Here is a 57,671-nt window from a genome sequence, read left to right as displayed (position 1 = left end):
ACGCCGAGCTGCCCGTGTGGGGCTTCGACGGGTCCTCCACCAACCAGGCCGTGGGACACGCCTCCGACCGCGTCCTCAAGCCGGTCTTCTCCTGCCCGGACCCGATCCGGGGCGGCGACAACGTCCTCGTACTCTGCGAGGTCCTGGACATCGACGGCACGCCGCACGCGTCCAACACGCGCGCCCAGCTGCGTCCGATCGCCGAGCAGTTCGCCGCTCAGGAGCCGATCTTCGGCATCGAGCAGGAGTACACCTTCTTCGACGGCACCCGCCCGCTCGGCTTCCCGGTCGGCGGCTTCCCGGCCGCCCAGGGCGGCTACTACTGCGGTGTCGGCGCCGACGAGATCTTCGGCCGCGAGATCGTCGAGAAGCACCTCGACCACTGCCTCGCCGCCGGGCTCAGCATCTCCGGCATCAACGCCGAGGTCATGCCGGGCCAGTGGGAGTTCCAGGTCGGCCCGGTCGGGCCGCTGGAGGTCTCCGACCAGCTGTGGATCGCGCGCTGGCTGCTCTACCGCACGGCCGAGGAGTTCAACGTCTCGGCGACCCTCGACCCCAAGCCGGTCAAGGGCGACTGGAACGGCGCGGGCGCGCACACCAACTTCTCCACCAAAGCCATGCGCGAGGGCTACGACGCGATCATCACCGCGTGCGAGTCGCTCGGCGAGGGCTCCAAGCCGATGGACCACGTCAAGAACTACGGCGCGGGCATCGACGACCGTCTCACCGGGCTGCACGAGACGGCCCCGTGGAACGAGTACTCGTACGGCGTCTCCGACCGCGGCGCCTCGGTGCGCATCCCGTGGCAGGTCGAGGTGGACAAGAAGGGCTACATCGAGGACCGCCGCCCCAACGCCAACGTCGACCCGTACGTCGTGACGCGGCTCATCGTCGAGACCTGCTGCACCGGTCTGGAGAAGGCCGGACAGGTCTGAGTTCCGGCCACCGTTTTCCCGGAGGGCGTTCACCGCGTACGTGCGGTGGGCGCCCTTCCGGCGTTCCTCCCGCCTTGCCGGAGCCGGGATTTGGCCAACCCGCGCCAAGGATCCGTATCAGCACCTGGGCGGGTGCTGGGCGGGTCACAGCCGATCTGGTTGAATGGGCGCATGGCCAGCTTCCCGAACCCCGCTACAGGTCGCAGCGACCTTGAGCCGTTCTGGCCGTCCCGTCAGGACCACGACTTCGACCGGGTGTGTTGCCGCGCGACGAACGCGCCGGCCCTCTAAAGCCTCCTTCTGCGAAGGCCTTCGGCCCGCGCGCACGACGTACGTCCCTGACGACTCCGCGCGAAAGAGCTGACCTCTCATGGCGAACACCCGTACCCTCTCCGCCTCCGCTGCGACCGCCGCCCACCCCGGTCCCGTACCTCTGGGACGCCATCGACTCCGTGCCGTAGACCGTGACGAGGTGGCCGCGACCGGCACCGTCGTCGACTTCCTCCCGCCGGGCGCCACTTGGCTGCCCGCGCCCCAGCACACCGTGCCCGTCCTGCCCGGCCGTCCGCCGATGATCGGCTATCTGGTGCTCGTCCCGGCCGACCAGCAGCCGCCGCTCGCGGTCGCGCCCGAACCCCTCGTCCAGGTACCGGAGCCCGTGACCGGTGACGAGCTCGTACGGATCGACGCGGTGCGCCGCACCGCCGAGGTCGACGGACGCACACTGGACCTCACGTATCTCGAATTCGAGCTGCTGGCCCATCTGGTGGCACACCCGCAGCGGGTGCACACCCGGGACCAGCTGGTGACGACCGTCTGGGGGTACGGCCATGTCGGCGACGGCCGGACCGTGGACGTCCATGTCGCCCGGCTGCGCCGCAAGCTCGGCGCGGAGAACCGGCACGCCATTCAGACGGTCCGGCGGGTCGGGTACAAGTACGCGCCCTGATCCGCCCGTTGGCCCCTCGCACGGCGCCCCCGGCACGCTTCTCCCGTGCCGGGGGCGCCCCCGTGTGCGGACACACCGGCGAAAACGGGCAAGATACGAGGTCAGGGGGTGTTGCCAGGTACACCCCGGTTGGGGGGACCGGCCCCGTGACCGCACCCCTGCGACGCGGTGAAACTGGGGTCCGCAAGCTCGGCAGGGCCCATGAAGGGGGACGACGACGATGGTGAAGAAGATACGGGCGGGACTGCTCGCCGGTGGCCGGGGGTTCGGCCTGGCGACGAGCGGCATGGTCGTCGGGATCCTCCTGTTCACCCTGGCCGTCGTGTCGATCAGCCTGATCCCGATCGGCATCGGTGTGCTCACCACCCCGGCCGTGCTCGACGCGGTACGGGTGTACGCGAACCGGCGCCGCTCCCTCGCCCATGAGTGGCTCGGGATGGAGATCGCCGTTCCGTACCGGACACTCCCCCGCACGCAGCGGGCCGGTCTGCTCGGCACGGCCGAGCGGTGCGGGCTGCTGCTGAAGGACCCGGCGACCTGGCGCGACCTGGAGTGGCTGTTCGTCGACATGACAGCGGGCGCCGTCGTCGCCCTCCTGGCGCCCTGCCTGCTCCTCTACAGCGTGTGGGGCATCGTGCTCGCGGCGGGCGTCTGGAAGCCGATCGACAACGCGGGCGGCGGACTGTGGTTCACGTTCGTCCACATCACCTCGCAGTCGACGGCCAACCTGGCGGCCGTCGTCGGCGTCGTGTACACGTTCCTCGGTCTGTTCGTGAACCCGTACCTGGTGCGGGCCAACTTCGCCATGGCCAAGTCGCTGCTCTCCCCCACCCGTGAGCAGGCGCTCGCCCTGCGGGTGGAGCGGCTGACCGAGACACGCCACGACGCGGTGGACAGCTCGGCCGCCGAGCTGCGCCGGATCGAACGCGATCTGCACGACGGGGCGCAGGCCCGGCTCGTCGCCATGGGCATGAACCTCGGCACGATCGAGGCGCTGATCGAGAAGGACCCCGACAAGGCCAAGGCGCTGCTCGCCAAGGCACGTGAGTCCTCGGCGGAGGCGCTGACCGAACTGCGCGACCTGGTCCGGGGCATCCACCCGCCGGTCCTCGCCGAGCGCGGTCTGGGCGATGCGGTACGCGCCCTGGCGCTGCGTATGCCGGTGGCGGTGGACGTCGACGTGGAGCTGCCGCCCGGGCGGGCCGAGGCGCCGGTGGAGTCGGCCGCGTACTTCGCGGTCAGCGAGCTGCTCACCAACGCGGTCAAGCACGCCGAGGCCGACCGGATCTGGGTCGACCTCTCGTACGCGAGCGGGGCGTTGCGCCTCTCGGTCACCGACAACGGGCGCGGCGGGGCGAGCGTGGGCGGCGGGTCCGGGCTGAGCGGGGTCGAACGCCGACTGGGTACATTCGACGGCGTCCTGGCCGTCAGCAGTCCCGTCGGCGGCCCCACCATGGTGACCGTGGAGATTCCTTGCGCGTTGTCCTAGCCGAAGACCTCTTCCTGCTCCGCGACGGTCTGGTGCGGCTGCTTGAGGCGTACGACTTCGAGATCCTCGCGGCGGTCGAGACCGGGCCCGAACTGACGCGTGCGCTGGCCGAGTTGGAGCCGGAGGTGGCGATCGTGGACGTACGGCTGCCGCCCACGCACACCGACGAGGGGCTGCAGTGCGCGCTCGCCGCGCGGCGGGCGCGGCCGGGGTTGCCGGTGCTCGTCCTGTCGCAGCACGTCGAGCAGCTTTACGCCCGTGAGCTGCTGGCCGACGGGAACGGGGGTGTCGGGTATCTGTTGAAGGACCGGGTCTTCGATGCGGATCAGTTCGTGGATGCGGTGCGGCGGGTTGCGGGTGGGGGCACCGCGATGGATCCACAGGTGATCTCGCAGCTGCTGTCCCGCAAGGTGCGGGACGCTCCGATCGGGGGGCTCACCCCGCGTGAGCGGGAGGTTATGGAGCTGGTGGCTCAGGGGCGGTCCAATGCGGCGATCGCTTCGCAGCTGGTGGTTACCGAGCGGGCCGTTGCCAAGCACACGTCCAACATCTTCGCGAAGTTGGGGTTGCCCGTGTCTGACGATGACAATCGGCGGGTGTTGGCCGTTTTGGCCTATCTGGAGCAGGGCTAGGCGCGGGGCGCTTCGCGGGGGTGCGGTGTTTGGCTGCGGATCGTGGGGGCTGGTCGCGCAGTTCCCCGCGCCCCTGTAGGTGACCCCGAGACGCCCAGGTCCCGCACCCTGCGGCATCCCGGGACCGGCCGCGCGTCGTATTGGCGCGGGCACGCGGTCCGCGCGGGTTAGCCTGGCTGGACCATGAATCGCATGACCACGCCCTGGGGCGAGTACGAGCTGAACCGATTTCCTGAGGATCCGCGCGATCAGCTGCGGGCCTGGGATGCCGCTGATGAGTATCTGCTGCGGCATCTGGAGGACACGGGTGTGGACCTCTCGGGGGCCGTGGTCGCGCTCGGGGACCGGTGGGGGGCGTTGACCACCGTCCTCGCGGCCCGGGGTACCGGCTCCGTCACTCAGATCAGTGAGTCGTTCCTGGGGCAGGAGGCCACCCGGGCCAATCTGGCTCGGGCTGGGGTGCCGGTCGACTCCGTAACCCTGCTCTCCACTCACGACGCGCCGCCCGGCCGGGTCGACGTGCTGCTCGTACGGGTGCCGAAGAGCCTGGCGCTCCTGGAGGACCAGCTGCACCGGCTCGCCCCGGCCGTGCACGCGGGGACCGTGGTCGTCGGGACCGGCATGGTGAAGGACATCCACACCTCCACCCTGAAGCTGTTCGAGAAGCTGCTCGGGCCGACGAAGACCTCGCTCGCCGAGAAGAAGGCCCGGCTGATCTTCTGCGAGCCGGACCCTGAGTTGGTCCGGCCGGTGAACCCGTGGCCGCTGACGTACTCCCTGGAGATGGGCATCGGCCCGGCCTCCGGGCTCGCCGTCGTCAACTACGCGGGGGTGTTCTGCGCCGACCGCCTCGACATCGGCACCCGCTTCCTGCTCCAGCACATGCCGACGCGTACGGGCCCGGACCGGGTCGTCGACCTCGGCTGCGGCAACGGCATCGTGGGTACGGCGGCGGCGCTCGCCAACCCCGAGGCGTCGGTGGTGTTCACCGACGAGTCGCACCAGGCGATCGCCTCGGCGCGGGCCACCTTCCGGCTCTGCGCGGGCGCGGCCCGCGAGGGCGACGCCGAGTTCCGGGTGGGCGACGGGCTGAGCGGGTTCCCGCCGGGCACCGCCGACCTCGTACTCAACAACCCGCCGTTCCACACCCATCAGGCAACGACCGACCGTACGTCGACCCGGATGTTCACGGACGCGCGCGAGGCGCTGCGCGAGGGCGGCGAGCTGTGGGTGGTCGGCAACCGGCACCTGGGCTACCACCTCAAGCTCCAGCGGCTCTTCGGCAACAGTGAACTCGTCGCCAGCGACCCGAAGTTCGTGGTGCTGCGCGCGGTCAAGCGCTGACGAACAGTCACCGGGGCTGCCCGTGCGCCCCGGTGTTCCTGGAGATACCTACGAAATAGCCGGGGCGTTGAACGCCCCATGAGCCACATCCGTATGGAACGACGCGCTGCTTCAAGCGAAGGAGTTCCATGGGACGCTCATCACGAAAACGCTCGACACTGGCCGGCCGTATGGCGATTGCCTCGGTCGCCCTGATCCTGGGCGGGGGTGGGCTGGTCGCGGTCAATGTGTATGCCTCTGCCAATGAGGGACAGTCCGGCCCCGGACCGGGCCAGAATTCCGGGCAGTTGAATATCGGTCAGCAGATGTCGACCATCAGCTGCCCGGATGTGACCAACAGCCTGCCGGACGTACCCGATCAGGCCCGGCCGCAAGTCGACCGCGAACTGGCCGGCATTGATACGCAGATCACCGACGCGTACGAGAAGTTCGCCTCCAACAAGGACAAGGCCGCCCGCGATCCCGGCTGGGCGGACCAGTCCGTCCTGGCGCCGCTGAAGGACAGCCGGGCGGCGTCGCTGAACCGGATCGGCGCCGCCATCGGGCGCGTCGGCGGACAGCAGCCCCAGGGGCTGCAAGGGCTCGCGGCATGCAGCATGCGCGCCGACGACAACGGCGGCGCGGCCGCCGCCAATGGACAGGCCCAGGGCCAGTGGCAGGGCCAAACCCCAGGTCAGGGCCAGGGTCAGAACGTCGGGGGGCAGGGTCAGGCCCAGGGTGGTGGCCAAGGCCAGGGACAGAACGTCGGTGGCCAAGGGCAGGGCGCCCTCGGGAACGGGCCCTCCAAGAGCGACTTCGTCGACATCCGGTCCGTCCAGCCCAACGTCCGCACCCCCCGCACCCAGCGCGGCGGCTCGACCGGTCTGTTCACCAGTAATTGCGGCGTCAACCAGAATGCCAAACGCAACCCCGACAACGTCATCGTCGCGCCCGGCGTGAGCAATGGCGCCCACCATATGCACGACTACGTGGGAAATCAGGCCACCGACGCCTTCTCCAGCGACACCGATCTGGCCAACGGCGGGACGAGCTGCCAGAACCAGGGCGACAAGTCCACGTATTACTGGCCGGTGCTGCGGCTGCAGAACGGGCAGAACGAGAACGACGCCAACGCGGACGGCGGCGGCAAGGACCAGAACGTCGGCAAGATTCAGACACCGGTCCAGGTCACCATCAAGCTCGCCGGAAGTCCGGTCAGCAAGGTCACCGCGATGCCGCGTTTTCTGCGGATCATCACCGGTGACGCCAAGGCGTTCACCAACGGTAACGCCAATGCCAACGCGTCATGGAGCTGCACCGGATTCGAGAACCGCCAGCTCAAGGACAAATACCCGATCTGCCCGCAGGGCAGCAACGTGGTGCGCACCTTCAAATTCCAGAGCTGCTGGGACGGAAAGAACACGGACAGCGCGAACCACCGGACGCATGTCGCCTTCGCCCAGAAGAACGGTGCGTGCCCGGCCGGATTCAAGGCGATCCCGCAATTGCAGCAGCGGATCGTGTACGCCGTGCCGCCCGGTCCGGGATTCGCCGTCGACTCGTTCCCCGAGCAGCTCCACAAGCCTGTCACCGATCACGGTGATTTCATCGACGTCTTCAGCGATTCGCTGATGAGGAAGGTGGTGAACTGCATCAATACGGGGCGCAGTTGCGCCTGACACACAAGGCGCGCACGCGCCTGCAGAACCGCTCCCCCTGATGGCTCCCCCGGGCTTCCGGGCCCGGGGGAGCACCCCCTGCGCGGTCAGCTCATGTGGTGGTGTCCGGAATGGTTGGTCCCGGTCTCGACACTGCCACCGAGCCGACCGCGCAGCGCGTTGACCACGGTCTCGTCACCGACGGCGACCCATTTGCGGCCCACCAGATAGGCGCCGCCGTAGTCCTTGGCCTCGTTGATCCACTCCCGCTGGCCCCGGTCCGTGGCGAACGTCGCCAGGACGTAGCGCCCGTCCGAAGTGGTGCAGTTGGCCTGCCGCAGCTCCGTCGCATTCGTGGAGATCTTCGGCTTGCACGCGGCTTTCGCCGCGATTTCCTCAAGTGTTCCGCTTGTGGTCTTCGGCGCGTCATCACCGTGTGATCCGCAGCCCGCCGCCAAGGTCATCAATGCCGCCGCCAGGGCCGCTCGTACGAGTTTGCGCATTCTCTTATCGTGCCCTCAACCACCCCTCCCCCGTGGGTATTCGGCCATATCGGTGAACTCATTTAACGGTCACCCGCACCTTTTCGTTACCGTGCGCTCCGCACGCGCCTGTTGTCACCGCAACAACATGAGGAGCGCAGAGCCGATGACCGCCGAACCTTCGAGACGCGTATTCCTTGAGACCGCCGGGGCGGTGGGAGCCGGGGTCGCCATCGGGGCCGGGACCGCGACCCCCGCGTACACCGCGAGCCCCACCGACCCCACCCGAGCCGCCCTCACCCGTCTCCTCCCCCATCACGCCGACCAGATCGCCCTCGTCCCGCTCCCCGCCGATGGCCCCGACCGCTTCCGGGTCACGGGCGCCACCGGACGTATCGAGATCGCCGCCACCGGCCCGGCCACCGCCCTCACCGGCCTGCACTGGTACCTCAAGTACACCTGCAAGGCCCATCTGACCTGGGCGGGAAGCCAGGTGGACCTGCCGCGCAGGCTGCCGGCGCCCGCCCGGCCGGTGGAGCGTGCGGCCACCGTCCCGCACCGGTTCGTCTGCAACGACACCCATGACGGCTACACCGGCCCGTACGCCGACTGGCCGCGCTGGGAGCGGCTGATCGACGTCCTGGCGCTGCACGGCTGCAACGAGGTACTGGTGACTCCGGGCCAAGAGGCCGTCTACCACCGACTGTTGCTCGGCTTCGGGTACGCGGACGAGGAGGCGCGCGCGTGGCTGCCCGCGCCCTCGCACCAGCCATGGTGGCTGCTCCAGAACATGAGCGGGTACGGCGGTCCGCCCTCCCCCGCGCTCATCGAGCGCCGCGCCGCGCTGGGTGCGCGGATCACCGCACGGCTGCGGGAGCTGGGGATGCGGCCGGTGCTGCCCGGCTACTTCGGGACCGTCCCGGACGGCTTCGCGGAGCGCAATCCCGGCGCCCGCATCGTGCCGCAGGGCAGCTGGAACGGGTTGCGGCGCCCCGACTGGCTCGATCCGCGCACCGAGGCGTTCCCCCTGGTCGCGGCCGCCTTCTACCGCCACCAGGCCGAACTCCTCGGCGAGGCACGGCACTTCAAGATGGATCTGCTGCACGAGGGCGGCACCCCGGGCGATGTCCCGGTCGCCGACGCGGCCAGGGCCGTCGAGCGCGCACTGCACACCGCCCGCCCCGGCGCGACCTGGGTGATACTCGGCTGGCAGACCAACCCGCGCCGGGCCGTCCTCGACGCCGTCGACAAGTCCCGGGTCCTGATCGTCGACGGCCTCTCGGACCTCGCCACCGTCATCGACCGCGAGAGCGACTGGGACGGTACGCCGTACGCGTTCGGCACCATCCCGAATTTCGGCGGCCGCACCACCATCGGCGCCAACACCCACCACTGGGCGGCCAAGTTCACCCGGTGGCGCGACCAGCCGGGCAGCGCGCTGGTCGGCACCGCGTACATGCCGGAAGCCGCCGAGCGCGACCCGGCCGCGTTCGAGCTGTTCAGCGAGCTCGCCTGGCGGGCCGAGCCGGTGGACCGGGAGGCGTGGTTCCGTACGTACGCGGACATCCGGTACGGCGGCGAGGACGGCCACGCGCGCGAGGCGTTCGCCGCGCTCGCCGCCACGGCGTACCGCCTGACGACCGCCGACGGGCGCCCCGTCGACTCCCTGTTCACCCGCCGCCCGTCCCTCACGGCCTCCGCCGTGACCGCCTTCGACCCGTCGGCCTTTGACCGGGCGTTCGCTCAACTCCTCGACGTACGGCCTGAGTTGCGTGACTCGGACGCGTACGCCCACGACCTCACCGACCTCGCCCGCCAGGCGCTCGCGAACCGCTCCCGGCTGCTGCTGCCACGGCTGCGGCTCGCGTACGAGGGCAAGGACCGCGCCACTTTCCGTACCCTGAGCAGGCTCTGGCTCAGGCTGATGCGGCTCGCCGACGAGATGTCCGGCTGCCACCGGGCGTTCCTGCTGGGCCCCTGGATCGAGGACGCGAAACGGTTCGCGACGAGCGCGGAGGAGGCGGTGCGCCTGGAGTGGACGGCCCGCACCCTGATCACCACCTGGGCGGACCGCGCGGCGGCCGACAACCTGAGCGACTACGCCGACCGCGACTGGCAGGGTCTGCTCACGGATCTCCATCTCCCGCAGTGGCAGGCGTACTTGGACGAGATGGCGGACGCGCTGGCGGAGGGTCGTCCACCCCGGGCCTTCGACTGGTACCCGGGCGAGGAGGCGTGGACGCGGGAGCGTGGCGCGTATCCGGTACGGGCGACGGGCGACCCGTACCGTACGGCCCGGCGTGTGCACGACACCCTGGCGGGTGCTCCCCACCAGGGGACCGTCACCGTCACCGCCGACCCGGCGAGCTTCACCCCGGGCTCCATGGGCACGGTCACGGCCGTCTTCCGCAACCTCAACGGGCTGCGGGCGACGGGCCGTATCGACTTCGGGCTTACGGGGCTCGACGCCCGGCCGGAGGGCGACACGTTCCTGCGGCGGGTCCCGGCGGCGGGCGTGGGGGCGGTGCGCTGGCGGGTCACCGCGCCCGCCGAGCCACTGACCGTACCGCTGACGCCGATGCCGTACGAGCTGAGCACGCGGTACGGGCCGGACGGCGAGGACCGGGTGACCGCCGTCCAGCGCTCCGCCCTCTGCCTGGCCGCGCCGCTGAGCGCACGGTGGCGGACGTTCACCAGCAACGACGCGGTCTTCGGCGAGCTCGGCGACCGGCTCGCGATCAACGGCGGCGGCCAGGACCTGTGGAAGGGCGTGGCCCAGTTCGGGACGGCGTACCGGCCGGGGGCGACGGTGGCGGGCACAACGGTGACCGTGCGCGTCGACTCCCAGTCGGACACCGGGAGTTGGGCCCGCTGCGGAATCGTCGTACGCAACGGACTCGCGGTTCAGGGGGCCGCCGGTTTCGTCAATCTGGCGGTGACGCCGGGGCAGGGCGTGGTGCTGTCGTACGACGCGGACGGCGACGGGCTGCTCGACACCTACCGGCGCCTTACGGGTGTCCGGGCGCCGGTGCTGCTGCGGCTGAGCCGGGGCCCGGCCGGGTCGTTCACCGGCGCCTGCTCGACCGACGGCGGCGCGAACTGGCGGACCGTGGCCACCGCGAGCGTCCCGGCGACGTCCGCCGTCCAGGACGCCGGACTGTTCATGACGGCGGCGGACGGGGCCGACGGGGTGCGTGGGACGGCGGAGTTCAGCGGGTGGTCGGTGCGGTAGGGGGCGGATGATGTCGCCATGGATGTCCCTGTGCTCGCACCCGTGTACGTCGGCGGAGTCCAGCTCGGCGCGTACGCCTCCCGGAAGCTGCTCGACGCCCCCGCCGGTCAGGACCTGCTGCGCGCCTGCTCCACCAACGTCGACAACCTGAGCGCGGGCCGCTGGCAGACGCTCGGGCTGAGCGCGCTGGTGGTCGAGGAACCGATGGAACTCCCGTACGCCCTGCTGCTGCTCGCGGTCCTCGGATACGCCGAGTACGCGCGCGGTGCGTGGTGGACGGCCGGGGTGTTCCTGCTCGGCCACGTCGGCGCGACGCTGCTCGTGTACGGCGGGCTCGTCGCCTCCCGCCCGTCCCCGGCGACCCGGTCGGCGCTCGACGTCGGCACGAGTTACGGCTTCTACGGGGTGGCGGGCGCGCTGACGGGCACCCTGCCGCGCGGCCCGTGGCGCACGGGCGCCCGGCTCGCGCTCCTCGCGCTCGGCGCGCGCCCGCTGCTGCGCCGGCAGCGCACGTTCACGGACGCGGGGCACGCGGTGGCGGTGTGCCTGGGGATGGCGGCGTCCTGGAGTGGTCGGCGGTAAGGGCTCTGCGGTCTGGTTACGTTTCACTGCAAACCGGGGCACATATGGACGAGTCCACGCCATCGTCCGCCCAGGAGCCCGTTCACCCATGACCGCGATCCCCGCCACCACTGTCGCCAACCTCCGCGATCTGGGCGGCACGCCGCTCGCCGGGGGCCGTACGGTCCGGCCCGGCCTCATCTTCCGGGCCGGGGCACTCGACCGCTACGACCCCGGCGGCGACCCGGGTGTGGCCGCGCTCGGGATCCGTACGGTGGTCGACCTCCGTACGGACGCCGAGCGCGCCGAGCGGCCCGACCGGCTGCCCGACAGGGCGCGGCTGGTCGTCGCGGACGCGCTGGCGGACGCGGTGAGCGCGGACGGGGCTCCGGCGGTGGCCGCGCAGCTGCGGCACGTCCTGGCCGACCCCGTCACCGCCGAACAGCGCCTGGGCCGGGGGCGGGCCGAGGAACTGTTCGCCGAGACCTACCGCGGCCTGGTCTCCTTGCCCTCCGCCCGCACCGCGTACCGCACGCTGCTGCTCGAACTGGCCGCCGAGGACGCGGGTCCGCTGCTCTTCCACTGCACGGCGGGCAAGGACCGCACGGGCTGGGGCACGACGGTCGTCCTCTCGCTGCTCGGCGCGGACGCGTCGGCGATCGAGCGGGAGTACCTGTCGGTGAACGGCGCGGTCCGGCAGGCGTTCGCGCCCCTGATCGAGGGCTTCACGGCCCAGGGCGGCGACCCGGAGATCGCGTTGGCGGTGATCGGCGTGGTCCCGGAGTACCTGGCGGCTGCGCTGGACGAGGTGTCGCGGCGGTACGGGTCGATGGAGTCGTATGTGCGGGAGGGGCTCGGGGTGGGGGACGACGTGGTGGAGCGGGTCCGGGGGCGGGTGGTGGGGTGAGGGGCGCGGGGCAGGGGTGCGAGCCGTGAGGAGAGCGGTGCTCTCGGGCGCGCGCTGGGCGGGGTGCGAGCTTTGACGAGAGCGGTGCTCTCGGGCGCGCTTCGGCTCACGCGACACCCTCCGCCCCACGCCCCCCACCATGCGGCGACCGGGTGACCATCTCACCATTCGCTCGTTTTGCTGAACGTGGCCCCGCCCCAGGACATCCTCAACCGCCCTTCCCCCGTCGGTATCGAGCAGGCCGAAGCAGCCCTGGTCGAGCACTATCCGCGGCTCACCCGGCTCGCCTATCTCGTGCTGCCGCCCTCCCTCGGGCGCAACCGGCGCGTGGTGACGGCGCACGCGCTGGTGCAGAGGTCGCTGCCCCGGGGGCGTGGTGCCGCGGAGGGGCCGATTCCGGCGCCCCGGCGGGAGGATCCGGGGTACGGGTTCGTGCGGCGGCAAGTGGTGCGGCAGGCGTTGGAGGCCGGGCTGCCGTTGCGGCGGCGGGCGTGGCCGAAGCGCGCGCAGTTGCCGCCGGTGCTGCCGCAGGTGTGGGGGCTGCGCCTGTTCCCCCGGTCCGGCGGGGCCGATGAACTCGCCCTGGACCAGCGGCTTTCGGCGCTCAGCGGGCCCGGCCGGGCCGCGTACGTGCTGCGCGGGCTCGACGGGCTCGGGGACGCCGAGCTGCGCCGCGAGCTCGACGCCGTGGGGGTCGAGGACCCCGCCGCCGCCCTCGCGGAGGCCGGCGACCCGGACTCCTCGGCCGCGCTGCTCGCCTCCGCCGAGTTCGACCCCTGCTCGCTCCAGGCCCGCCCCACCGACCTGATGCGCCGCCGCCAGCACGCGCGCGCCGCCCTCGTCGCCACCGCCGCCGTCGTGGTCTGCGGCGCGCTCCTCGGGCTGCCCGGGGACGGCTGGGGCCCGGACGGCGCCGCCGCGCCCTCGTACGCACGTAATCCCGCGGCCGAAGCGGCCCTCGACCCGGCCCAGGTCACCCGGGTGCAGAGCGCGGCCTGGCGCACCTCGGCCCGTACCGACTTCTCCGTATGGCCCGCCCGGGGCGCGCTCACCGGCGACAGCGAGCTGCTGCGGCGGGCGCTCGCCGTCTGGGCGCGGCCCGGGAAGGCCGTGCACGTCTCGGCGACGCCCGGGACGCCGTCCGGACCCCCGATGGGCGCGCCCCAACTGCTGTACGCGGGGCGGGTGGACGGGGCCCGCATCGTGCTCTTCTACGACGGGATGCGCATCGCGCGCTACGCCGAGCCACTGGACGGCCAGTCCGGCGCGGCCCTCGACTTCGCGCGCGTGGACGGCGCCGACGCGGCGTCCGCCGAAGCCGTGGTCGTGGGCCGCACCGATGGCAACGTCCGCTATCTGACCGCCCCTTGGGTGCGCGAGGCGGCGGTACGGGACCTGCTCGACCCGTCGGCCGCGCCCCGCCCGCTGCACCGCGACGCGGACGGCCTGACCGGCCCGATCGTCTCGCCCGCCCAGGCCCGCGACTGCACCTCCTGGGATGTGCTCCAGCTCCACGACGACTCGGGGACGGCGCTGCTCACCGACCTCGGCGAGCTCGCGCCCGCCCGGCTGACCTGGGGGTCGCCCGACGCGCCCAAGGACGTCACGAGCGCGGCCGCGCGCGAGGGCTGGGCCAGGACCGCCTGTCTGCTCCCCACGGTCCGCTCGCACGGCGTGCGTACGGTGAACTCGTGGCAGTTCGCCAAGCAGACGCTCCCCGAGACGAGCGGCACGGCCGCCTGGCTCTGCACCCGGGCCGACACCTGGTCCGGCACGGACGGCCAGGTGCTCGCCCAGTTCCAGGCCCCGGCGCCCAAGCCGGGCACGGCGGGCGCGGTGGCCGCCCGCGCCGAGAACACGGCCGCCTGCGGCCCGCGCCAGCCGCATGTGCTGGCCGGGGTGCTCTGGAAGTCCCACGGCGGGCACTGGTACGTGCTCGCGGCCGGCAGCGAGGACCTGACCCGGGTCGGCGTCACCGGCGGTGTCGAGGCCGAGGAGCACGGCCATCTGCTCGCCGTGCGCACCCAGGAGGGCGCCCGCGCCCAGCTCACCGGCCGCCTCTCGGACGGAACGACGGTCAACGCCCTGCGCTGAGCGTGCGCGCCGGGCACCCGGCGCGCACCACCGGCTCCGGCCGGGCCGCTGACGCCCGTATGACCGGTTCCGTACGAACAACTCCTCGCACAACCCTGTTGCCAGACGTCTACCCGTCAGTACATTGACGCCATGTCTAATACGCCGCAGCCCGCTCCGGTGGTCTCGGAGCACATAGAGCTCAAGGCCCGGAACGTCTCGTTCGAGTGGGAGAAGACGCCCCTGCACTGGGTCCCCGGCGACCCGTTCACCGGGCACACCATCAATGTGCTGCATCTGCTGCTGCCCGCCGGTGAGCGCTGGTTCGTGCAGGTGTACAAGCAGGTCCTGCCATATATCCGCGACGAGCGGCTGCGCGAGGACGTCATCGGGTTCATCGGCCAGGAGGCCACGCACTCGGCGGCCCACGACGACGTGCTCCCCCACCTCAAGACGCTCGGCCTGGACCCCACCCCGTACACCGCGCAGGTCGACTGGCTCTTCGAGAAGCTGCTCGGGGACCGGACGCTGCCGCCGGGGCGGGCGCGCGAGTGGTGGCTGATGGAGCGGGTCGCGACCATCGCGGCGATCGAGCACTACACGGCGTTCCTCGGCGACTGGATCCTCAACGCCGACGCCCTGGACCGGCGCGGCGCCGATGCGACCATGCTGGATCTGCTGCGCTGGCACGGCGCCGAGGAGGTCGAGCACCGGTCGGTCGCGTTCGACCTGTTCATGCACGTCGACGGCGGCTACCGGCGCCGGGCGCGGACCTGGGCGACCGCGTTCACCGCGCTCGTCTTCCTCTGGCAGCGCGGCGCCCGCTTCTTCATGGCGAACGACCCGACGCTGCTCGACGGCAAGGCGACCTTCCGGGACTTCGCGCGCGCCGGACGCCAGGGCACGCTGCCCACGCCGACGGCGATGCTGCGCTCGATCCCGCGCTATCTGAGCCGTACGTACCACCCCTCGCAGGAGGGCTCGACGGAGCAGGCCGTGGCCTATCTGGCGAGCTCGCCCGGCGCCAACGGAGGCCGCTGACATGCCCCGTACCCGGTCCGTGGTCCTGCTCGCGGGGGCCGCGCTGCTCACCCGGCGGGCGCTGCGCCGCCGTATCGCCACGTCCCCGCTGTGGCCGCTGCCCGCCCTGGACGCGCCGATCTCGGGGCAGGGCACCCGCCGCGCCCCCTCGATGCGGCTCACCGTCGCCGAACGGACCGTCCCCGCCGAGGGCGTGGCGCTGCTGCGGCTCGAAGCGCCCACGGGCACCCCGCTGCCCGCCTGGGAGCCGGGCGCGCACCTCGATCTGGTGCTGCCGTCCGGCCTGATCCGCCAGTACTCGCTCTGCGGCGACCCGGCCGACCGCGCCGCGTACACGGTCGCGACCCGGCTGATCGAGGACGGCCGGGGCGGCTCCCGCGAGGTCCACGAGCAGTTGCGCGAAGGCGCCGAACTCGTGGTGCGCGGCCCGCGCAACCGGTTCGCGCTCATAGAAGCGCCCTCGTACGCGTTCGTGGCGGGCGGGATCGGGATCACGCCGATCCTGCCCATGCTGCGGGCGGTCGCGGCGGCCGGGGGCGAGTGGCGGCTGCTGTACGGCGGGCGTTCGCGCGCCACCATGCCGTTCCTGGACGAGATCGAGAAGCTGGGCGCGGAGGGCGCGCGGGTCACCGTGGTGCCCGAGGACGAGGCCGGACTGCCCGATGTGGCCGCCTACTTGGCAGGTACGGACGAGGATGCGGCGGTGTACTGCTGCGGGCCCGAGCCGTTGATGGACGCCGTGGGCGCGCGCGTGCCCGAAGGGCGCACGCTGCACCTGGAACGGTTCACGCCGGGCGCGAGCACCGCACAGCTCGGCACCTTCGACGTCGAACTGCGGCGTACCGGCCGTACGCTCACCGTCGAGGCGGGCACCTCCGTGCTCGCCACGGTCCGCGCGGAGCTGCCGGACCTCCCGTACTCCTGCGAGCAGGGCTTCTGCGGGACCTGTCAACAGCGGGTCCTGGAAGGGGAGATCGACCACCAGGACGAGCTCCTGACCGACGCCGAGCGCGAGGACTCCATGCTGATCTGCGTATCTCGCTGCCGGGGGGCGAAAATCGTCCTCGACCTGTAGGTACTCTGTTCGCATGACGACCGGGGTACGGCGCAGGATGGGCGTCGAAGAGCGCAGGCGGCAGCTGATCGGGGTCGCGCTGGAGCTGTTCAGCCACCGCTCCCCCGACGACGTCTCCATCGACGAGATAGCGGCGGCCGCCGGGATATCGCGGCCGCTCGTCTATCACTACTTCCCCGGCAAGCAGAGTCTGTACGAGGCCGCGCTGCGCAGGGCCGCCGACGATCTGGCCGGACGGTTCGTGGAGCCCCGCGAAGGGCCGCTCGGGGCGCGGCTGCTGCGGGTGATGGGACGGTTCTTCGACTTCGTCGAGGGGCACGGGCCCGGCTTCTCCGCGCTGATGCGGGGCGGCCCCGCGGCCTCGGCGGTCGGCTCGACCACCGCCAACGCGATGATCGACGAGGTGCGGCACGCGGCCTACCTCCAGATCCTCGCCCATCTGGACGTCCAGGACCCGCCCGCGCGGCTTGAGTTGGTCGTACGGTCCTGGGTCTCGCTCGCCGAGTCGACGGCGCTGATCTGGCTGGACGGCCGCAAGATCCCGCGCGCCGAGCTGGAGTTGCAGCTGGTGCACGACTTCGCGGCGCTCGCGGCCGTGAGTGCCGCGTACGACGCGGAGATGGCGGCGGTGGTGCTGCGGATCATCGAGAACGAGCCCACGGACGGGCCGTTCGGCGATCTGCTGGCGCGGCTGACGGCGCTGGCGCCCGGAGACTGACCGCCGGCCCCTCCCGTACCGTGATCACCATGACGACATCGCTCGACACGCTCTCCTTCCGCCTCGCCGACGAGGGCGATCTCGACGTCCTGGTGGGCCTGTACGACGGGGCCGCGCACCGGATGCGGGGCAGCGGGATCGACCAGTGGCGGCCCGGCGACAAGGACGCGGCGCACTTCAGGGCGCGGATCGCCGAGGGCGAGGTCTGGCTGGCGCTCCTCGACGGCCGGGTGGCCGGGGCGTACGAGCTGTGGTGGCGGGACGAGCCCGCCTGGGGAGTGCGACCGCCGGAGGCCGGTTACGTACACCGGCTGATGACCGACACCGCGGTCGCACCGGCGGGCACCGGCCGGGCCCTGCTCGCGCACGCCGAGCGGCGGATCGCGGCCGCCGGGCGCGCCCTGGCCCGGCTGGACTTCAAGGCGTCGAGCCCGGGGCTGCGGGCGTACTACGAGCGGGCCGGGTACGCGGTGGCGGGCGAGCAGCCGTTCAAGGAGGGCGGCGGTGGCAGCGACTACGCGGTGGTGCTGATGGAGAAGCGGCTCGGCTGATCACTCCATTCCCGTGAGCCGCAGCGCCAGCAGCGCCACATCGTCCTCGCGGCTGCCGAAGGCGCTCAGGAGGGTGTCGCAGAGGGCGGCCGTGCCGGGCGGGGCCAGGGCCGCGATGCGGCGCAGGCGCTCCATGGACTCCGCGAGATCGGTCCCGCGCGTCTCGATCAGTCCGTCCGTCACCATCAACAGGACGTCGGACGGGGCCAGTTGGAAAGGCGCCGCCTCCGGCCGTTCGAGGCCGAGGCCGAGCAGCGGGCCGTGTACGTCGAGGTAGGCCGCCTCGCCGTGGGCGGGGATCCGCACCGGCGGTATGTGCCCCGCGTTGGCGATCCGGGCGACGCCGCGCAGCGGGTCGATGAGGGCGAGGCACAAGGTGGCGGTGGCCTCGGGGTGGTAGAGCTGGAGCATGCGGTCGAGGCGGCGCGCGAGGACGGCCGGGTCGCGCTCGTCGGTCGCGTACGCCCGTAGCGCATGGCGCAGTTCGACCATGACGGTGGCCGCGTCCAGCGAGTGGCCGACGACGTCGCCGACGCCGACAAGGAGTCCGTCGGGGGTGGGCAGCGCGGTGTAGAAATCGCCGCCGATCTCGGCGCGGGGCGAGGCCGGGACATAGCGCACGGCGACATCCGCGCCGGGCAGCCGGGGCTGGTGCTGCGGCAGGAAGCTGCGCTGGAGGGTGAGCGCCACATGCCGTTCCTCGGCGGCGGTGCGCAGCGACTCGGCGGCCTGCGCGGTGGCCTCGGCGAGATGGCCGAGCAGGCTCCGGATGTCCTGGCCCTCGGCGGCGCGCACGGGCGCGGCCAGGCAGACCGGCGGCCGGTCGGCGCGGGTGCGGGCGAGCACCAGACGCACCTCGCCGCGACCGGGACCCGCCCACAGGATGCCGGGCGGCCACAACGGGTCGGGGGCGGCCAGTGAGCGGACGCCGGTGCGGCCCGCCATGGACCGCTGGAGCAGTACGGACAGGGCGGCGGTGGAGGTGCCGATCCGGCGGCGCGGCGGGCCGCCCGCGTACAGCGTGCCGTCGGTGCCGAAGACGAAGGCGGCGGCCGGGCAGCGCACCAGGGCGGCGGTCGCGGCGGCGGCCGTGTCGGCGAGCTCCTGCGGGCAACTGGCCGCGTGGAGTTCGGCGGTGGCGGTGGCGAGCCGGGCGAGCCGGCCCGCGCGGGCGTCGGCGTCGTGGCGGAACCGGGCGCCGCGCAGCGCGGCCCGTACGACGGCCTGGATCTCCTCGGGCTCCACGGGCACCGCGAGATACGCCTCGGCGCCCGCGTCCAGACCCCGGGTGCGGTCGCGCGGGGTGCTGGCGGCGGCCGAGAAGTGCACCACGGGCATCACGGCGATCTCGGGGTGCGCCTTGATACGGCGGCACAGCTCGATGCCGTCCATGTCGGGCAGGCCCACGTCGACCAGGGCCGCATCGGGCAGCGCGCCGTTCCTGACCCGCAGGTCGAGCTCGACCAGGGTCGCGGACGCGGTGGCCAGCGGCACCACCCGGTGGCCCGCCCGGCGCAGGACCGCGCCCATGGCGTAGCGGTTGGCGTCGATGTCGTCGACGACCAGCACGGTGGTGTCGTAGGACGGGTTCACTGCGAGTCCCCCGTGGGGCGGACGGCCCCGGTGGGCGGTGGTGCGGACGGATCGTTTCGACGGGTCGTTTGTACGGACGGTTCGGCGAGTACGCACTCACCGTAGCCGCGTGAACCGGCCACCGGGGAAGAACGTCAACTCCCTTGAGCGAAATCACCCTTGAGGGCGTAGCTGAGCCCCTGGTCGAGTCCGGTGCTCAGGCCCCGGCGGAACGCGAGGTCGTACGCGCGGTCCCCGAGCGTGGCCCGCGCCCGGCGCTCGCACTCCTCGCGCACGGCGGTCAGCCGCGGCGCGCCCATCTGCGCCTTTCCGACCGTACGCCAGCACTTCTGCCCTATGCCGAGCACCAGGGCGCCGTCCTCGCCCTCGCCCTGGGCGGCCAGCGCGCAGGCGAGCAGGTCGAGGCCGAGCGCGATGCCGAAGCTGTCGTGGAGCAGCCGCTTGCCGGCGAGCATCGCGCGCGCGTGCACGGCGGCCTCGCCGGGGCGGCCGAGCGCGAGGGCGGTGACGGCGATCATGTAGTCGGCGTAGGCCCGCATCCAGCGCTCGCCGCGTGCGGCGCACTGGTCGCGCAGCCAGGTCGCCTCGGCCGCGGCCTCGGCGTAGCGGGCGAGGTTGGTGAGGGCGTAGATCCGGGCGAGGACGCACAGGGCGAGGCCTGGCGAGTAGTCGACGTCGGCCGCGTCGATGGCCGGGGTGCACACGGCGAGCGCGCCCTCGGGGTCGCCCGGCATCAGGATGGCCCCGCCGAGCAGATAGGCGGCGCGCAGCCCGGACTCGGTGTCGGTGGCGGCCTCGGCGCAGCGGCGGGCGTGGTGCAGGGCGGTCTCCATGTCGCCCTGGAGGAACGCGGTCATGCCGAGCGCCCACAGCGCCCGGTCGCGGGCGGGGCCCGGTTCGGGGGCGAGCGCCAGGCCGCGCTCCAAGTGGTCGCGGCCCTCGCGCAGATGCCCGCAGCAGAACCAGAAGAACCAGAGCGAGGCCGCCATGTCGAGCGCGGCCGCCGGGTCAGTGACGAGCAGATACTCCAACGCGGTCCGCAGATCGGCGTGTTCGGCGGTGAGCCGCTCGTACCACTCCAGCTGGTCGGGACCCATCCAGCCCGCCTCGGCCTCATGGGCGAGGCGGCGGCAGCGCTCCGCGTGCCGCCGGGCGACCTCGTCCTCCTCGCCGAGCTCGCGCAGCCACTGGCGGCCGTACTCGCGGATGGTGTCGAGCATCCGGTAGCCGGAGCGCCCGCAGTGCGTTCTGGTGCGTACGACGGACTTGGCGGCGAGTCCCGCGAGGGCCGGGGCCACGCCCTCGGCGTCCAGCGGGCCACCCGCGGCGACATCCCGGGCCGCGTCCAGGTCGAAGCCCCCGGTGAACACGGAGAGCCGGGCCCACAGCAGGCGTTCGAGGGGTGCGCAGAGCTCGTGGCTCCAGCCGATGGTCGTACGCATGGTCTGGTGGCGCGGGAGCCGGGCGGCGCGGGTGTCGGCGAGGACCTCGAACCGTGAGTCGAGCCGTTCGGCCAGCTGCTCCACGGTCCACAACCGCAGCCGGGCGCCCGCGAGTTCGATGGCCAGCGGGATGCCGTCGAGTCTGCGGCAGACGGCGACGGCCGCCTCCGCGCGGGCCGGGGCGTCGAAGGAGGAGGGCGAGAGGTGCGGGACCGCCTCGGCGGCGCGCTGCTTGAAGAGGGTGAGCGCGGCGCCCTCCGGTGGCAGCGGGCTCAGCGAGAAAACACGTTCCTCCGGGCGCCCGAGCCGCTGTCTGCTGGTGACGAGGACGGTGAGCCCGGGCGAGGTCTGGAGCAGTTCGCCGATGAGGTGGCCGCTGGCGGAGACCAGGTGCTCACAGGTGTCCAGGACCAGCAGGAGCTGTTTGTCGCCGAGCCACCCGCACAGCGCCTCGGCGGCGGTGCGGGTGCTCTGCTCGGCGACGGGCAGATGGTCGGCGACGGTGGCGGCGAGCAGCGCGGGGTCGCACAGCGGGGACAGCTCGACCCACCACACCCCGTCGGGACAGAACTCCCGCCGCTCGCGCGCGGCCCGCAGCGCGAGCCGGGACTTGCCGACGCCGCCCGGTCCGGTGACCGTGACCAGCCGGTTGCGGCGCAACAGGCCGTCCAGGGTGGCCAGTTCCACCGACCGGCCGACGAAACTCGTGGTCTCCGCTGGCAGATTCCCCAACACGCGCACAGTCTGGACCAGACGACACCCGGGCCCCGACCCCATCGCGCGCTTCAGACGAAAACGACCAGAAAGCAGCCAAAGTAAGTCACTCAACAGCTCGTTACGATCGAACCATCGCCAGCAACGCAATCAACCCTGCTCACTTCCGTACGCGTGCGGTGGAGCCGCGCACCACCAGCTCCGGCTGGAACACGAACTCCGTGCGCTGGACCGGGTTTCCGTGGATCTCCTCCAGGAGCGCGCCCACCGCGGCCGTAGCCATCGCCTGGACGGGCTGGCGGACCGTGGTCAGCGGCGGATCGGTGAAAGCGATCAGCTGGGAGTCGTCGAAGCCCACCACCGACACGTCGCCGGGCACCGCGAACCCGCGCTCGCGCGCCGCGCGGATCACCCCGAGCGCCATCATGTCGCTGGCGCAGACCACCCCCGTACACCCCTGGTCGAGGAGCGCGCCCGCCGCCACCTGTCCGCCCTCGACGCTGAAGAGCGTGTGCCGGATGTACGCGGCGGCCTCCTCGGCGCGCAGCCCGAGCCGCTCCCCCAGCACCGCCGTGAACCCCTCGGCCTTGCGCCGCGAGGGCACATAGCGCAGCGGGCCCGCCGCGAGCCCGATCCGGGTGTGGCCGAGGTCCGCGAGATGGCGCACGGCCATCGCCATCGCCGCGTGGTCGTCCGGCGAGACGAAGGGTGCGGGGATGCGGTCGTTGTACCCGTTGACCAGGACGAACGGCACCTGGCGCTCGGCCAGCGCGAGATAGCGGCCGGGGTCGGTGGCGGTGTCGGCGTGCAGCCCCGAGAGGAACACGATGCCGTTGACCCCGCGCTCCTCCAACTGCTCGACCAGCTCGTCCTCGGTCGCCCCGCCGGGCAGCTGGGTGCAGAGCACCGGGGTGTAGCCGTGTCCGGCGAGCACCTGCTCCACGGCCTGCGCGAAGGCCGGGAAGATCGGATTCGTGAGCTCCGGGGTCACCAGGCCGATCAGCCCCGCACTGCGCTGCCGCAGCCGCGCGGGCCGCTCCCAGCCGAGCACGTCGAGCGCCGCGAGCACCCGCTGGCGGGTGGGGTCGGCGACGCCCGGGCGCCCGTTGAGCACCCGGCTGACGGTGGCCTCGCTGACGGCCGCCTGGGCGGCGATGTCGGCGAGGCGCGGACCGGCCTCGGTCACACCGTCCACCACACCGTGGTGTCCCCGGGAAGGTCGAACTCGGCCCCGTCCAGGATGACTTCACCACTGGCGAGCAGAGCGTCACCGCGCACGGGCATCCGTACGGCGTCCTTCGTCAGATTGACGGTGCAGACGAACCCGTCCCGGGCGAAGGCGAGCACACCCTCGGGCGCGTCCAGCCACTCGACGGCGGTGCCCCGGCCGAGCCCGGGGTGGGTGCGCCGGACGGCGAGGGCGGAGCGGTAGAGCTCCAAGGTGGAGGCGGAATCACCCTCCTGCGCCTCGACGCTGAGCTTCCCCCAGTCGTCGGGCTGCGGCAGCCAGCTTCCCCCGCTGCCGAAGCCGTACGAGGACCCGTCGACGGTCCACGGAATCGGCACGCGACACCCGTCCCGGAACCCGTCCTGACCCTCGGCGCGGAAGAAGGACGGATCCTGACGTACGTCGTCGGGCAGATCGGTGACGTCAGGGAGGCCGAGCTCCTCGCCCTGGTAGATGTACGCGGACCCGGGCAGCGCGAGCATCAGGAGCGTGGCGGCCCGGGCGCGGCGCAGCCCGAGGGCGCGGTCGCCGGGGGTACGCAACTGGGTGCCGAGCCCACTGGGGTTGGCGAACCGGGTGGCGTGCCGGGTGACGTCATGGTTGGACAGCACCCAGGTGGCGGGCGCGCCGACGGGCCGCATGGCGGCGAGCGAGTCGTCGATGACGGTCCGCAGCTCCTCGGCATCCCAAGGGGCCCCCAGATACTGGAAGTTGAAGGCCTGGTGGAGCTCGTCCGGACGTACGTACAGGGCCGTGCGGTCGGCCGACGGCGTCCAGGCCTCGGCGACCGCGATGCGCTCGCCCGGGTACTCGGCGAGGATGCGGCGCCAGGAGCGGTAGATCGCGTGGACGCCGTCCTGGTCGAAGAACGGCATGACATCGTTGCCCAGCAGCTTGAGCTGATCGGCACCGCCGATGTCGGGCAGCCCCTCGGCCTTGACGAGCCCGTGGGCGACGTCGACGCGGAACCCGTCCACACCCATGTCCAGCCAGAACCGCAGGATCGAGCGGAACTCGTCGGCGACGGCGGGGTGCTCCCAGTTGAAGTCGGGCTGCTCCGGGGCGAAGAGGTGGAGGTACCACTCGCCGTCGGGTTCGGCCGTACGGGTCCAGGCGGGGCCGCCGAAGATGGACTCCCAGTCGTTGGGCGGCAGTTCGCCGTTCTCGCCGCGGCCCGGCCGGAAGTGGTACCGGTCCCGCAGCGCCGAGCCCGGGCCCTCGCGCAGCGCCCGCTTGAACCACTCGTGCTGGTCGGAGGAGTGGTTGGGCACCAGGTCCACGATGATCCGCAGCCCGAGCGCGTGCGCGTCGCGGATGAGAGCGTCGGCGTCGTGCAGGGTGCCGAACATCGGGTCGATGGCGCGGTAGTCGGCGACGTCGTAGCCGGCGTCGGCCTGCGGGGAGGCGTAGAAGGGGGACAGCCAGACGGCGTCGACGCCGAGGTCCCGGAGGTACGGCAGGCGCGACCGCACGCCTTCGAGGTCGCCCATGCCGTCGCCGTTGGCGTCGGCGAAGCTGCGCGGATAGACCTGGTAGATCACGGCGTCCTGCCACCAGGTGGTACGGGTGTCGGCGGTCGCGGTGAGGTGCGGGGTCATGTCTTCCCTGGGTGGTCGTGGTTGGTGGCTGGTGGTGTACGCGGCGGGGCGCCTGCGGCGGGCGTTCCCCCACCCCGCCCGTTCCCTTAACCCTCCGGGGGCGGGTGGGGGTGAGGGTGGGTTTCCCGGGGGCCCCGGGGCCCCCGGGCGGGGCTGCGCCCCTGCACCCCCTCGGGGGCTCCGCCCCCAAACCCCCGCCGGGGCCTGCGGCCCCTGCACCCCGCTGAGGTGGACGGCTAAGCGGGCTGCGCCCCCGCTCGGGTGGCTGGGTCAGTGGGCTGCGGGCCCCCAGACCCCTCTGGGGTGGATGGGTCAGCGGGCTGCCGCCCCCGGACCCCTCTCGGGTGGGTGGGCTGCGGGGCTCCGCCCCGGACCCCGCTCCTCAAGCGCCGGAGGGGCTGAACATGCCCGCGCTCCTTCAGGGGCGCGGGGAACTGCGCGACCGACCCCCACCGGCCCGCAGACAAAGAACCAGGCCGCCCGCCCAGGACTTTCGGGAAGGGGTGGGGCGGGGGAAAAGGGCGCGCCCCCCACCGTCCCGCAGCCGAAGAACAGAGCCTCCGGGGGCGCAAGCCCCGCCGGGGAGCGGGGCGGAACCCCGGCGGGGAGTTTTTGGGGGCCGCAGGCCCCGCGAAGGGGGTCGAGGGCGCGGGCTCAACCCCCACCCGCCTCGGAGAGTCAAGGGAACGGGCGGGGTGGGGGTCATCCCTTTGTCGCCCCCGCCGTCATCCCCGCCACCAAATGCTTCTGCGCGAACAGGAAGAACACCGCCGCCGGGATCGCGATCAGCACGGACGCCGCAGTCATCGGACCCCAGTTCGCCGTGTACTGGGTCACGAACGTCTGGAGGCCACCCGCAAGCGTCAGGTGCTCGTCCCCCACCATGAACGCCGACGCGTACGCGACCTCGCCCCACGCGGTGATGAAGGAGTAGAAGGCGGTCACAGCGAGCCCCGGCTTCGCCAACGGCAGGATCAGCCGCCAGAACGTACCGAACGGGTTCAGCCCGTCCACCCGCCCCGACTCGTCGATCTCCACCGGGATCCCGTCGAAGAACCCCTTCATCATCCAGGCGCAGAACGGCACCGCGATCGTCAGATACGTGATGATCAGGCCCACCGGCTGGTTCAGCAGCCCCAGTTGACCCATCAGGTTGTAGAGCGGGACGATCAGGATCGCCATCGGGAACATCTGGGTGATCAGCAGCGTCCACATCAACGGCCGCATGCCGGGGAACTTGAAGCGGCTCACCGCGTAACCCGTCGTCGCCGAGATCAGTACGCCGAGCACCGTCGTCACGCCCGCGATCAGCGCCGAGTTCCCGAACCACGTGAAGAAGCTCGTCTTGTCCACCAGATAGCGGTAGTTGTCGAGCGTCGTGTCCTTGAAGAAGTCCGTGGTCATCGCGTACTTCGCCGGCTTCAGCGAGGTCAGCAGCACCCACAGCACCGGGAAGACCGCGATGATCGACGCCACGATCAGCGTCGCGTGCAGACCGAAGGACGCCAGCGGCGAGCGCTTGCCCCGCACCGCCCCATCACGTACAGAACGTTCAGACGTCATCGTCACCACACCTCTCCCTGCTTGCGCAGCGACCGCCGGTACACAAGCGCGAAGATCATCAGAACCGCCAGGATCAGCACGCCCCACGTCGCCGACCCCGCGAAGTCGCGCGGGCTCTCCACGAACGCCTGGCGGAACGCCTGCGTCACCAGGATCTCGGTGGAGTCGCCGGGACCGCCCCGGGTGAGCAGGAAGATCACCGGGAACATGTTGAACGTCCAGATCGTGGAGAGCAGGATCACCGTGGACGAGACGCCCCGCAGGCCCGGCACCGTGATGTGCAGGAACCGCTTCCAGGGCCCGGCCCCGTCCATCTCCGCGGCCTCGTACAGCTCGCCGGGGATCGACTGGAGGCCGCCCAGGAGCGCGACCATCATGAACGGCACGCCCAGCCAGACGTTGACCGCGATCACCGAGACCTTGGCCCAGGTCGGGTCGTCCAGCCACGGGACCGCCGAAATGCCGCCGCCGTCAAGGACCTTGTTGAGCAGGCCGTTGTCCCGGTTGAACAGGAACCGCCAGGCGAACACCGAGACGAAGCCCGGCACCGCCCACGGCAGGATCAGCATCATCCGGTAGGCCGCGCGGCCCCGGAACTGCCGGTTGAGCATGTTCGCCAGGCCCAGGCCAAGGAGGAACGTGATGGAGACACAGCACACCGTCCACACCACGGTCCACACGAGCCGCTGCAGGAACACGGGGTCCTGGAGCACGCTCGTGTAGTTGTCGAAGCCGACGAACTTGTACGTCGCCGCGATGTGGTTGGCACCGATCGTCCGGCCGACGTTGCGTTCGTTGGCGTCGGTCAGCGACAGGTAGACGCCCCGGCCGAGCGGCCAGCCGATGATCACGCCGAGGACGATCACCACGGGGGCGACCATCGTCCAGGCGTACCAGTGCGTCGAGAGCGCGCGCCGGAGCCGGCCCGGGCGCTCGCCGGTCGCGCGGGTCCGGCCGCGGGCGCTGTCGCCCGCGGCCTTCGCCGTCGACCGGTCGGTGTGGACAGTCATGTCAGGACTACCTATCTCCGTACCGTCTCGTACCTGCCGGACCGCTCGGCCCGTCCGTTACTTCCAGCCCTTGAGGATCTTGCGGAAGGCCTCGCCGGAGGCCTTGGCCGCGTCCTCGGGCGACGAGGAGCCGGTGACGGCCTTGGTGAACTGGAGCTTCAGCGGCTCGAAGAGGGAGCCGTTCTCCGGGATCCAGGCGCGCTCGACGGCCTTGTCGACGGCCGGCTTGAAGAACTGGACCATCTCGTTGGACTTGACGTCGGGCTGGTCGTACGCGGCGGTCCGGGTCGGCAGCAGGCTGAGCGCCTTGGTGGTCTGCACCTGGACGTTCTGCGAGGTCAGGTAGTCGACGAAGGCGTGCGAGGCCTCAAGGTTCTTGGAGCCCGCGTAGACCGCGAGGTCGTGGCCGCCCTGCGGGGCGCCCTGGGCGGCGGAGCCGGCCGGGACCGCGGCGACACCGAGGTTGGACTTGTCCTTGAACTGGTCACCGGCGTACACATCGGCGACGGCCCAGGGGCCGTTGACCATCATGGCGACCTTGCCCGACTTGAAGGCGGTCTCCATGTTGTTCCAGCCGTCGGTGGCGTTGGTGATCGCGGCACCGGAGGTGACCAGGTCACGGGCGGCCTTGAACGCCTTGACGCCGGCCGGGCCGTCGACGGTGACCTTCTTGTCCTTGGCGTCGACGAGGTCGCCGCCCTCGCCGTAGATGAACGGCAGGAACCAGTACGAGTCGTCGCCGCGCAGGTACATACCGGTGTTGCCAGTCTTGGACTTGATCGTGGCGGCCGCGGTCTTCAGCTCGTCGAGCGACTTCGGCGGCTGGACGCCCGCGTCCTTCAGCATCTTCTTGTTGTAGAAGAGGCCGAGGGTGTCGATGACCTGCGGTACGGCGTACATCGTGCCGTCGTACTTGCCGCTGGCGGCGGCCTGCTTGAGGAAGGCGGAGTCCACTTCCTTGGCCTTGGCGTCCGGGACCTTGTCCAGGTAGCCGAGCGAGGCGAAGTCGGCGACCCAGCCGACGTCGGAGCGGATGACGTCCGGCGCGTCCGAGCCGCTGCCGAAGGCGTTCTTGATCTTGTTCTGCGCGTCGCCGTACGGCACGTTGACGTACTTGACGGTGACCTTGGGGTGCAGCGTGTGGAAGTCCTCGGCGATCTTCTGGAACGTCGCCTTCTCGGTGTCGTTCGAGGTGTCCCACCAGGTCACGGTGCCGGAGAGCTCGCCCGAGCTCTTCTTGTCACCGCTGTCACTGCTGTCACTGCCGCCGCAAGCCGTCGCCGCGAGCGCCAGTGTCGCGACCAGCGCGGTGGCCGCTATGCCACGTCGCATGTGAACTCCTTCAACGGGTGCCGCGCCATCACGGCGCCGGATCGCCAGGAACGTAACAAGGATGAAAGAAGACCGAAAGACCTTGCGAAGAATTTCTGCAAGGCGGGTCGATCGTTACATCCGCGTGTCCACACGGTTGCCGTCGCGCGCCTTGTCAGCGGGGCTGTTGGTACTCCACGGGCACACCGGAGTAGGCGGCATCAGGCTTGCAAGACTTCCGCAAGACCTTGCAGGACTGTTACCTTCGGGGTGCAGCGGCGTTGATCCCGTAGGCGCAGGACACCGTTTCAGGCCACTGGAGAGGGACCCGTTTATGACGCAGGAGCTGACCACGCCCCCCGCCACCGCGGGCCGCACCCCCGACACCGACACCCCGGCCGCCGGCTGGTGGCGCGACGCCGTCATCTACCAGGTGTACGTCCGCTCCTTCGCGGACGGCGACGGCGACGGCATCGGCGACCTGCCCGGCATCCGGGCCCGCCTGCCGCACCTCGCGGCGCTCGGCGCGGACGCCGTCTGGCTCACCCCGTTCTACGCCTCCCCGCAGGCCGACGGCGGCTACGACGTGGCCGACTACCGGGCCGTCGACCCGCTCTTCGGCGACCTCCAGGACGCCGACGACCTGGTCCGCGAGGCCCATCGCCTCGGCCTGCGCGTCATCGTCGACATCGTCCCCAACCACACCTCCGACCAGCACGCCTGGTTCCGCGCGGCGCTCGCCGGCGGCCCCGAGCGCGAGCGCTACCACTTCCACCCGGGGAAGCGGTCGGCCGTGCCCGCCCAGGGCCCGGCCGCCCCGCCCAACGACTGGGAGTCGGTCTTCGGCGGCCCCGCCTGGACCCGTACCGAGGACGGGGACTGGTATCTGCACCTCTTCGCCCCCGAGCAGCCCGACCTCAACTGGGAACACCCGGACGTGCGGGCCGAGTTCGAGTCCGTGCTGCGCTTCTGGCTCGACCTCGGCGTCGACGGCTTCCGCATCGACGTGGCCCACGGCATGGTCAAGGCCGAGGGGCTGCCCGACATCGGCGCCCGCGAGCAGGCCAAGCTGATCGGCGCGCAGGAGCTGCCGTTCTTCGACCAGGACGGCGTCCACGAGATCCACCGCAGCTGGCGGCGCCTGCTCGACTCCTACGACGGCCGGCGCATCGCGGTCGCCGAAGCCTGGGCCCCCTCTCCCGAGCGCCTCGCCCTGTACGTACGTCCGGACGAACTGCACCAGGCGTTCAACTTCCAGTTCCTGAACTGCCCTTGGGACGCGGCCGAGATGCGCGAGGTCGTCGACGCCTCGCTCGCCGCGACCCGCTCGGTCGGCGCCCCCACCACCTGGGTGCTCTCCAACCACGACGTCGTGCGCCACCCCACCCGGTACGGCGGCGGCGAGCAGGGCCTGCGCCGGGCCCGGGCCGCGGCCCTGCTGATGCTGGCGCTGCCCGGGTCCGCGTACATCTACCAGGGCGAGGAGCTGGGCCTGCCCGAGGTGACGGACCTGCCCGACGAGGTGCGCCAGGACCCGTCGTTCTTCCGGGCCGAGGGTCAGGACGGCTTCCGGGACGGGTGCCGGGTGCCCATTCCGTGGACCGCCGACGGGCCCTCGTACGGATTCGGCGGTGGTGGCAGCTGGCTTCCGCAGCCCGCCGAATGGGCCGGGCTGAGCGTCGAGGCGCAGACCGGTGATCCGCGCTCCACCCTGGAGCTCTACCGCTCCGCGCTCGCGCTGCGGCGGGCGCTCCCGGGGCTCGGCGACGGGGATATGGAGTGGCTGGAGACGCCCGCCGACCTGCTGGCGTTCGCCCGGCCGGGGTTCGTGTGCACGGTCAACACGAGTGCGTCCCCGGCCGAACTGGCCGTCCCGGGGCGGCCGCTGATCGCCACGGCACCCCTGGAGTTCACCGGCGGTAATGTCACGATCCCCGCCGAATCCGCCGTCTGGTGGGCAATCTGACGTGCGACCGGTACAGTCCAACCCCGTGACCGCACGGCTTGCCGACATCGCAGCCCAGGCGGGGGTCAGCGAAGCCACAGTCAGCCGCGTGCTCAACGGCAAGCCCGGTGTGGCCGCGGGCACCCGCGAATCCGTGCTGGCCGCGCTCGACGTCCTCGGCTACGAACGGCCGGTGCGGCTGCGCCGCCGCAGCGCCGGTCTGGTCGGGTTGATAACGCCGGAGCTGGAGAACCCGATCTTCCCGGCGCTCGCCCAGGTCATCGGCCAGTCGCTCACCCGCCAGGGATACACCCCGGTGCTCGCCACCCAGACCCCCGGCGGTTCCACCGAGGACGAGCTCACCGAGATGCTGGTCGACCGGGGCGTCTCCGGCATCATCTTCGTCTCCGGGCTGCACGCCGACACCACGGCCGACATGGACCGCTACGAGCAACTGCGCGCCCAGGGCGTCCCGTACGTCCTGGTCGACGGCTTCTCGCCCAAGGTGCAGGCGCCGTTCATCTCTCCCGACGACCGGGCGGCGATGCGGCTCGCGGTCACGCATCTCGCGGCGCTCGGCCACACCCGGATCGGACTCGCGGTCGGGCCCAAGCGGTTCGTCCCCGTACTGCGCAAGATCGAGGGGTTCACGGCGGCGATGGAGGACCGGCTCGGGTTCTCGCCCGCCGAGGCCGAGTCGCTGGTGCAGCACTCGCTGTACACCCTGGAGGGCGGCCAGGCCGCGACCACCGCGCTGATCGCGCAGGGCTGCACCGCGATCGTCTGCGCCAGCGACATGATGGCGCTCGGCGCGATCCGCGCCGCCCGCCAGGCCGGACTCGACGTACCGAAGGACATCTCGGTCGTCGGGTTCGACGACTCGCCCCTGATAGCTTTCACCGATCCCCCGCTGACCACGATCCGCAAGCCGGTCACGGCGATGGGTCAGGCGGCGGTCCGCGCACTGCTCGAAGAGATCGGCGGCACCCCCGCTCCGCACAGCGAGTTCGTGTTCATGCCGGAGCTGGTGGTACGCGGTTCAACGGCCTCCGGTCCTCCTGCCAAGTAGGGCTCGACTGGGCCCGCACCGGGGTCCGGAATAAACTCGGTGTAAGGGTCGGTCCGTCGTCCGTAGGGAGTACGGATGCGGATCGAACCCGACCGGAGGATGATCGGCACGGGGTATGTCCGTCTGGCAGACTCTCTCGCTATGGGTGAAATGACCGTGAAGACACAGGAAGGTACGGCGGACACCCCGTCGACCGCCCCGTCGGCTGCGTCCACCCCATCCGTCCCGGACGAGCCGTCGCCGCCGGTCCCGGCACCGCCCCCCTCGCTGCTACGGCGCCTGCGCACCCCGCGCAGACCCCGTCTCTGGTTCGAAATCCTCTTGATCGCGGTGAGTTACTGGACGTACTCACTGATCCGCAACGCGGTCCCCGAACAGAAGTCGCAGGCGCTCGACAACGCCGACTGGATCTGGTCGGTCGAGCGCCACCTCGGCATCGCGGTGGAGCAGTCCGTCAACCACGCCGTCAACTCGGCGACATGGCTCATCGTAGGGATGAACTACTACTACGCGACGCTCCACTTCGTGGTGACGATCGGCGTCCTGGTGTGGCTCTTCCGCAGCCACCCCGGCCGCTACGCGGCGTCCCGGCTGATCCTCTTCGCCACCACCGGCGTCGCCCTCGTCGGCTACTACTTCTATCCGCTGGCGCCGCCCCGCCTGATGAACGGCGGCAACTTCATCGACACCGTCCTGGTCCACGAGACCTGGGGCTCGATGGCCTCGGGCGACCTGAAGAACATGTCGAACCAGTACGCGGCGATGCCGTCGATGCATATCGGCTGGTCCCTGTGGTGCGGCCTGACGATCTTCGCGCTCGCGAAGGCTCCCTGGGCGAAGATCCTCGGCCTGCTCTACCCTGCGGCGACCCTGCTGGTGATCGTCTCCACCGCCAACCACTTCTGGCTGGACGCGGTGGGCGGCATCCTGTGCCTCTCGTTCGGCTTCCTCGTCTCGTACGCCTGGTACGGCAAGCTCCCGCACCGCCTCTCCCGCCGCGTCCAGAACACGCCACGGGGACGCGTAGTGGCCGGTACCTCGCACGCGTAACCGGTTCTCACCAGGTCCCTCCCGGCCCGCTGCGGATAGGCTCGTCCTGAGCTTGATCCGGCGCGGAGCCGGGCGCGGTGGCAGTGGGAGGCGGCGGGATGACGGCGGTGCCGGGGCGCAGGAGCAGCACCTTCACCAGGCTGCTGCGGTACGGCTTCACCGACCCGTCGGCGGCCGAGCGGCGCCTGGACGCCCCGGAGCTCGCCTCCGTACGCACCGATCCGGTACTCCTGGACGCCCTGGGCGCCACCGCCGACCCCGATCTGGCGCTCGCGGGCCTCGTCCGGATCGTGGAAGCCCAGGATCCCGGCGAGCGGCGCACCCTGCTCGACACCCTGATCACCGCCAAGCCGCTGCGGGACCGCCTCCTCGGCGTCCTGGGGGCCTCCGAGGCCCTGGCCGACCATCTCGCCCGGCATCCGCACGACTGGCACGCCCTGGTCACCTATGAGGCGGCGGACCTGCACCCGGGCCTCGCCGAGTTCGAGCGGGGCCTGGCCGGGGCCGACGACCCGGTCACGCTGCGGATCGCCTACCGGCGGTGCCTGCTGGCCATAGCGGCCCGCGATGTGTGCGGGACCACCGATGTGGCCGAGACGGCGGCCGAGCTCGCCGACCTCGCCACCGCCACGTTGCGCGCCGCCCTCGCCATAGCCCGTACCGCCGCCCCCGAGGACGCGGCGATGTGCCGCCTCGCGGTGATCGCGATGGGCAAGTGCGGCGGCCATGAGCTGAACTACGTCTCCGACGTCGACGTGATCTTCGTCGGCGAGCCGGCCGAGGGCGCCGACGAGCGCAAGGCGATCCAGGCCGCCACCCGGCTCGCCTCGCATCTGATGCGGATCTGCTCGGAGACCACCGTCGAGGGCACCATCTGGCCCGTGGACGCCAATCTGCGCCCCGAGGGCCGCAACGGGCCGCTGGTGCGCACGCTCTCCTCGCACCTCGCGTACTACCAGCGCTGGGCCAAGACCTGGGAGTTCCAGGCGCTGCTGAAGGCGCGGCCGGTGGCCGGTGACCCGGAGCTGGGCGAGGCCTACATCGAGGCGGTCTCGCCGCTGGTGTGGCATGCCGCCGAGCGCGACAACTTCGTCAGCGACGTGCAGAAGATGCGCCGCCGGGTCGTCGACAACATCCCGGCCGCCCAGGTCGAGCGCGAGCTGAAACTGGGGCCCGGCGGGCTGCGGGACGTCGAGTTCGCCGTCCAGCTGCTCCAGCTGGTGCACGGGCGCAGCGACGCGACCCTGCACAGCGGCACCACCCTGGACGCGCTCGGCGCGCTCGCGGCGGGCGGCTATGTGGGCCGCGCGGACGCCGCCCAGCTCGACGAGGCGTACCGCTTCCTGCGCGCCATGGAGCACCGCATCCAGCTGCACCGGCTGCGCCGCACGCACCTGGTGCCCGAGGACGAGGCCGATCTGCGGCGCCTCGGCCGTTCGCTGGGGCTGCGCACCGAGCCCGTGACCACCCTCAACCGGGAGTGGAAGAAGCACGCGGCCGTGGTGCGCCGACTGCACGAGAAGCTGTTCTACCGGCCGCTGCTCGACGCCGTCGCCCAGCTCGCGCCGGGCGAGACCCGGCTCAGCCCGCGCGCGGCCGGACAGCGCCTGGAGGCCCTGGGCTACGCGGACCCGGCGGCGGCGCTGCGGCATCTGGAGGCACTGTCCTCGGGCGTCACGCGCAAGGCCGCCATCCAGCGCACCCTGCTGCCCGTGCTGCTCGGCTGGTTCGCCGACTCGGCCGACCCGGACGCGGGCCTGCTTGGCTTCCGCAAAGTCTCCGACGCGCTCGGCAAGACCCCGTGGTACCTGCGGCTGCTGCGCGACGAGGGCGCGGCCGCCGAGAACCTGGCCCGGGTGCTCTCGGCCGGCCGCCTCGCCCCCGACCTGCTGCTCCGCGCCCCGGAGGCGGTGTCGATCCTGGGCGACCCGGAGGGCCTGAAGCCGCGCGGCCGCGAGCATCTGGAGCAGGAGGTGCTGGCCGCCGTGGGCCGCGCCGAGACGGCCGAGGGCGCGGTCGCCGCGGCCCGTGGCGTACGGCGCAGAGAGCTGTTCCGCACCGCCGCCGCCGACCTCATCGGCTCCTACGGCACCGAGGACAGCCCCGCCGAGCCGGACCCGGGCGCCCTGGTCGACCGGGTCGGCAACGCGGTCACCGATCTGAACGCGGCGACGCTCGCGGGCGCGCTGCGGGCGGCCGTGCGGGCGGAGTGGGGCGAGACCCTGCCGACCCGGTTCGCGGTCATCGGCATGGGCCGCTTCGGCGGGCACGAGCTGGGCTACGGCTCGGACGCGGACGTGCTGTTCGTGCACGAGCCGCGCGAGTTCGTCGACGAGCAGGAGGCGTCGCGGACCGCCACCCGGGTCATCACCGAGATGCGCCGCCTGCTCCAACTGCCCACCGCCGACCCGCCGTTGCTCATAGACGCCGATCTGCGCCCGGAGGGCAAGAGCGGCCCGATGGCGCGCACGCTGGGCTCGTACGCCGCGTACTACCGCCGCTGGTCGCTGGTGTGGGAGAGCCAGGCGCTGCTGCGCGCCGAGCCGATGGCGGGCGACGCGGAGCTGGGGCGCCGGTTCATCGAGCTGATCGACCCGCTGCGCTATCCGGCGGAGGGTCTGGGCGAGGACGCGGTACGGGAGATACGGCGCCTCAAGGCCCGCATGGAGTCGGAGCGCATGCCGCGCGGCGCCGACCCGACGCTGCACACCAAGCTCGGCCGGGGCGGGCTCTCGGACGTGGAGTGGACGGTCCAGCTCTTCCAGATGCAGCACGGCTGGGCCGAGCCCGGTCTGCGCACCACCCGCACCCGCGACGCCCTCTCGGCCGCGCACGCGGCGGGCCTGATCGCGACCGAGGACGCGGAGATACTGGACGAGGCGTGGGTCCTGGCGACCCGGGTACGCAACGGGGTGATGCTGGTGCGCGGCCGCGCGGGCGACACCTTCCCCTCCGACGGCCGCGAGCTGGCGGCGGTCGGCCGCTATCTCGGCTACGAGCCGGGGCATGTCGGGGACATGCTGGACGACTACCGCCGGGTCACTCGGCGGGCTCGGGCTGTGGTGGAGCGGCTGTTCTACGGGGCGTAGCCTGCCGATAAGGGCGCATTTCGCCTGCGGACCGTGCTGGGTTGCTCGCGCAGTTCCCCGCGCCCCTGAAAGCCTGTGGCTGAGCCAGGTTCTCCGGCTGGCGGCGGACTACCTAAGGGGCGCGGGGAACTGCGCGAGCAACCCAAGACGGCCCGCAGCCGAACGACAACCCCCAACCGTTCTCACTACCTTCACCCGCACGGATCTTCCCGTCTTCAACAGCCCGCCCTAACCTCACGGTGCACCGCCCCCCACGTCCCCTCACCGGAGGTAACCGCCGTGTCCGGCTGGTCCATACCCCGCCGCCGTACCCGCACCGCCCTGTTCTCCGCCGTCGGCCTCGTGGCCGCGTCCGCCGGTCTGTGGGCCGGGCTCGGCGGTACGTCCTCCGCGCACGCGGCGGCGAGCGTCCCCACCCCCGACCACACGGTCGTCGTGGTCTTCGAGAACCACGCGTACAACCAGGTCATCGGAAGCTCCAGCGCCCCGTACATCAACTCGCTGAAGAGCGGCGGCGCCAACCTCTCGCAGTCGTTCGCCGAGACGCACCCGAGCCAGCCCAACTACTACGCGATGTTCTCCGGCTCCACCCAGGGCATCACGGACGACAGCTGCGTCCCCCCCGGCTTCTCCTCCGCGCCCAACCTCGCGTCCGAGGTGCTGGCCGCGGGCAAGACCTGGGCGAGCTACAACGAGTCGCTGCCGAGCCAGGGTTCGACCGTGTGCACCAGCGGCAAGTACGCGCAGAAGCACAACCCGTGGTTCGGCTTCTCCAACGTCCCGACGTCGAGCGCGAAGACCTTCACGCAGTTCCCGACGGACTACAGCACGCTGCCGACGGTCTCGTATGTCACGCCCAACCTGTGCAGCGACATGCACGACTGCTCGGTCTCGACCGGTGACACCTGGCTGAAGAAGAACCTGGGCGCGTACGCGACCTGGGCCAAGACCCACAACAGCCTGCTCGTCGTCACCTTCGACGAGGACAACCGGCTCGCGGGCAACAAGATCCCGACCGTCCTGTACGGCCAGCCGGTGACGCCGGGCTCGTCGTCCTCGACGACGTACAACCACTACAACATCCTCCGCACGATCGAGGACATGTACGGCACCACGCACGCCGGCCAGGCCGCCAACGCCTCGGACATCACGGGCATCTGGGCTTCCTGACGTGTACGTAGCAGACAGCCGCGGCACCCCTGCGGCGGCCGCCGCCCGGCTCACCCCCGGGCGGCGGTCCGCCGTGGCGCCCACGGTGCTGGCACTCGGCGCGGTCAGCCTGATCACCGATGTCTCGTCCGAGATGGTCACGGCCGTTTTGCCGCTCTATCTGGTCACGGGCCTCGGCCTGTCCCCGCTCGGCTTCGGCCTCCTGGACGGCGTCTACAACGGCTTCAGTGCGCTGGTGCGCCTGGTCGGCGGGCATCTGGCCGACCGGGGCGGGCGCCACAAGACGGTCGCGGTGCTCGGTTACGGCCTCTCGGCGGTGTGCAAACCCCTGCTCCTGGTGGCGAGTTCGCTGCCGGTGATCGGCGCGGTGCTCGCGGTCGACCGGACCGGGAAGGGGCTGCGCACGGCCCCGCGCGACGCGCTGATCTCGCTGGCGTCGGCGCCGGAGGCGCGCGGGCGTGCGTTCGGTGTGCACCGCGCGATGGACACGGCGGGCGCGCTGCTCGGCCCGCTGGTCGCCTTCCTGATTCTCCGTCAGGCCGTCGACGGCTACGACGCGGTGTTCACGGTGAGCTTCTGCGTGGCGGCGGTGGGCGTCCTCGTACTGCTCCTTTTCGTGCCCTCGCGCACGGCCCCCGAGCGGGCGCCGGACGCGCCGCGCCCGTCCCTGAAGGCGGCCCTCGCGCTGCTCGCCGCGCGGGACGTACGCCGACTGACCCTCTGCGCCCTGCTGTTGGGCCTGGCCACGGTCAGCGACTCGTTCGTCTATCTGCTGCTCCAGCGGCGCCTGGACGTGCCGGACCGCTGGTTCGCGCTGCTGCCGCTCGGCACGGCGGCCGCGTTCCTGCTGCTCGCGGTCCCGCTGGGCAGGTTCGCCGACCGGGTGGGCCGCTGGCGGGTCTTCCTCGGCGGCCACGCGGCCCTGCTGTGCGCGTACGGACTGCTGCTGCCGGGCTGGCAGGGCGCGGCGCTCCCGTACGTCGTCCTCGCCCTGCACGGCCTGTTCTACGCGGCGACCGACGGCGTCCTGATGGCCGCGGCGGCCGGTTCCGTACCGGCCGAACTGCGCTCCAGCGGGCTCGCGTTGATCCAGACCGGCCAGGCGTCGGCCCGCTTCGTCTGCTCGATCGCGTTCGGCGCGGCGTGGACGGCGTGGGGCGACCGCACCGCGCTCTCCACGGCGGCGCTCGCGCTGACGGCGTGCGCGGCGGGGGCGCTGCTGCTGCGGCCGACGGATTCGACGGAGGCGGCCGCGGCATGAGTCTGCGCAACAAGTTGCTGATCCTCGCGACGGCCCTGGTCGTCCTCGCGGGCGTGGGCGTCGCGTCCGTGCTGCACGCGTCGAGCCGGGCGGACCGCAAGAACCAGGTGCAGGCGGGCGGCCCGCCGGTGAGCGCCGGGCAGGTCTCGCTCGCCCCGGACGCCGGGCGCCGGATCGTCTTCCGCAACATGGCCTGGGGCCCGCACCGCGACGAGCTCGCCACGGTCCCGGCGAGCGATCCGGCCGGGCCGCGCACCGCCTCCGGCGTGAAGTGCCTGCGCTTCTACGCGGCGGGCGGGACCGGGGTGTGCCTGCGGGCCGAGCGGGGCGCGGTGCAGACGACCTACCGCGCGGTGATCCTGGACGCAGGCCTGAAGGAGCGCGCCCACTACGACATCCCCGGCATCCCGACCCGGGCCCGCGTCTCCCCGTCCGGCAAGCTGGCCGCCTGGACGGTCTTCGTCGGCGGCGACTCGTACGCGGGCACCAACTTCTCCACCAGAACGGCGATCCTGGACACGCACACCGGCCAACTCACCAAAACCCTGGAAGACTTCACGATCGAGCGCGACGGCAAGACATACCACGCCTCGGACGTGAACTTCTGGGGCGTCACCTTCGCATCCGACGACCGCCACTTCTACGCGACGATGGCGACGTCCGGCAAGACGTACCTGATCAGCGGCGATCTGGAGACCCGCCGGGTCACCACCTTGCGCACCAACCTGGAGTGCCCGTCCCTCTCCCCCGACGGCACCCGCCTGGCCTTCAAGAAGCGCGTGCCCGGCCTCCCGTCGGACGCGCCCTGGCGCCTGTACGTCCTGGACCTCACTACGATGCACGAGACACCGTTGGCGGAGCCGCGCAGCGTCGACGACCAGCTGGTCTGGCAGGACGACAAGACGGTCACGTACTCCCTGCCGGGCGACTACGGCGCTGACCTCTACACCCTCCCGGCCAACGGCACAGGCAAGCCCCACCGCTTGCTGACGGCGGGGCTGGCTCCGGCGTATCTGGGCTGAGGCCGATCCTTAGTCCTTAGTCCTTGTGGAACCGGTACGACGCCCGCTCCATCTCCCGGACCTCGACCGTGAGATGGAGCCGTCGGCCCGCCGGGGCCGTCACGTGCTTGCGGGCGATGTCCAGGACCGTCTCGCTCAGCTTCTCGCGGGCCTGCTGGGTCCGGCCGGTGAGGATCGAGAGCTGGATGAAGACGACGTCGAGGTCGTCGTCGCCCGCGCCGAAGTACGCTTCCTCGATACGGCGGAAGCGGGACTTGAAGGCCGTGGTCGGGGCGTCGATGATCGCCGGGGCGGTGGTGTGCACCTCGCTCGCGAAGGCCCGGCGGTCGAAGGTCTCGGCGAGACGGTCGGAGTACTCGACGGTGACGAACGGCATGCTCAATCCTCTTCTCGCACGGCGGAACCGGCCGGCTCCCGGCAGCCGCGACCGGCCGCCCCGCCAGGCAGTATCCCTGGGCCGTCCGAACGCCCGGACGCCGGGAGGCCCGCCCCGGCGCGGGGGCGGGCCTCCTGCCCGGACTAGGGCCTGTCCGGTGGATCTGGCCGCCTTCGGTCCGGGGTGACGTTTCGGTTCTGGTGAGCGGGGGTGTGGTGCTTCCCCAAGCTCTCAACTTCGTTCGAGCAGGGGAGACCCCAATGCTGCAAGGCGGAGGAGGGCGGCGACGCGTGGGGGTGCCCCCTGGTCGAGCGGAGCCGAGAGCTTGGGGGAGTCGGCAACCGACGACAACGCCGCAGATGGGCGTGCCACACCCCCGCGGCCCAGGCAAGATCCACCGGACAGGCCCTAGGGGCGCGGCAGCCGTTAGGACGGCTGGACCAGTCCGATGACGTTGCCGTCGGCGTCCTTCACGGACGCGGTCCGCCGCCCGCCGCCGACGTCCTGGACGTCCTGCAGCGGCTGCGCCCCCGCGTCGAGCAGAGCCTTCACGCTCTTCTCGATGTCGTCGACGTGCCAGTACGGAACCGGCCCCGTCATCCCCTTGCCGTGCCCGTTGGGGTCGAGCCCCACTTCCTGACCGGCCGCGTTGAACTGCACGTAATACGGCTCGTCCATCACGGGATCGGCGCCCAGAAGCCCGCTGAACAGGGCCTTCGCGGCGGCGATGTCCTTGACGGGATAGATGATCGTCTTGAGGCCTTGGGTCATGGGGATGTACTCCTCGAAGTGCGCGTCACGGGGCGGCTTCGCGCCCGCCCCTGCCATGACACACCCCACCGCCCGAACCCGCCCGCCGGGAGCACCCGAATGCACGCGGGCACCCGGTCTTGCGCGAGTCCGGCATTCCCGGATGAGGTCAGCTGCCCACGATGACGCCGGAGATTTCCTCTTGGCGTCGCTTCAGTTTCTCGTATGTGGCGATGACGTCCCGCTCGAATTCGTGAGGCCAGTTCGTCCTGGAGTGCCACAGGTAGGGGACACCCTCCTGCTTCCAGCGCAGATGGCTGACACGCCACGAGTTGTGGTGGTCGATGAAGGCGAGATACGACGCGGGCATGCGCGGAGCGTCGATGAGATGCGCCTTTGACGACAGCAGGCCTTGGATTGCCGCGTTCCTGGGCATCAGGTCGTTGTCGACCCAGAAGAGCCACGTGTCGAGGTCTTCAGGACTCATCGACGGACCTATGAGAGCGATGTTGCGGCCGACCGTCTGCTTGAAGTCCCCGAACGACGCCGTCCCTTCGTGCAGCAGGAAGAACAGCGGCCCGTAGAGGTCTTCGAGCTGTCTTTCGATGTGGGACAGCTTGGCCTTGTGCCTGTTCCTGTTGCGCTCGGATCGTTCCGAAAGAATGTGGTTGACCAGCCATCCGATGGCGGCAGCGGTCGCCGCGATGGTGGCGGCCGTGATCGTGCTGTCCATGAATCCCCCGATATCCCGGTTTGCTCGCGCCGGCGAATGAGCTCATGCCCATGGCCACACCGCTCCGTGCTGCAGGGTACCGATGGGCGTCTGTCGCGATGGATCAGCTCGATCGGCGAATCCCGGGGAGCGCCCTTGAGAAGTTCCGGGCGTGAGTGACTGGGCCGCCCCTGGGCCGTTCGAAGCCCCCCGGGTCAGAGGCGGGAGATGGTGCGGGTCACCCTGCGAAGACCTGGGACCTTTTGTTGTCTGGACCGCCAGCAGGCATCGCGTGCCGGATTCGCGCCCGGAGCGGCTGTCTCAAGTGTTGTCAGGTGGCGGGGAGTTGGTAGGCGAGGACGAAGGCGTCGGCCGCCATGATCGTGTCGCAGACTTCGACGGCGCGGCCTTCGGTGTCGTAGGCGGTACGGATCAGATGGATGACGGGGACGCCGGGGGCGAGGTGAAGTGTGCGGACCTCGTGCGGGGAGGGCATGCGGGCGCGGATCTCCTCGTCGAAGTGGTCGAGGCGGTGGCCCTTCTCCTCCAGGCGGGCGTAGATGCCGCCGGGGCCCGGGTTGGGCTCGGTGATCTGCGTGCCGCGCGCGATGTCGAGCGGGAGGTAGGAGGTCGCGAACTCGACCGGGCGGCCGTCGATCAGATAGCGGCGCCGGCGGGCGAGGACCTTGCGCGGGGAGCCAAGGCGGGCGGCGACGTCCTGGGAGGGCTTCTCCTCCTTCACCTCCAGGCCGTCGACTTCGGAGTGCACGCCTGCGGCTTCGGCCTCCACCGTGAAGGCAGACTTGCCCTGGTCGCGGTGGCGGCGCGCGAACCGGTCGGAGGCCAGACGGCGTACCGGCGGTCGGGGCCGTACGAAGACGCCCCTGCCGTGCTCGGAGACCGCGAGCCCTTCACCCTGGAGGATCGAGAGGGCGTTGCGAACAGTCATGCGTGAGACGCCGTAGTGGTCGACCAGCTCGGTCTCCGAGGGCAGCTTGTCGCCTTCCCGGAAGCGCCCCTTGTCGATGGAATCACGCAGGTGGTCGGCGATCTGACGGAAGACGGCGCGGTCACTGGTCGGGTCCAGCGCGCCCAGAAGACCGGACGGGAGAGCCATGTACGTACTCCTTTGGATATCTAGACGAGCAGGTGACCCGGATCGCTATGGTGGAGAGCCTAGCCAGACCCGGGAGGGCCGAGGAACGTGAGCACCGATCGCCCGCACTCCGTCAGCGTCGCTGGCGTCATCGTCGACGACGCGGGCCGCGCGCTTGTGATCAAGCGGCGCGACAACGGTAAGTGGGAGCCGCCCGGCGGCGTGGTCGAACGCGAGGAATCCCTTCTCGACGCCCTGCAACGCGAAGTCCTGGAAGAGACCGGTATCAAGATCGCCCTCCCGGCGGTGTTGACCGGCGTGTACAAGAACATGACCGGCCTGATCGTCTCCCTGGTCTTCCGCTGCGAAGCCATCGACGGCGCTCCCACGGTCGGCGACGAGACCCGCGCACTGCGTTGGGTCACCCGCGAGGAAGTGGTCGAGCTCGCCGACGAGGCGTACGCGATCCGCGTCCTGGACGCACTTGATCGCATGTCCCCGCCGGCCGTCCGCGCACACGACGGCGTTCGACTCATCTAGCACGAGCCCCGTGAAACCACGGCCGCAGGCCGCCTACCAGCACGGAGTAACTTGTATGGACGAGTATACGAGTAGAGCGGGAGTCTGGGGACTGATCTGCCCAGGTTCCCCGGAAGAAGTTGCCCGCGCCCGGCGATGGACCCGCGACGTCTTACGGGCGCACCCCCGGGTCGACGACGTGGTCCTGGTCGTGAGCGAGCTGGGGACGAACGCGCTGACGCACACGGCGGGGGATGCGCTGCGGGTCATGCTCACGGTGACCGAGAGCCGGGTGACCGTGGCGGTCACGGACTCGGGCGGGACACCGCAGGGCCCGAAGGTCACGGAGGCGGGCGAAGAGGCCATCCATGGCCGGGGGTTGAGCATCGTGATGGCACTCGCGCACCGCCTGGCGGTCACGGGCGACGAGGCTGGCCGCACGGTCACGGCGGAGCTCCCGTGGTGAGGGGCCCGGGGTTCCTGTGCGAGTTCTCGGTCGAGCGCCGGGACACAGGGGAACGCGTCAACCAGGCCGCCCTGGAGGTCGACTCGGTCGAGGCGGCCGTGCGCTGGATACGGATCGCGGTGCGGACGGCGCTGCCCGGGTTCGAGGGCGAGACACTGCGGGCGGCACGGGCATTCCTGGCGGACGGCCGGGCGACGGAACGGAAGCTCCGCGAGAACCAGCTGACGACCCTGACCCTGGTCCAGGGCTCCCTGACCATCGTGTGGCTGATCAGCCCGATAGCGACGGGCGAACGCCAACGCATCTGCGCATGGCCCTGAGCTTGAGCAACAACTTTCCCTACAGGTTCAAGGCTGCCGGCTGCGCTGCCGCTCGGCAGGCCTTGCCGAGACTGCATGCAGCGGCTGACACCAGTGGCTGCACCAACAAATGCGATCAGCAGGACGACTGGCCGAGGCACAGGGACGGTTGGTCGACGTCGGGAGACCCACTGATCGACCTGATAAGGATTAGGTCAGACCTCAAGTTCCGTGCCCAACACGGGCATCGGTCGTTGAGTCTCCGCCGGACTGAGTTGTCGAACTCGGGCCATCCGCCGGCAAGCTCACCCAAGCTCGGGTACTAGCAAGTACCGGGCCTCGAAATGTGGCGTTCGGGCCCCTTGGTGCGTTTTTGATCGTTCAGTAACAGGGGGTTCGATGCAACTCACCTCGATCACGCAGGCCGTAACTGCATTCTCACCTGTAGCAATCGCAGTACTCACAGGGGTTTTCACTGCTCGCTCGAATCGTCGAGCGAGATCAGACAAGATCATGGCGCGACTCACCGCAGAGATAACCGCCTTGGACGCCTTGCCGGACGAAGGATCGGCGAAGGCCATGCTCGCGTCACAGGTGGAGGCGACGGTAGCAAAGTACAAGCAGACGTGCTTGCGTGAGGATACGTTCCGACGAGACGGAGTAGGCGTCGGTTTGGGTATCATCCTCGGCGGCGGAGGCATCACTCTCGGCACATGGGCCGCCGTCCAAGGAGGTTCCACGCTGTGGTGGTGGGTGGTCGCAGTACCGGCAATCGTCCTCGGGGTACCAGGCTTTTTTCATGAATGGACCGGCGGTGGCAGCCGTACGGCTGCCACCCAAGCAAATGATGCGACCGCTACGACGACGAGTGGCTGAAGCCTCAGCGACCTACGCACACACAGTTCGTATCGCGGTTATGGCGCGGCCGCAGGGTCGTGCCACCCTCGTGCCAGAACGGGCGGGACTCACGGGGAACTGGGGTTCACCGGCCGCGATGAGCGAATCCTGGGGAGCGCCCTTGAAGAGCTCCGAGTAGGAGCGGCTGGGCCGTCCCTGTGCCGTCTCCGAAGTCCCCCCGACCGACAGCGCCTCCGCGACTTCACCGTACGGCTATCGCCAAGGCTCGACTCGGCATCTGCTCCGACGTCGCACGGCCCACGGACGGCGGGCTCAGGCACACGCCAAGGGGCTGACGGTCAACGACCGTCGGCCCCCCGGTTCCTGATGATGCGAAACCCGCTCTGAACCGTGCTTACAGAACCGGCAGGTCCTTCCGCAGCTCGAAGGCCGTGACCTCCGAGCGGTACTCCTCCCACTCCTGCTTCTTGTTGCGCAGGAAGTTGGGCGGCTCGGAGACGCCTCGGAGAACCGCTCGCAAGACGCTCGTGACCTGCGAGAATGAGGCCGTCATTGGTTATTGTTGGCCACTGTTGGCCGCCCCTCGACAGCCCAGGGACGGCCCACGGCGATGTGGGCACGAAGCCCATGGCTCGGGCCCGAACTCACCTCACGTCGCAGCCGACCTATACGCCGGGCAGCGGGGCTCCCCAGGCACGCTCGGTGAGTTCACCCCAGACCCTGGGGGCAACGGTTCGTGGGTCTACAGCCTCACTCGGCGCGGTGGTCTTGTACGTACCGTTCGGCTGCTCGGATCGGTCATGCTCCTTGATCCAAAAAACTCGCCGCACAAAGCGGCCGGGTACGTCGCTACTCGGAGCGTCGGCACGCAGTACGGAGTACCCCACCCGACGGCCGGCACCCCGCCACGCCACTGGGCGACGCCGCGTAGAGACGGACGGCTCCAGAGACTGCCTGACGTAGTCGAACCTCTGGATGTCCTCTGTCCACACGATCTCGTCTTCGTACTCCAACGCCTTGGTGTTCGGCTGCACCAGTACCTCCCACTGAGTCGGTTGCTCGACCAACACAAGTGTGCTTAGGGACGGCTCCGCATCCAATAGGGCATGGCTCCGAAGGGGATGGCTGCGTCCTGCTCAGAAGGCCCCCCTGATCTGCGGGAGCCCCCATCCGAGGCCGAGTTCGCTCGGGGATCACTCGCTGCTCACTCGCCGGAGTCAGCTGTGCCTGACCAGACCAGCCCCACTGAGGGCTGCTCGGGTGACGACGGAGGAGGAAGGTAGGACTACCGTCGCTGCCTCTGGCAGGCGCTGCCAGGACGTTGAGCTGGTAAGCCGTGAGCGTCCCTCCGCTAGCCAGGGGCAGACTTTGGCAGAGTGGTCTCCAACACAGAGGACTCGTAGGGATACTGGCCGTATGGCGCGCAACTACAGCGATCTCTCTCCTCACGATTTCGAAATCTTGGTGAGGGATCTCCTCCAGGCAAGTCACGGGGTGCGCATGGAGACATTTCCGCCAGGCCGGGATGGGGGAATCGACATCCGCCTCCATCGAAACGGCGAGGAAACCCTCATTGCCCAATGCAAGCATTCTCCGGGGCGGACTTTTGCGCAAATCAAGGGACAGCTTGAGTCCGAGGCCAAGAAGATCGGCGACCGGTTCTCCTGTCGTTATATTTTGGCCACCTCGGCTTCGCTAACGCGCCAGAATAAGCAGGAAATCGCAACCATGTTCGCTGGAGTGCGACTGGGAGTCGATGACATTTGGGGTGTAGACGACCTCGATAACCTATTGAAGCTGCACCCTCGCGTGGAGGTCGATAACTTTAAGTTATGGATTACTTCGAGTGCCGTCTTGGATCATCTACTCCACCCTGATCTGTATCGGCGGAGCTCGGGCCTTGTCGACCGGATTGTCAAGCGGCGCAGGCTTTATGTTCATAGCGAAGCCTACCCGGATTCGTTGAGAATGCTGGAGGAGCACCATGTCTGCGTGATTTCCGGGGAGCCGGGAATCGGTAAAACAACTCTCGCCGAGACGCTACTCGTAAAATTTCTTTCGGATGGCTGGGAAGTTCATTCTGCTTCCAGTGACGTGACGGACATCGAGAAGGTATGGAAGCCGGGGGTTAGACAAGCATTTCTGTATGACGATTTCTTAGGTCAGAATTCACTACTCGACAGCCTGAACAAAAATGAAGACAGTAGGCTGTCAGATTTACTTGAGCGTATTCGCGATGTGGACGACAAGGTCTTGATTATGACTACGCGCGAGTACATTCTCCAACAGGCTCGGCAGGTCCATGAGCGCCTACAGAGTTCGCGAGCGTTGACCTACGGGAAAGTGATTCTGAACCTCGCACACTACACCGCCGAACAAAAAGCAAGAATTTTCTATAATCACATTCACTTTGCTGAACTCTCCGATGCTGCGCGCGAGTCGGTATTGCGAGAAAGGAGGTATATGGACGTCATTCAGCATGTCAACTTCAACCCCAGGATCATCGAGCTTGTTACGAAAAACTTTGAGAACTCCGGAGTCAGCGATGAGCGCTTCTTCGAATACGCACTGAATGCGCTTGATGATCCTCGTGAGCTATGGGAACGCATTTTTGAGAGCCAGCTCTCTGTGACGGAGAGGAGCCTTCTGCTGGTTCTGGCCACCATCCGCACGCAAGTCGAGCTCAGGGATTTGCACTCTGCACTAAATGCCTACGAGTGCGTTCATGGAGGGCCGCGTACAGATCTGCACAGGCTGAGGCTGCTGCTCAAGAAGCTGGAAGGTACCTTCGTTCAGGTTTCTATAGACACGGCGCTAGATGATCAGGTGAACGGATTTCACCCGAGGAGTCGTGCAACACTCATCCAACTGGCCAACCCTTCCTTTGTTGATTATGTCTCGTCGTATCTATCGTCTCATCCGGATGAAATCAATCAGATGGCCCACGGATGCCACTTCTTTGAGCAAGCAGAAACGCTTGCACTCTGGGAGCTTGGGGAAGCTTCCCATACTCAAATCATCAGGATTGCATTCGATGCGTTCTTTGGAGTTGCGCAGCGGGGGCGGCAACTGCCTCGGCTCGCTCCCGGTCACCAGAGAGTCTTGATGTCTGCATTAACGCGACTGGGGTCCGCAGAATCGTGCACCTGGGTTAATAGTCACCTTTATTATGGAGTTGCAACTCGACGTGAGGTCTCCGCCAGGAATCGGCACCTTGTCATGCTGATTCTCGACCATAAATATGGCCGAAGCCTCCTCGGGGAGGATTCTTTGCTCTGCTTCGCGCAGATGTTGACCGAGCGTATTGGTCAGACCGACTTGGGGCTTGTGCAGCGCGAATTTCCCCTCATGCGATATCTGTCCAGGTACAAGAGCGTTGAGGCGCAAGTCGTTGCGGCCCGTGACATCGCGGCAGCAAGGCTGTTGAAAGTCCTTAAACATCCCGAGCACTTTCAGTCGGCCCTTTATGTCTTCAGGGACCTCGGCATTAATCCATCGAGCTGGTCTGAGCGAAGCGAGGCGGATCTCCGGCAGCGCTTCTCATCTTTTGCGTCGGAGTGGGACTGGGTGGAGGCTGGAAGAGTGAACAACGTTGCGGAATGTGAAAGCTCCCTCTCCTCCCTTCAAGAAGCGCTAGAAGATTTCGAACTTCATGAAATAGTTGATCCGGTCGCTCTCACGGACCGACTGTCGATGCTTCAGGACGAGGTTGCTCAGGGTCTAGATTTCGACGGCGAAGAGTTGGATGAATCGGACCCGGGTGAGCGTGAAAGGAAACAGCGCAATGAGGAGGACGTCCACTCCTCTGAGGAGCCTGGCGATCCGATCGATGACCTTTTCCAAACGCTGATCTAACTGTGCACCTGCGGTCGCGAAGGATCTCCGGGTATATGACGGTTGACGGGGCTCCATCGCCATCCTGCTGGGCTTCCTTGCCGGTCTTACTTGAGGGCTCTCACTCCTCGCCAAGCGCCGCGAGGTTATCGGCGAAGCTCGCGGTGAGGCTTGCGAGGACGAACTTCCCCCTTAGACGGCCACTTTGGCGCGAGCCTCGAAGATCGGGGCCTCAACGTCGTGCTTTAACGGGCAGGTCCACAGACTGCCCGACTTACCGGAAGCTTAAGAGACCCCGATCACTCGCACCAAAGCCGCTCCACCGACCTCAATCGGCCATCGGATATCGCAAGAAGACCCGAATTACATAGTCTCGGCAAGACTCGCTTTGACGAACATTTCGGCGAAAACTGGATCAACTATCTTGGTATTGACCTCAAAGACCCCCGGCGGGAGGGGTTGATAAAGGTACTCGTCTCGCCCGGGCATTACGTTTTCCAGTGTGGCTTCAATTTTATGCCATCCGGGAACTGGAGAATCGCAAACGTTTTCCGCCAAGGCGAATGCCCTCAGGTCGATCTCTACAGGGTTGAATTGCAGCTTGAAACAGTGCTGTTCGCCGCTTCTCAGTACCAGCCCTAGCTCCTCATGGGGTGTAAGCAGCGATGTGGTAGCCCGCAAGAACCACCAGACCACCTCGCAGTAGTCCTCAAATTCGTCTTTGCTCGGTGGTTCCGCACCGTCATGTTCGACGGCGTTGCGCAAGCGGTTCATGCGCTGCAACATGCGTCGCCTAATGACTCCCCAGCCCTCAAGGACCGCGAGCCATCCCCCCGACCTTGCCTGGGGGTACTGCTTGAGGCCGTAGAGCATTTCCAAGTGCTCTAGTCGGGTCTGCATGGACCTCTTCAAGGCCAAGATTCCATCGATGAGATCATACCGATTGGAACAATTTGCCAGGCGATATTCTGCATGCGCCAACGAGGAATCTGCGCGGCGTTTCATTGTGCTCTCTTCAGCGCTCATCCCGTAACGTGAAGAGCCATCACTGAAACTCTCGTCAAGGTCAACTGTAAGCCAGTACGTCTTGATTTCCGCCGTCACGCCGCTCATCATAGCGGCGTCGTTAAGTCAGATCAGGCGAGTTTTTCTTCCTCGGCCCTACGCGTGGTCGAGCGACGGATCATGGACCGAGGATGTCGCAAGGGACGCTCGCTGTCGGGGGACTTCCTGAGGTGCCCTGGAGTCAGGGCCGAATCGGGGGTGCTCGTACGAGCAGCCACCGCCTGGCTCAGGCTGTACAGCAGGGAAGTACGCCAACCACGGAAGCCTGACCCATTCAGCAAGGCCTACTTGGGACCGTTGCGCGGCCAGCCTGACCCCCGCTGACCGCTCCACATGGAGCTACGGATCAGAAGGTTGCGGGTTCGAATCCTGCCGAGTGCACAGCAGGCCAGAGGCCCCGGACGAGAGGACGGGACCTCTGGCGTTTCACGTGACGTCGGTGGCCGACGACAAACGCCCCGGCGAATGGATGAGTCGAGCCATACGAAGGCGTAGATCGCCTGCTCGGGTCAGCCGACCAGGGCGGGCGGGGCGATCGTGCGGGCCCGTTCGTAGAGGTCGCGGGCGGCACTGTTCTTCAGATGGGGGCGGATCAGGCTGAACATGGTCTTCACGCGATCGTCAGCGCGGCCGGACTGGACCATGGGGTAGTCGTCGAGTGCCTGGTGCCAGGTGGCGCACGCGGCTTCCAGGTGACCGACTTCCAGTTGGCGTTCGGCGAGGGTGGCGCGGTGGCGGACCCTCGCGCGCCGGTAGACGCCGTAGCGGAGCTGGTCTGAGTGCTGCATGGCTTCGATGGCACCGGGCACGTCGCCCAGTTCGTAGCGGACTTGGCTGATGTGGTAGTTGAGCGACGACGGGTCGTACGAGCCGAACGCCTTGCTGCGCGACTCGGCACGATCCATGGCGGCCTCTGCCTCCCGCATGTACCGGAGGGCGCTGGTGCGGTCGCCGGTCTGCGCCGAGGTATGTGCCTGCTGTCCGGCGAGGAAGGCCCGCATCCGAGGCCCGGCCTTGGGGGAGGCTGAGGCTGCGGCATCGGCCAGCTCCATGGCTTTGGCCCCGTGCCCAAGGTCCACGGCCTGCACGCTCATGCCCCGCAGAGTCGTGCAGTACGTCAGGTGATCCTCGGCAGCGCCCGCAAGCTCCAGGGCCTTGACGTAGTAGCGCTGGGCGAGGCCGTGCAGGCCCTCGTCCACGGCCATGTAGCCCGTGAGATACAGCAGGTCCGAGGCGGCCGACAGCATGGCTTGCCGGACGTTCTCCGGGGCGTCGGCCCGCAGGTAGGCGGCCACCGTGTTGACCATGAACGAGGCCGCCATGGGCCGTGCATGGCGTCCGCCGAACTGGTCGTCCAGCTCCGAGACGCGTTCGGTCATGGCGACCACCATGTCCACCTCGTTCATACCGATCCGCGAGGCACGGCCGCTCTGTACGGCTTCGGCGCGGCCGATGACGTCGGGCCAGCCGGGAATCGTGAGCGCGACCGAGAAGAGGCCGGCGCCAAGGACGCTTCTGCGTGACGGGTCCATGTCGAGCCTCCCCAGGTCGATCATCCCTTCCACGGTATCCGTGGCGGTGGGGGAATGACCGGAGGGGAGCGGCAGGCCCGCTTCAGCGTGGGTGACCGGGCGCCCGAGCCGCCGCGACAAGGCTTCGAGGAGGCACGACCGCACGGCTGCGCGCGGCATGGTGCCGTCGAGCCAGTGACTCACCGCGGATTCCTCGTAGCGCAGCGGAGAGCCAGTCTCCGTGCCGACACGGTTCACGGCCCGCGCGAACTGGCGATACGTCCAGCGGGTCTCGGTGAGCAAGCGGGCCAGAGCCGCGTTCGGCGTGCGCGTCGCCATGACCATCAACTCCACGCGCTCTCAAGGACTTTCAAGGCTTTCAAGTCCTTACGTTGCGGCAACGGTACCGCCGTGTGTGGTCACGCGGTTGCGTAGAGGAAGCAGAGACCGCAACGGAAACGGAGCTGGGGCACCGTGGACACGCAGAGCGAAGCGCGAAGCATCGGGGCGAAACTCGCCGAGGAGCTGCACCTGGCCTTGCTGGCCCGGGGCTTCTACCTCCCGATGGGTGCGGCTGCCCCGATAGGAGGACGGGCGTACGTGGACGTGGAGCCGGTGCGGGACGACGTGGCGCACCGGCTGATCGAGGTCCTCGGCCCTCCCCCACTGACCATGCCGGATGCCGGAGATCCGTGGGCAGTCGCGGAAGAGGCGTTGAAGGATCTACGGCGGGCACTCTGCGCCGCCAACATCACCCTCCCTTCCCTGGGGATCGATGAGCCCTGCGGAGCCAACCAGACGGTCCTGGTCGAGTTGGGCAACGCCCACCCGGCCGCTGTCCGGCAGCTCGCGCAGACCCTCGCGAAGGGGGCGGAGCGGTGAGCACAAGCCCATGGGGAGAGCTGCGCAGACACATCGCGGCACACGAGCGGAGGTGCGCGGCGGAGTGCGAGTGGCTGGAGGCAGTGGTCCCCGAGATCCAAGCGGCAGCCTCCGTGCTTGCCCGGGAACTCGCGGCGGCCTGCGAGCCGGACCAGGCCCAGGCCCGGACGGAGGGTGACGGCCGTGCGTGACGCCTACCGGTGCGAGGTCACCGCCTACACCCTGGACTACTCCCGCGCGTGGGGACTCGCCCTGGACCACGTGGTCACGCCGAGGCTGGTCGTCCGCTGGTTATGCGGCCATGCCGCGCATCTCGCGGACCTCATGGGCCCCCACCCGATCACCGAGTGGTGCCCCGCCGAGGCACTACGCCCTATCCCTGAACGTGCCCGACGCGCCGAGCATCCTGCGGCGATGGTGCAGTGACACAGACGAACACAAAGCCGCCATCCGCCTGTTGAGCGACGGCAGGATCTACACCCTCGGCTCCCACGACGACACGGCCCGATACGCCCTGTCCGCCGTCTCCCTCGCCGTACTACGCAGCTCCAGAGGGCACCACATGGCCCCGGCAGGCCGCGCGGCACGCACCCCATGAGCCCCCGCCCGGCTGCCCCGTATGACGGCGGTCGGCAGCCGGGCGGGTTCACCGATGCACCCAACCGAAGGAGAGTGCAGCAGTGTCCGTAACGCTAGTACGACCGGCCCCGGAGCGGGTCGCGGAGCGAGCCCGGCAGATCCTGGCGACCGTGGAGGCCGATCCCGAGTACGACCGGCTGCGCACCGCGTGCGCGAAGTACGACGAGGACTGGACCAGCTTCATGGGCTATGCCCTTGTCGACGGGTTCGACATCGCGCACGACACCGAGCCCCTGTTCCCTGAGGCCATGCGCGCCATGGCGATCAAGTCCGCCGTCTACGAGATGACCGAGGGAGACGAGGAGGCCGCGGAAGTACCTGTGGCCATCCCCGTGGACGAGATGATCCACGCCCTCGCCGCGCAGTTCACCGTCCTCAGCCGCATCCAGGACCGGACCGGCATCAGGTTCGTCCACGCCACCGACCGCGAGGCCATCGGCGCATGGGACCACGGCGACTACACCCACCAGGTCTACCGGGCCGCGTGGGGGCCGATGAACGAGCGCTACTGGTTCGGCAAGGACGAGACCGCTAGGCGCAGGGCAGCGGTCATGGCGAAGTACGAACCCGTCGGCATCCTCGACGGCGGCCGCCGCTTCGTTCCAGGCTTCGCCACGGCCGACTAGTTGAGCGCGCGGCGCAGCGCCTGGAGGACATCCACCTGCGGGAACGCCCGAGGGATCTCCTCGGTGGCTTGCTCGATGAGCAGTTCCAGCACGCCGGGCGCTGCGCTGTGCATGACGTCGTACAGATACGCGTCGAGCCCGGACGGGCTGTCCGGCAGCTTCAGCTCCACCGTGAACGGAATGCCGTCGCTCTTGTACCGGCCCGGCGGCAGCCCCACCTTGTGCGGGTGCACGCACACTGGGATGCCTGCCGTTGTGTAGCGGTGGCCGTCCATCGGATTGAACGGATGCTCGACTGAAGGCCGTTCGGCCACGTCGAATTCGCCGAGCGGCAAGCGGCGCGAGGGACAGATGCCACATGACGGGTGCTCGCCACCGGTGACGAAGGCGTCGGCCATGGGCGGCAGCGTAGCGCCCCGGTGCTGGGTGGATGGTGAATGAGCAGGAAACTGGAGTAGGGCCGTCAGGCGGTTGATTGACGGCAGCCCTGGCGGCCGCTTAGGCAGAACAGGGGTTTCGGAAGAGTCAGTTGACGTCGCTGACGCTGGCATCGAGATCGGTGGCCATGGCGCGGCTGGTGAGCTTGATCGCTAATAACGCTCAGCCCTCAGTCACGGCGCCTCACCCTCTCCCCGCCACGCCTCAGCCAGCTGCCCGCCGGCGCAACCGTACGGCTATCGCCAAGGCTCGACTCGGCATAGATCCGGCGACGCACGGCTCGCAGACGGCCCAGGGTCAGCCACACGCCGAGGGGCCGACGGTCAACGACCGTCGGCCCCTCGGTTTCTGATGATCCGAAACCCGCCCTGCCCCGCCCCTACAGCACCGGCAGGTTCTTCCGGAGCTCGAAGGCCGTGACCTCCGACCTGTACTCCTCCCACTCCTGCTTCTTGTTGCGCAGGAAGAAGTCGAAGACGTGCTCGCCGAGCGTCTCGGCGACCAGTTCGCTGCGTTCCATCAGCGTGATCGCCTCGCCGAGGTTCTGCGGCAGGGGCTCGATGCCCATCGCGCGGCGCTCGGAGTCGGAGAGCGCCCAGACGTCGTCGTCCGCGCCCGCCGGGAGTTCGTAGCCCTCCTCGATGCCCTTGAGGCCGGCCGCGAGCAGCAGCGCGTACGCGAGGTACGGGTTGCAGCCGGAGTCCAGGGAGCGGACCTCGACACGGGCGGAGCCGGTCTTGCCGGGCTTGTACATCGGCACGCGGATCAGGGCCGAGCGGTTGTTGTGGCCCCAGCAGATGTACGAGGGGGCCTCGCCGCCCGCGCCGGCCGTGCGCTCCGAGCCGCCCCAGATGCGCTTGTAGGAGTTGACCCACTGGTTGGTGACCGCGGCGATCTCGGCGGCGTGCTTGAGCAGGCCCGCGATGAAGGAGCGGCCGACCTTGGAGAGCTGGTACTCGGCGCCCGACTCGTAGAACGCGTTGCGGTCGCCCTCGAAGAGGGAGAGGTGCGTGTGCATGCCGGAGCCGGGGAACTCGGAGAAGGGCTTGGGCATGAACGTCGCCTGGACGCCCTGTTCGAGCGCCACCTGCTTCATGACCAGGCGGAACGTCATGATGTTGTCGGCCGTGGAGAGCGCGTCCGCGTACCGCAGGTCGATCTCCTGCTGGCCCGGCGCGCCCTCGTGGTGGCTGAACTCGACCGAGATGCCCATCGACTCCAGCATGGTGATCGCCTGGCGGCGGAAGTCCATGCCGACGTTCTGCGGGGTGTGGTCGAAGTAGCCGGAGTTGTCGGCGGGCACCGGGCGGGTGCCGTCCAGCGGCTTGTCCTTCAGCAGGAAGAACTCGATCTCGGGGTGGGTGTAGAAGGTGAAGCCCAGGTCCGAGGTCTTGGCGAGGATGCGCTTGAGGACGAAGCGCGGGTCCGCGAAGGACGGGGAGCCGTCCGGCATCAGGATGTCGCAGAACATCCGCGCGGTGCCCGGGGCCTCCGCGCGCCACGGCAGGATCTGGAAGGTGCCCGGGTCCGGCTTGGCGATCATGTCCGACTCGTACACCCGGGCGAAGCCCTCGATGGCCGAGCCGTCGAAGCCGATGCCCTCGTCGAACGCCTGTTCAAGCTCGGCAGGAGCCACCGCGACCGACTTCAGGAAGCCGAGCACATCGGTGAACCACAAACGCACAAACCGGATGTCACGCTCTTCGAGAGTGCGGAGCACAAACTCCTGCTGCTTGTCCATAGCCACATCCTTGCAGTTCAGACGGTCTGTGCACCACCGCCCGGGCATGAGAGGGAAGCATCAGTATCGAGGCCCGGGATTACCGACACATTACGCACCCGATATGACCTGCGGCACGTCCCCTCCCCACAGTCGCACCGGGTGCTGTTCCCGGCGAGGGCGTGAGGGATACTCGCTCCTCGTTGCCCGCAGAACGACTTGGTACGGCTGACCTCCGTACCGCTATGGAGACCGCAGCATGACCGGCACCCAGATGGAGCCCCCGGATACCGTCACCGCACCCCCCGCGCCGGCACCTGCCGCCGCGCGCTGGCGGGGCTGGCTGCTGGACGGGCTCTCCGAGCAGTCCGCACGCCACCAGGGGCCGCACGGCGTCACGCCCGACGAGCACAAGGGCCACAGCTGGTGGCGCGTCATGTGCCTCACCGGTGTCGACTACTTCTCGACGCTCGGCTACCAGCCGGGCATCGCCGCACTCGCGGCCGGGCTGCTCTCGCCGATGGCCACGCTCGTCCTGATCGCCCTGACGCTGCTCGGCGCGCTGCCGGTGTACCGCCGGGTGGCCAAGGAGTCGCCGAACGGCGAGGGCTCCATCGCCATGCTGGAGCGGCTGCTCCCGTGGTGGGCGGGGAAGATCTTCGTCCTGGTGCTGCTCGGCTTCGCGGCCACCGACTTCATGATCACCATCACGTTGTCGGCGGCGGACGCCTCGGCCCATGTGGTGGAGAATCCTTTCGCCCCGAGCTGGCTGCACGGCTCGAACCTCTGGATCACGCTGGCGCTCGTCGCCGCCCTCGGCGCGGTCTTCCTCAAGGGGTTCAAGGAGGCCATCGGCGTCGCCGTGGTGCTCGTAGCCGTCTATCTGACGCTCAACCTGGTGGTGCTCGCCACCGCCGTCGGGAAGATCGCCACCGAGCCCGTGGTGATCGACGACTGGTGGCACGCCGCCAGCGCCGCGCACTCCTCGCCGCTCGCCATGATCGGCGTGGCGCTCCTCGTCTTCCCCAAGCTCGCGCTCGGCATGTCCGGCTTCGAGACGGGCGTGGCGGTGATGCCGCAGATCAGCGGCGACGCCTCCGACACCCACGCCAAGCCGCTGGGCCGCATCCGCGACACCCGCAAGCTGCTCACCACCGCCGCGATCGTGATGAGCGGCTTCCTGCTCGTCTCCAGCCTCGCCACGACGATCCTGATCCCGGAGGCCGAGTTCAAGGCGGGCGGCGACGCCAACGGACGCGCGCTCGCGTTCCTGGCCCATCAGCAGCTGGGCGAGGCGTTCGGCACGGTCTACGACATCTCGACCATCGCGATCCTCTGGTTCGCCGGCGCCTCGGCGACGGCCGGACTGCTCAACCTGGTGCCGCGCTATCTGCCGCGCTACGGCATGGCCCCGGAGTGGACCCGCGCGGTGCGCCCGCTGGTGCTGATCTTCGCGGCGATCGCCTTCTTCATCACCTGGTGGTTCGACGCCGACGTCGACGCGCAGAGCGGTGCGTACGCGACCGGTGTACTGGTCCTGATGCTCTCGGCGTCGTTCGCCTCCACCGTGGCGGTGCTGCACCGGGGCAAGCGGGGCGCGGCGTTCGGCTTCGGCGCGATCACCGCGGTGTTCGCGTACACGCTGGTCACCAATGTCATCGAGCGGCCCGACGGCCTGAAGATCGCGCTGCTTTTCATCATCGCGATCCTGCTGTCGTCGTTCGCCTCCCGGGTGCACCGGGCCTTCGAGCTGCGGGCCAAGGAGATCACGTTCGACGAGGCGGCGAGCCGGTTCATCGACGAGGCGGCGAAGAGCGGGCCGCTGCGGCTGATCGCCAACGAGCCGCAGGAGCACTCCACGGCCGAGTACCGCGCCAAGGAGTACAGCCAGCGCGAGGAGACGCACATCCCCGACGGGCGGCCGGTGCTGTTCCTGGAGGTGTTCGTGCGGAACTCCTCGGACTTCACCACCGAGCTCACCGTGCACGGCGACGAGAAGCACGGGGTGCGCAGGCTGCGGGTGGAGGGCGCGGTCGTACCCAACACCATCGCGGCCGTGATGCTGAAGCTGCGCGACCGCACCGGGCAGGTGCCGCACGCGTACTTCAACTGGACCGAGGGCCATCCGCTCAGCCATCTGCTGCGCTTCCTGGTCTTCGGCGACGGCGAGGTCGCCCCGGTCACCCGTGAGGTGCTGCGGCGGGCCGAGTCGGACCGCAAGCGCCGGCCCCGCGTCCACGTCGGCTGATTCCGGCCGGTTGGCCTGATCTTGGCCGACCCCGCCCTGCCGCGCGTCGCGCTCCCTCCCTTACCATCTGCGCCTATGGGGGGAGCGCGACGCCTTCGCATCACACGTCCCATGGCGCTGCTGAGCGCCATGGCGACGCTTCTCGCCGCCCTCTTCCTCTGTCTCACCGCGGGCGGCCGCGCGAGCGCCGACGCCGTCCCGGCGGCGCACCACATCACGATCACGCTGGCCGTCGGTCCCGCGCAGTACAGCTGCCCGTACGACCGCGGCGACTGCGGGCTCTTCCCGCACGCCGACCCGGCCGTGCTCACCGCGCCGCCGCTGGACACCCCGGCGCCGAGCGCCGCCCAGGCCGTACGGACGGCGGCGGCGCATCCCGCCGTGGCCCCGGTGCGCTCCGGCGCGGGGCCGCGCGCTCCCGATCTCCACGTTCTTCAAGTGCTACGGACCTAGGCGGAGCCGATCCACTCCGCCCACACCCCCAACTTCCCCGTCACCAGAAGGACTTGAGCCATCATGGCCACCAAGGAATCGAACCGCTCGCGCCAGGCGCGGATAGCCGAGATGCGCCGCGCCGAGCAGGCCCGCGAGCGCCGCAACAAGATCGTCGCGATCACCGCGTCGGTGGCGATCGTCGCCGGGCTCGTCGGCGTCGGCGCGTATCTGCTCAACCGGGAGTCCGACAAGAAGGACCAGCAGCAGGCCCAGAAGGCCGACGACGCCAAGGCGACCATCGCCGGCGAGAAGGACTGGGACCCGAAGAAGCTCGGCCGCAACCACGTCACCAAGACGGTGTCGTACCCGATGAAGCCGCCGGTCGGCGGTGACCACAACCCGGTCTGGATGAACTGCGGCGGCGTGGTCTACAAGAAGCCGGTCCCGGACATGAACGCGGTGCACTCGCTGGAGCACGGCGCGGTCTGGGTCACGTACAACGACAA

At 69.7% G+C, this 57,671-nt stretch carries 49 protein-coding genes and 1 pseudogene (2 of these 50 cut by a window edge); 32 read left to right on the top strand and 18 right to left on the bottom strand.

Features of this window, described 5'->3' with window-relative positions; all coding sequences use genetic code 11:
* The 6 genes from glnII to ACT1U9_RS22575 form a co-directional block, all read left to right on the top strand.
* A protein-coding gene (glnII, locus tag ACT1U9_RS22600) for a glutamine synthetase (protein WP_444534494.1) crosses the window boundary here: on the top strand, positions 1 to 935 show its 3' portion. Its footprint begins 94 nt before the window's first position; 935 of the gene's 1,029 nt are visible here — the last part of the coding sequence; the start codon falls outside the window, past its left edge; it ends in the stop codon at positions 933 to 935.
* A 370-nt stretch (positions 936 to 1,305) separates the two neighbouring features.
* Positions 1,306 to 1,884, top strand: a complete 579-nt coding sequence (locus ACT1U9_RS22595; protein WP_444534493.1) for a winged helix-turn-helix domain-containing protein — start codon at positions 1,306 to 1,308, stop codon at positions 1,882 to 1,884.
* 220 nt (positions 1,885 to 2,104) lie between these two features.
* Entirely contained in the window at positions 2,105 to 3,373 is a 1,269-nt protein-coding gene (locus ACT1U9_RS22590) for a sensor histidine kinase (protein ID WP_444534492.1), read from the top strand.
* Positions 3,358 to 4,005, top strand: a complete 648-nt coding sequence (locus tag ACT1U9_RS22585) for a LuxR C-terminal-related transcriptional regulator (RefSeq protein WP_188277805.1) — start codon at positions 3,358 to 3,360, stop codon at positions 4,003 to 4,005. Before ACT1U9_RS22590 ends, ACT1U9_RS22585 begins: the two co-directional genes overlap by 16 nt.
* A gap of 192 nt (positions 4,006 to 4,197) precedes the next feature.
* The gene (locus ACT1U9_RS22580; protein ID WP_444534491.1) at positions 4,198 to 5,349 is read left to right on the top strand and encodes a methyltransferase; all 1,152 of its coding nucleotides are present in this window, start codon (positions 4,198 to 4,200) and stop codon (positions 5,347 to 5,349) included.
* A gap of 128 nt (positions 5,350 to 5,477) precedes the next feature.
* On the top strand, positions 5,478 to 7,007 hold the full coding sequence (locus ACT1U9_RS22575) for a DUF1996 domain-containing protein (protein ID WP_444534490.1): 1,530 nt from the start codon (positions 5,478 to 5,480) through the stop codon (positions 7,005 to 7,007).
* Between the two features lie 86 nt (positions 7,008 to 7,093).
* Here ACT1U9_RS22575 and ACT1U9_RS22570 read toward each other — a convergent pair whose 3' ends face one another.
* A complete protein-coding gene (locus tag ACT1U9_RS22570) occupies positions 7,094 to 7,489 on the bottom strand; it encodes a hypothetical protein (protein WP_444534489.1) in 396 nt (131 codons plus the stop codon).
* A gap of 145 nt (positions 7,490 to 7,634) precedes the next feature.
* Between ACT1U9_RS22570 and ACT1U9_RS22565 the strand changes: the two genes are divergently transcribed.
* The 8 genes from ACT1U9_RS22565 (at position 7,635) to ACT1U9_RS22530 (ending at position 17,626) form a co-directional block, all read left to right on the top strand.
* Positions 7,635 to 10,700, top strand: a complete 3,066-nt coding sequence (locus ACT1U9_RS22565; RefSeq protein ID WP_444534488.1) for an alpha-N-acetylglucosaminidase — start codon at positions 7,635 to 7,637, stop codon at positions 10,698 to 10,700.
* Positions 10,701 to 10,718: 18 nt separating this feature from the next.
* The gene (locus tag ACT1U9_RS22560) at positions 10,719 to 11,282 is read left to right on the top strand and encodes a rhomboid-like protein (RefSeq protein WP_444534487.1); all 564 of its coding nucleotides are present in this window, start codon (positions 10,719 to 10,721) and stop codon (positions 11,280 to 11,282) included.
* Positions 11,283 to 11,370: 88 nt separating this feature from the next.
* Positions 11,371 to 12,168, top strand: a complete 798-nt coding sequence (locus ACT1U9_RS22555) for a tyrosine-protein phosphatase (protein ID WP_444534486.1) — start codon at positions 11,371 to 11,373, stop codon at positions 12,166 to 12,168.
* A gap of 177 nt (positions 12,169 to 12,345) precedes the next feature.
* On the top strand, positions 12,346 to 14,262 hold the full coding sequence (locus tag ACT1U9_RS22550; RefSeq protein ID WP_444534485.1) for a hypothetical protein: 1,917 nt from the start codon (positions 12,346 to 12,348) through the stop codon (positions 14,260 to 14,262).
* Between the two features lie 132 nt (positions 14,263 to 14,394).
* Entirely contained in the window at positions 14,395 to 15,282 is an 888-nt protein-coding gene (locus ACT1U9_RS22545; protein WP_444534484.1) for a metal-dependent hydrolase, read from the top strand.
* A gap of 1 nt (position 15,283) precedes the next feature.
* Positions 15,284 to 16,357 (top strand): PDR/VanB family oxidoreductase, encoded by a 1,074-nt coding sequence (locus tag ACT1U9_RS22540; protein WP_444534483.1) that lies wholly within the window; start codon positions 15,284 to 15,286, stop codon positions 16,355 to 16,357.
* 13 nt (positions 16,358 to 16,370) lie between these two features.
* Positions 16,371 to 17,075, top strand: coding sequence for a TetR/AcrR family transcriptional regulator (locus tag ACT1U9_RS22535; RefSeq protein ID WP_444534482.1), 705 nt, complete (start codon positions 16,371 to 16,373; stop codon positions 17,073 to 17,075).
* 29 nt (positions 17,076 to 17,104) lie between these two features.
* Positions 17,105 to 17,626, top strand: a complete 522-nt coding sequence (locus ACT1U9_RS22530) for a GNAT family N-acetyltransferase (RefSeq protein WP_444534481.1) — start codon at positions 17,105 to 17,107, stop codon at positions 17,624 to 17,626.
* On the opposite strand, the gene ACT1U9_RS22525 is transcribed toward ACT1U9_RS22530, so the two are convergent.
* The 7 genes from ACT1U9_RS22525 to ACT1U9_RS22495 all read right to left on the bottom strand — a co-directional run bounded on the left by ACT1U9_RS22525 (position 17,627) and on the right by ACT1U9_RS22495 (position 28,106).
* Positions 17,627 to 19,219 (bottom strand): SpoIIE family protein phosphatase, encoded by a 1,593-nt coding sequence (locus ACT1U9_RS22525; protein ID WP_444534480.1) that lies wholly within the window; start codon positions 19,217 to 19,219, stop codon positions 17,627 to 17,629.
* A 134-nt stretch (positions 19,220 to 19,353) separates the two neighbouring features.
* Complete coding sequence (locus ACT1U9_RS22520; RefSeq protein ID WP_444534479.1) at positions 19,354 to 21,396, bottom strand: ATP-binding protein; 2,043 nt, start codon at positions 21,394 to 21,396, stop codon at positions 19,354 to 19,356.
* A 139-nt stretch (positions 21,397 to 21,535) separates the two neighbouring features.
* Positions 21,536 to 22,573 carry a LacI family DNA-binding transcriptional regulator gene (locus tag ACT1U9_RS22515; RefSeq protein ID WP_444534478.1) on the bottom strand — a complete coding sequence of 346 codons (1,038 nt, stop codon included), beginning with the start codon at positions 22,571 to 22,573 and terminating at the stop codon, positions 21,536 to 21,538.
* Positions 22,558 to 24,201: a glycoside hydrolase family 13 protein gene (locus ACT1U9_RS22510; protein WP_444534477.1), complete on the bottom strand. Its 1,644-nt coding sequence runs from the start codon at positions 24,199 to 24,201 to the stop codon at positions 22,558 to 22,560. Before ACT1U9_RS22510 ends, ACT1U9_RS22515 begins: the two co-directional genes overlap by 16 nt.
* A gap of 702 nt (positions 24,202 to 24,903) precedes the next feature.
* Entirely contained in the window at positions 24,904 to 25,764 is an 861-nt protein-coding gene (locus ACT1U9_RS22505; RefSeq protein ID WP_444534476.1) for a sugar ABC transporter permease, read from the bottom strand.
* A 2-nt stretch (positions 25,765 to 25,766) separates the two neighbouring features.
* Positions 25,767 to 26,774, bottom strand: a complete 1,008-nt coding sequence (locus tag ACT1U9_RS22500) for a carbohydrate ABC transporter permease (protein ID WP_444534475.1) — start codon at positions 26,772 to 26,774, stop codon at positions 25,767 to 25,769.
* Positions 26,775 to 26,831: 57 nt separating this feature from the next.
* A complete protein-coding gene (locus ACT1U9_RS22495) occupies positions 26,832 to 28,106 on the bottom strand; it encodes an extracellular solute-binding protein (protein ID WP_444534474.1) in 1,275 nt (424 codons plus the stop codon).
* A gap of 313 nt (positions 28,107 to 28,419) precedes the next feature.
* On the opposite strand from ACT1U9_RS22495, the gene ACT1U9_RS22490 reads away from it, so the two are divergent.
* From ACT1U9_RS22490 to ACT1U9_RS22460, 7 genes are all read left to right on the top strand, one after another.
* Entirely contained in the window at positions 28,420 to 30,051 is a 1,632-nt protein-coding gene (locus ACT1U9_RS22490) for a glycoside hydrolase family 13 protein (protein ID WP_444534473.1), read from the top strand.
* A 25-nt stretch (positions 30,052 to 30,076) separates the two neighbouring features.
* On the top strand, positions 30,077 to 31,099 hold the full coding sequence (locus tag ACT1U9_RS22485; protein WP_444534472.1) for a LacI family DNA-binding transcriptional regulator: 1,023 nt from the start codon (positions 30,077 to 30,079) through the stop codon (positions 31,097 to 31,099).
* A gap of 141 nt (positions 31,100 to 31,240) precedes the next feature.
* Complete coding sequence (locus ACT1U9_RS22480) at positions 31,241 to 32,149, top strand: phosphatase PAP2 family protein (RefSeq protein ID WP_444534471.1); 909 nt, start codon at positions 31,241 to 31,243, stop codon at positions 32,147 to 32,149.
* Between the two features lie 98 nt (positions 32,150 to 32,247).
* Positions 32,248 to 35,238: a bifunctional [glutamine synthetase] adenylyltransferase/[glutamine synthetase]-adenylyl-L-tyrosine phosphorylase gene (locus ACT1U9_RS22475; RefSeq protein ID WP_444539221.1), complete on the top strand. Its 2,991-nt coding sequence runs from the start codon at positions 32,248 to 32,250 to the stop codon at positions 35,236 to 35,238.
* A gap of 279 nt (positions 35,239 to 35,517) precedes the next feature.
* Entirely contained in the window at positions 35,518 to 36,408 is an 891-nt protein-coding gene (locus ACT1U9_RS22470) for an alkaline phosphatase family protein (protein WP_444534470.1), read from the top strand.
* Position 36,409: 1 nt separating this feature from the next.
* On the top strand, positions 36,410 to 37,669 hold the full coding sequence (locus tag ACT1U9_RS22465; RefSeq protein WP_444534469.1) for an MFS transporter: 1,260 nt from the start codon (positions 36,410 to 36,412) through the stop codon (positions 37,667 to 37,669).
* Positions 37,666 to 38,691, top strand: coding sequence for a TolB family protein (locus tag ACT1U9_RS22460; RefSeq protein ID WP_444534468.1), 1,026 nt, complete (start codon positions 37,666 to 37,668; stop codon positions 38,689 to 38,691). The genes ACT1U9_RS22465 and ACT1U9_RS22460 overlap by 4 nt, the downstream gene beginning before the upstream one ends.
* 16 nt (positions 38,692 to 38,707) lie before the next feature.
* Here the strand turns inward: ACT1U9_RS22460 and ACT1U9_RS22455 are convergent, their stop codons facing one another.
* From ACT1U9_RS22455 to ACT1U9_RS22440, 4 genes are all read right to left on the bottom strand, one after another.
* Positions 38,708 to 39,067 carry a 5-carboxymethyl-2-hydroxymuconate Delta-isomerase gene (locus tag ACT1U9_RS22455; RefSeq protein ID WP_444534467.1) on the bottom strand — a complete coding sequence of 120 codons (360 nt, stop codon included), beginning with the start codon at positions 39,065 to 39,067 and terminating at the stop codon, positions 38,708 to 38,710.
* Positions 39,068 to 39,493: 426 nt separating this feature from the next.
* Positions 39,494 to 39,838 (bottom strand): VOC family protein, encoded by a 345-nt coding sequence (locus tag ACT1U9_RS22450; RefSeq protein ID WP_188277832.1) that lies wholly within the window; start codon positions 39,836 to 39,838, stop codon positions 39,494 to 39,496.
* A 148-nt stretch (positions 39,839 to 39,986) separates the two neighbouring features.
* Positions 39,987 to 40,550, bottom strand: a complete 564-nt coding sequence (locus ACT1U9_RS22445) for a hypothetical protein (protein ID WP_444534466.1) — start codon at positions 40,548 to 40,550, stop codon at positions 39,987 to 39,989.
* Between the two features lie 310 nt (positions 40,551 to 40,860).
* Positions 40,861 to 41,646 carry a GntR family transcriptional regulator gene (locus ACT1U9_RS22440; RefSeq protein ID WP_444534465.1) on the bottom strand — a complete coding sequence of 262 codons (786 nt, stop codon included), beginning with the start codon at positions 41,644 to 41,646 and terminating at the stop codon, positions 40,861 to 40,863.
* A gap of 87 nt (positions 41,647 to 41,733) precedes the next feature.
* On the opposite strand from ACT1U9_RS22440, the gene ACT1U9_RS22435 reads away from it, so the two are divergent.
* From ACT1U9_RS22435 to ACT1U9_RS22425, 3 genes are read left to right on the top strand one after another with little or no spacing between them, the layout of a single operon-like run.
* On the top strand, positions 41,734 to 42,165 hold the full coding sequence (locus ACT1U9_RS22435; RefSeq protein WP_444534464.1) for an NUDIX hydrolase: 432 nt from the start codon (positions 41,734 to 41,736) through the stop codon (positions 42,163 to 42,165).
* A gap of 55 nt (positions 42,166 to 42,220) precedes the next feature.
* Positions 42,221 to 42,610: an ATP-binding protein gene (locus tag ACT1U9_RS22430; protein WP_444534463.1), complete on the top strand. Its 390-nt coding sequence runs from the start codon at positions 42,221 to 42,223 to the stop codon at positions 42,608 to 42,610.
* Positions 42,604 to 42,930: a hypothetical protein gene (locus ACT1U9_RS22425; protein ID WP_444534462.1), complete on the top strand. Its 327-nt coding sequence runs from the start codon at positions 42,604 to 42,606 to the stop codon at positions 42,928 to 42,930. The genes ACT1U9_RS22430 and ACT1U9_RS22425 overlap by 7 nt, the downstream gene beginning before the upstream one ends.
* A 1,231-nt stretch (positions 42,931 to 44,161) precedes the next feature.
* Here ACT1U9_RS22425 and ACT1U9_RS22420 read toward each other — a convergent pair.
* Positions 44,162 to 44,248, bottom strand: a pseudogene (locus tag ACT1U9_RS22420) (glutamine synthetase); the annotation flags it as partial.
* A gap of 184 nt (positions 44,249 to 44,432) precedes the next feature.
* The gene (locus ACT1U9_RS22415) at positions 44,433 to 44,801 is read right to left on the bottom strand and encodes a DUF6009 family protein (RefSeq protein WP_444534461.1); all 369 of its coding nucleotides are present in this window, start codon (positions 44,799 to 44,801) and stop codon (positions 44,433 to 44,435) included.
* A 382-nt stretch (positions 44,802 to 45,183) separates the two neighbouring features.
* Between ACT1U9_RS22415 and ACT1U9_RS22410 the strand changes: the two genes are divergently transcribed.
* Positions 45,184 to 47,622 (top strand): nSTAND3 domain-containing NTPase, encoded by a 2,439-nt coding sequence (locus tag ACT1U9_RS22410; protein WP_444534460.1) that lies wholly within the window; start codon positions 45,184 to 45,186, stop codon positions 47,620 to 47,622.
* A gap of 342 nt (positions 47,623 to 47,964) precedes the next feature.
* Here the strand turns inward: ACT1U9_RS22410 and ACT1U9_RS22405 are convergent, their stop codons facing one another.
* Together ACT1U9_RS22405 and ACT1U9_RS22400 are read right to left on the bottom strand one after the other, a co-directional pair.
* Positions 47,965 to 48,705, bottom strand: a complete 741-nt coding sequence (locus ACT1U9_RS22405) for a hypothetical protein (RefSeq protein WP_444534459.1) — start codon at positions 48,703 to 48,705, stop codon at positions 47,965 to 47,967.
* Positions 48,706 to 49,175: 470 nt separating this feature from the next.
* Positions 49,176 to 50,516 (bottom strand): tetratricopeptide repeat protein, encoded by a 1,341-nt coding sequence (locus ACT1U9_RS22400; RefSeq protein ID WP_444534458.1) that lies wholly within the window; start codon positions 50,514 to 50,516, stop codon positions 49,176 to 49,178.
* Positions 50,517 to 50,651: 135 nt separating this feature from the next.
* Between ACT1U9_RS22400 and ACT1U9_RS22395 the strand changes: the two genes are divergently transcribed.
* The 4 genes from ACT1U9_RS22395 (at position 50,652) to ACT1U9_RS22380 (ending at position 52,324) form a co-directional block, all read left to right on the top strand.
* A complete protein-coding gene (locus ACT1U9_RS22395) occupies positions 50,652 to 51,059 on the top strand; it encodes a hypothetical protein (RefSeq protein ID WP_444534457.1) in 408 nt (135 codons plus the stop codon).
* Positions 51,056 to 51,250, top strand: a complete 195-nt coding sequence (locus ACT1U9_RS22390; protein WP_444534456.1) for a hypothetical protein — start codon at positions 51,056 to 51,058, stop codon at positions 51,248 to 51,250. Before ACT1U9_RS22395 ends, ACT1U9_RS22390 begins: the two co-directional genes overlap by 4 nt.
* Entirely contained in the window at positions 51,243 to 51,485 is a 243-nt protein-coding gene (locus tag ACT1U9_RS22385; RefSeq protein ID WP_444534455.1) for a hypothetical protein, read from the top strand. Before ACT1U9_RS22390 ends, ACT1U9_RS22385 begins: the two co-directional genes overlap by 8 nt.
* A 254-nt stretch (positions 51,486 to 51,739) precedes the next feature.
* Positions 51,740 to 52,324 carry a hypothetical protein gene (locus tag ACT1U9_RS22380; protein ID WP_444534454.1) on the top strand — a complete coding sequence of 195 codons (585 nt, stop codon included), beginning with the start codon at positions 51,740 to 51,742 and terminating at the stop codon, positions 52,322 to 52,324.
* Here the strand turns inward: ACT1U9_RS22380 and ACT1U9_RS22375 are convergent.
* A complete protein-coding gene (locus tag ACT1U9_RS22375; RefSeq protein WP_444534453.1) occupies positions 52,321 to 52,722 on the bottom strand; it encodes a hypothetical protein in 402 nt (133 codons plus the stop codon). The two genes, ACT1U9_RS22380 and ACT1U9_RS22375, sit on opposite strands and share 4 nt — an antisense overlap.
* 419 nt (positions 52,723 to 53,141) lie before the next feature.
* Positions 53,142 to 54,503, bottom strand: coding sequence for a glutamine synthetase family protein (locus ACT1U9_RS22370; RefSeq protein ID WP_444534452.1), 1,362 nt, complete (start codon positions 54,501 to 54,503; stop codon positions 53,142 to 53,144).
* A 238-nt stretch (positions 54,504 to 54,741) separates the two neighbouring features.
* Here ACT1U9_RS22370 and ACT1U9_RS22365 point away from each other — a divergent pair, with 238 nt between their 5' ends.
* The 3 genes from ACT1U9_RS22365 to ACT1U9_RS22355 form a co-directional block, all read left to right on the top strand.
* Positions 54,742 to 56,730: an amino acid transporter gene (locus tag ACT1U9_RS22365; RefSeq protein WP_444534451.1), complete on the top strand. Its 1,989-nt coding sequence runs from the start codon at positions 54,742 to 54,744 to the stop codon at positions 56,728 to 56,730.
* A 111-nt stretch (positions 56,731 to 56,841) separates the two neighbouring features.
* A complete protein-coding gene (locus tag ACT1U9_RS22360; RefSeq protein WP_444534450.1) occupies positions 56,842 to 57,183 on the top strand; it encodes a hypothetical protein in 342 nt (113 codons plus the stop codon).
* Positions 57,184 to 57,246: 63 nt separating this feature from the next.
* Positions 57,247 to 57,671: the 5' portion of a DUF3105 domain-containing protein gene (locus ACT1U9_RS22355; protein WP_444534449.1), read on the top strand. 235 nt of this gene lie beyond the right edge of the window; the window shows 425 of its 660 coding nt (coding positions 1-425); the start codon lies at positions 57,247 to 57,249; its stop codon lies beyond the right edge, outside the window.

This window comes from Streptomyces sp. BR1 (genome assembly GCF_052373795.1).
Taxonomy (GTDB): domain Bacteria; phylum Actinomycetota; class Actinomycetes; order Streptomycetales; family Streptomycetaceae; genus Streptomyces.
The sequence above is the reverse complement of the archived record's forward strand: the minus strand, read 5'-3'. Positions and strand labels throughout refer to the sequence as shown.

Coding starts and splice junctions, on each gene's coding strand:
- ACT1U9_RS22595 (WP_444534493.1), top strand. CDS start 1,306: ATGGCGAACACCCGTACCCTCTCCGCCTCCGCTGCGACCGCCGCCCAC.
- ACT1U9_RS22590 (WP_444534492.1), top strand. CDS start 2,105: ATGGTGAAGAAGATACGGGCGGGACTGCTCGCCGGTGGCCGGGGGTTC.
- ACT1U9_RS22580 (WP_444534491.1), top strand. CDS start 4,198: ATGACCACGCCCTGGGGCGAGTACGAGCTGAACCGATTTCCTGAGGAT.
- ACT1U9_RS22575 (WP_444534490.1), top strand. CDS start 5,478: ATGGGACGCTCATCACGAAAACGCTCGACACTGGCCGGCCGTATGGCG.
- ACT1U9_RS22570 (WP_444534489.1), bottom strand. CDS start 7,489: ATGCGCAAACTCGTACGAGCGGCCCTGGCGGCGGCATTGATGACCTTG.
- ACT1U9_RS22565 (WP_444534488.1), top strand. CDS start 7,635: ATGACCGCCGAACCTTCGAGACGCGTATTCCTTGAGACCGCCGGGGCG.
- ACT1U9_RS22560 (WP_444534487.1), top strand. CDS start 10,719: ATGGATGTCCCTGTGCTCGCACCCGTGTACGTCGGCGGAGTCCAGCTC.
- ACT1U9_RS22555 (WP_444534486.1), top strand. CDS start 11,371: ATGACCGCGATCCCCGCCACCACTGTCGCCAACCTCCGCGATCTGGGC.
- ACT1U9_RS22545 (WP_444534484.1), top strand. CDS start 14,395: ATGTCTAATACGCCGCAGCCCGCTCCGGTGGTCTCGGAGCACATAGAG.
- ACT1U9_RS22540 (WP_444534483.1), top strand. CDS start 15,284: ATGCCCCGTACCCGGTCCGTGGTCCTGCTCGCGGGGGCCGCGCTGCTC.
- ACT1U9_RS22535 (WP_444534482.1), top strand. CDS start 16,371: ATGACGACCGGGGTACGGCGCAGGATGGGCGTCGAAGAGCGCAGGCGG.
- ACT1U9_RS22530 (WP_444534481.1), top strand. CDS start 17,105: ATGACGACATCGCTCGACACGCTCTCCTTCCGCCTCGCCGACGAGGGC.
- ACT1U9_RS22510 (WP_444534477.1), bottom strand. CDS start 24,201: ATGACCCCGCACCTCACCGCGACCGCCGACACCCGTACCACCTGGTGG.
- ACT1U9_RS22505 (WP_444534476.1), bottom strand. CDS start 25,764: ATGACGTCTGAACGTTCTGTACGTGATGGGGCGGTGCGGGGCAAGCGC.
- ACT1U9_RS22500 (WP_444534475.1), bottom strand. CDS start 26,774: ATGACTGTCCACACCGACCGGTCGACGGCGAAGGCCGCGGGCGACAGC.
- ACT1U9_RS22495 (WP_444534474.1), bottom strand. CDS start 28,106: ATGCGACGTGGCATAGCGGCCACCGCGCTGGTCGCGACACTGGCGCTC.
- ACT1U9_RS22490 (WP_444534473.1), top strand. CDS start 28,420: ATGACGCAGGAGCTGACCACGCCCCCCGCCACCGCGGGCCGCACCCCC.
- ACT1U9_RS22480 (WP_444534471.1), top strand. CDS start 31,241: ATGGGTGAAATGACCGTGAAGACACAGGAAGGTACGGCGGACACCCCG.
- ACT1U9_RS22475 (WP_444539221.1), top strand. CDS start 32,248: ATGACGGCGGTGCCGGGGCGCAGGAGCAGCACCTTCACCAGGCTGCTG.
- ACT1U9_RS22460 (WP_444534468.1), top strand. CDS start 37,666: ATGAGTCTGCGCAACAAGTTGCTGATCCTCGCGACGGCCCTGGTCGTC.
- ACT1U9_RS22455 (WP_444534467.1), bottom strand. CDS start 39,067: ATGCCGTTCGTCACCGTCGAGTACTCCGACCGTCTCGCCGAGACCTTC.
- ACT1U9_RS22450 (WP_188277832.1), bottom strand. CDS start 39,838: ATGACCCAAGGCCTCAAGACGATCATCTATCCCGTCAAGGACATCGCC.
- ACT1U9_RS22445 (WP_444534466.1), bottom strand. CDS start 40,550: ATGGACAGCACGATCACGGCCGCCACCATCGCGGCGACCGCTGCCGCC.
- ACT1U9_RS22440 (WP_444534465.1), bottom strand. CDS start 41,646: ATGGCTCTCCCGTCCGGTCTTCTGGGCGCGCTGGACCCGACCAGTGAC.
- ACT1U9_RS22430 (WP_444534463.1), top strand. CDS start 42,221: ATGGACGAGTATACGAGTAGAGCGGGAGTCTGGGGACTGATCTGCCCA.
- ACT1U9_RS22410 (WP_444534460.1), top strand. CDS start 45,184: ATGGCGCGCAACTACAGCGATCTCTCTCCTCACGATTTCGAAATCTTG.
- ACT1U9_RS22400 (WP_444534458.1), bottom strand. CDS start 50,516: ATGGCGACGCGCACGCCGAACGCGGCTCTGGCCCGCTTGCTCACCGAG.
- ACT1U9_RS22375 (WP_444534453.1), bottom strand. CDS start 52,722: ATGGCCGACGCCTTCGTCACCGGTGGCGAGCACCCGTCATGTGGCATC.
- ACT1U9_RS22370 (WP_444534452.1), bottom strand. CDS start 54,503: ATGGACAAGCAGCAGGAGTTTGTGCTCCGCACTCTCGAAGAGCGTGAC.
- ACT1U9_RS22365 (WP_444534451.1), top strand. CDS start 54,742: ATGACCGGCACCCAGATGGAGCCCCCGGATACCGTCACCGCACCCCCC.
- ACT1U9_RS22360 (WP_444534450.1), top strand. CDS start 56,842: ATGGCGCTGCTGAGCGCCATGGCGACGCTTCTCGCCGCCCTCTTCCTC.